Source organism: Aetokthonos hydrillicola CCALA 1050, from assembly GCF_017591665.1.
GTDB lineage: Bacteria > Cyanobacteriota > Cyanobacteriia > Cyanobacteriales > Nostocaceae > Aetokthonos > Aetokthonos hydrillicola.
Genome location: NZ_JAAKGC010000063.1, coordinates 1 through 44,913, shown reverse-complemented (window position 1 = coordinate 44,913; position 44,913 = coordinate 1). Strand labels below are relative to the sequence as shown.

General features: G+C 40.5%; 43 protein-coding genes. 17 read left to right on the top strand and 26 right to left on the bottom strand.

Annotated elements, in window-relative coordinates; all coding sequences use genetic code 11:
- Nucleotides 1–72: 72 nt before the first annotated feature.
- From G4P69_RS25375 to G4P69_RS25365, 3 genes are all read right to left on the bottom strand, one after another.
- Nucleotides 73–1,197, bottom strand: coding sequence for a tetratricopeptide repeat protein (locus tag G4P69_RS25375; protein WP_243903055.1), 1,125 nt, complete (start codon nt 1,195–1,197; stop codon nt 73–75).
- 196 nt (nt 1,198–1,393) lie between these two features.
- Nucleotides 1,394–1,546: a hypothetical protein gene (locus G4P69_RS25370; protein ID WP_208340040.1), complete on the bottom strand. Its 153-nt coding sequence runs from the start codon at nt 1,544–1,546 to the stop codon at nt 1,394–1,396.
- A 117-nt stretch (nt 1,547–1,663) separates the two neighbouring features.
- On the bottom strand, nt 1,664–2,002 hold the full coding sequence (locus G4P69_RS25365; RefSeq protein WP_208340039.1) for a hypothetical protein: 339 nt from the start codon (nt 2,000–2,002) through the stop codon (nt 1,664–1,666).
- Nucleotides 2,003–2,746: 744 nt separating this feature from the next.
- Between G4P69_RS25365 and crtW the strand changes: the two genes are divergently transcribed.
- Complete coding sequence (gene crtW / locus G4P69_RS25360; RefSeq protein WP_310834216.1) at nt 2,747–3,508, top strand: beta-carotene ketolase CrtW; 762 nt, start codon at nt 2,747–2,749, stop codon at nt 3,506–3,508.
- A 63-nt stretch (nt 3,509–3,571) separates the two neighbouring features.
- On the opposite strand, the gene G4P69_RS25355 is transcribed toward crtW, so the two are convergent.
- The 5 genes from G4P69_RS25355 to G4P69_RS25335 all read right to left on the bottom strand — a co-directional run bounded on the left by G4P69_RS25355 (nt 3,572) and on the right by G4P69_RS25335 (nt 10,305).
- Complete coding sequence (locus G4P69_RS25355; protein WP_208340038.1) at nt 3,572–4,249, bottom strand: DUF2834 domain-containing protein; 678 nt, start codon at nt 4,247–4,249, stop codon at nt 3,572–3,574.
- A gap of 93 nt (nt 4,250–4,342) precedes the next feature.
- Nucleotides 4,343–5,428: a heat-inducible transcriptional repressor HrcA gene (gene hrcA / locus G4P69_RS25350; RefSeq protein WP_208340037.1), complete on the bottom strand. Its 1,086-nt coding sequence runs from the start codon at nt 5,426–5,428 to the stop codon at nt 4,343–4,345.
- Between the two features lie 448 nt (nt 5,429–5,876).
- On the bottom strand, nt 5,877–6,236 hold the full coding sequence (locus tag G4P69_RS25345) for a rhodanese-like domain-containing protein (protein WP_208340036.1): 360 nt from the start codon (nt 6,234–6,236) through the stop codon (nt 5,877–5,879).
- A gap of 108 nt (nt 6,237–6,344) precedes the next feature.
- Nucleotides 6,345–8,972, bottom strand: a complete 2,628-nt coding sequence (locus G4P69_RS25340) for an ABC transporter substrate-binding protein (protein WP_208340035.1) — start codon at nt 8,970–8,972, stop codon at nt 6,345–6,347.
- 49 nt (nt 8,973–9,021) lie between these two features.
- Entirely contained in the window at nt 9,022–10,305 is a 1,284-nt protein-coding gene (locus G4P69_RS25335; RefSeq protein WP_208340034.1) for an AAA-like domain-containing protein, read from the bottom strand.
- 133 nt (nt 10,306–10,438) lie between these two features.
- Between G4P69_RS25335 and G4P69_RS25330 the strand changes: the two genes are divergently transcribed.
- Both G4P69_RS25330 and G4P69_RS25325 read left to right on the top strand, forming a co-directional pair.
- Nucleotides 10,439–11,779: an MFS transporter gene (locus tag G4P69_RS25330; RefSeq protein WP_310834218.1), complete on the top strand. Its 1,341-nt coding sequence runs from the start codon at nt 10,439–10,441 to the stop codon at nt 11,777–11,779.
- 22 nt (nt 11,780–11,801) lie between these two features.
- Nucleotides 11,802–14,174 carry a bifunctional serine/threonine-protein kinase/ABC transporter substrate-binding protein gene (locus tag G4P69_RS25325; RefSeq protein ID WP_208340033.1) on the top strand — a complete coding sequence of 791 codons (2,373 nt, stop codon included), beginning with the start codon at nt 11,802–11,804 and terminating at the stop codon, nt 14,172–14,174.
- A gap of 179 nt (nt 14,175–14,353) precedes the next feature.
- Here G4P69_RS25325 and G4P69_RS25320 read toward each other — a convergent pair whose 3' ends face one another.
- The 3 genes from G4P69_RS25320 to G4P69_RS25310 form a co-directional block, all read right to left on the bottom strand.
- Nucleotides 14,354–14,725, bottom strand: a complete 372-nt coding sequence (locus G4P69_RS25320; protein ID WP_208340049.1) for a hypothetical protein — start codon at nt 14,723–14,725, stop codon at nt 14,354–14,356.
- A gap of 116 nt (nt 14,726–14,841) precedes the next feature.
- Nucleotides 14,842–15,102: a hypothetical protein gene (locus tag G4P69_RS25315; RefSeq protein WP_208340032.1), complete on the bottom strand. Its 261-nt coding sequence runs from the start codon at nt 15,100–15,102 to the stop codon at nt 14,842–14,844.
- Between the two features lie 196 nt (nt 15,103–15,298).
- Nucleotides 15,299–15,649 carry an ArsR/SmtB family transcription factor gene (locus tag G4P69_RS25310; protein WP_208340031.1) on the bottom strand — a complete coding sequence of 117 codons (351 nt, stop codon included), beginning with the start codon at nt 15,647–15,649 and terminating at the stop codon, nt 15,299–15,301.
- A gap of 147 nt (nt 15,650–15,796) precedes the next feature.
- Here G4P69_RS25310 and arsB point away from each other — a divergent pair, with 147 nt between their 5' ends.
- On the top strand, nt 15,797–16,873 hold the full coding sequence (gene arsB / locus G4P69_RS25305; protein WP_208340030.1) for an ACR3 family arsenite efflux transporter: 1,077 nt from the start codon (nt 15,797–15,799) through the stop codon (nt 16,871–16,873).
- A 21-nt stretch (nt 16,874–16,894) separates the two neighbouring features.
- Nucleotides 16,895–17,314: an arsenate reductase, glutathione/glutaredoxin type gene (arsC, locus tag G4P69_RS25300; protein ID WP_208340029.1), complete on the top strand. Its 420-nt coding sequence runs from the start codon at nt 16,895–16,897 to the stop codon at nt 17,312–17,314.
- Between the two features lie 74 nt (nt 17,315–17,388).
- On the opposite strand, the gene G4P69_RS25295 is transcribed toward arsC, so the two are convergent.
- Entirely contained in the window at nt 17,389–18,948 is a 1,560-nt protein-coding gene (locus G4P69_RS25295; RefSeq protein WP_208340028.1) for a mechanosensitive ion channel family protein, read from the bottom strand.
- Between the two features lie 890 nt (nt 18,949–19,838).
- On the opposite strand from G4P69_RS25295, the gene ahcY reads away from it, so the two are divergent.
- On the top strand, nt 19,839–21,116 hold the full coding sequence (gene ahcY / locus G4P69_RS25290; RefSeq protein WP_208340027.1) for an adenosylhomocysteinase: 1,278 nt from the start codon (nt 19,839–19,841) through the stop codon (nt 21,114–21,116).
- A 211-nt stretch (nt 21,117–21,327) separates the two neighbouring features.
- Here the strand turns inward: ahcY and G4P69_RS25285 are convergent, their stop codons facing one another.
- From G4P69_RS25285 to G4P69_RS25270, 4 genes are all read right to left on the bottom strand, one after another.
- Complete coding sequence (locus tag G4P69_RS25285; protein ID WP_208340026.1) at nt 21,328–22,011, bottom strand: CHAT domain-containing protein; 684 nt, start codon at nt 22,009–22,011, stop codon at nt 21,328–21,330.
- 37 nt (nt 22,012–22,048) lie between these two features.
- Nucleotides 22,049–23,725: a hypothetical protein gene (locus G4P69_RS25280; protein ID WP_208340025.1), complete on the bottom strand. Its 1,677-nt coding sequence runs from the start codon at nt 23,723–23,725 to the stop codon at nt 22,049–22,051.
- Between the two features lie 536 nt (nt 23,726–24,261).
- Nucleotides 24,262–24,753 (bottom strand): YajQ family cyclic di-GMP-binding protein, encoded by a 492-nt coding sequence (locus tag G4P69_RS25275; protein ID WP_208340048.1) that lies wholly within the window; start codon nt 24,751–24,753, stop codon nt 24,262–24,264.
- A gap of 94 nt (nt 24,754–24,847) precedes the next feature.
- A complete protein-coding gene (locus G4P69_RS25270; RefSeq protein ID WP_208340024.1) occupies nt 24,848–25,354 on the bottom strand; it encodes a DNA recombination-mediator protein A in 507 nt (168 codons plus the stop codon).
- 185 nt (nt 25,355–25,539) lie between these two features.
- Here G4P69_RS25270 and G4P69_RS25265 point away from each other — a divergent pair, with 185 nt between their 5' ends.
- Nucleotides 25,540–26,145 carry a hypothetical protein gene (locus G4P69_RS25265; RefSeq protein ID WP_208340023.1) on the top strand — a complete coding sequence of 202 codons (606 nt, stop codon included), beginning with the start codon at nt 25,540–25,542 and terminating at the stop codon, nt 26,143–26,145.
- 138 nt (nt 26,146–26,283) lie between these two features.
- Here G4P69_RS25265 and G4P69_RS25260 read toward each other — a convergent pair whose 3' ends face one another.
- On the bottom strand, nt 26,284–26,580 hold the full coding sequence (locus G4P69_RS25260) for a GNAT family protein (protein ID WP_208340022.1): 297 nt from the start codon (nt 26,578–26,580) through the stop codon (nt 26,284–26,286).
- A gap of 44 nt (nt 26,581–26,624) precedes the next feature.
- Here G4P69_RS25260 and xseA point away from each other — a divergent pair, with 44 nt between their 5' ends.
- Together xseA and xseB are read left to right on the top strand one after the other, a co-directional pair.
- Nucleotides 26,625–27,869, top strand: a complete 1,245-nt coding sequence (gene xseA, locus G4P69_RS25255) for an exodeoxyribonuclease VII large subunit (protein ID WP_208340021.1) — start codon at nt 26,625–26,627, stop codon at nt 27,867–27,869.
- Nucleotides 27,866–28,087, top strand: a complete 222-nt coding sequence (xseB, locus tag G4P69_RS25250; RefSeq protein ID WP_208340020.1) for an exodeoxyribonuclease VII small subunit — start codon at nt 27,866–27,868, stop codon at nt 28,085–28,087. Before xseA ends, xseB begins: the two co-directional genes overlap by 4 nt.
- A 182-nt stretch (nt 28,088–28,269) precedes the next feature.
- Here xseB and G4P69_RS25245 read toward each other — a convergent pair whose 3' ends face one another.
- Entirely contained in the window at nt 28,270–29,202 is a 933-nt protein-coding gene (locus tag G4P69_RS25245; protein WP_243903054.1) for a sensor histidine kinase, read from the bottom strand.
- A 629-nt stretch (nt 29,203–29,831) separates the two neighbouring features.
- Between G4P69_RS25245 and G4P69_RS25240 the strand changes: the two genes are divergently transcribed.
- The 7 genes from G4P69_RS25240 (at nt 29,832) to G4P69_RS25215 (ending at nt 35,396) form a co-directional block, all read left to right on the top strand.
- Complete coding sequence (locus G4P69_RS25240) at nt 29,832–30,581, top strand: sucrose-phosphate phosphatase (protein ID WP_208340019.1); 750 nt, start codon at nt 29,832–29,834, stop codon at nt 30,579–30,581.
- Nucleotides 30,578–31,219: a Holliday junction branch migration protein RuvA gene (gene ruvA, locus G4P69_RS25235; RefSeq protein ID WP_208340018.1), complete on the top strand. Its 642-nt coding sequence runs from the start codon at nt 30,578–30,580 to the stop codon at nt 31,217–31,219. Before G4P69_RS25240 ends, ruvA begins: the two co-directional genes overlap by 4 nt.
- A gap of 113 nt (nt 31,220–31,332) precedes the next feature.
- Nucleotides 31,333–31,527 carry a cytochrome b6f subunit PetP gene (petP, locus tag G4P69_RS25230; RefSeq protein WP_208340017.1) on the top strand — a complete coding sequence of 65 codons (195 nt, stop codon included), beginning with the start codon at nt 31,333–31,335 and terminating at the stop codon, nt 31,525–31,527.
- 96 nt (nt 31,528–31,623) lie between these two features.
- Nucleotides 31,624–32,724 (top strand): Get3/ArsA fold putative tail anchor-mediating ATPase NosAFP, encoded by a 1,101-nt coding sequence (locus tag G4P69_RS25225; RefSeq protein WP_208340016.1) that lies wholly within the window; start codon nt 31,624–31,626, stop codon nt 32,722–32,724.
- Nucleotides 32,725–32,802: 78 nt separating this feature from the next.
- On the top strand, nt 32,803–33,843 hold the full coding sequence (gene chlG, locus G4P69_RS25220) for a chlorophyll synthase ChlG (protein ID WP_208340015.1): 1,041 nt from the start codon (nt 32,803–32,805) through the stop codon (nt 33,841–33,843).
- A 146-nt stretch (nt 33,844–33,989) separates the two neighbouring features.
- A complete protein-coding gene (locus tag G4P69_RS39465; protein WP_310834220.1) occupies nt 33,990–34,274 on the top strand; it encodes a hypothetical protein in 285 nt (94 codons plus the stop codon).
- Between the two features lie 210 nt (nt 34,275–34,484).
- The gene (locus tag G4P69_RS25215) at nt 34,485–35,396 is read left to right on the top strand and encodes a ChaN family lipoprotein (RefSeq protein WP_208340014.1); all 912 of its coding nucleotides are present in this window, start codon (nt 34,485–34,487) and stop codon (nt 35,394–35,396) included.
- A gap of 14 nt (nt 35,397–35,410) precedes the next feature.
- Here G4P69_RS25215 and G4P69_RS25210 read toward each other — a convergent pair whose 3' ends face one another.
- Together G4P69_RS25210 and G4P69_RS25205 are read right to left on the bottom strand one after the other, a co-directional pair.
- Nucleotides 35,411–35,734 (bottom strand): sensor histidine kinase, encoded by a 324-nt coding sequence (locus tag G4P69_RS25210; RefSeq protein WP_243902209.1) that lies wholly within the window; start codon nt 35,732–35,734, stop codon nt 35,411–35,413.
- 204 nt (nt 35,735–35,938) lie between these two features.
- Nucleotides 35,939–38,350 (bottom strand): DUF4082 domain-containing protein, encoded by a 2,412-nt coding sequence (locus tag G4P69_RS25205; RefSeq protein ID WP_208352002.1) that lies wholly within the window; start codon nt 38,348–38,350, stop codon nt 35,939–35,941.
- Between the two features lie 277 nt (nt 38,351–38,627).
- On the opposite strand from G4P69_RS25205, the gene G4P69_RS25200 reads away from it, so the two are divergent.
- Entirely contained in the window at nt 38,628–39,752 is a 1,125-nt protein-coding gene (locus G4P69_RS25200; protein WP_208340011.1) for a glycoside hydrolase family 2 TIM barrel-domain containing protein, read from the top strand.
- Between the two features lie 157 nt (nt 39,753–39,909).
- Here the strand turns inward: G4P69_RS25200 and G4P69_RS25195 are convergent, their stop codons facing one another.
- The 6 genes from G4P69_RS25195 to G4P69_RS25170 form a co-directional block, all read right to left on the bottom strand.
- A complete protein-coding gene (locus G4P69_RS25195; RefSeq protein WP_208340010.1) occupies nt 39,910–41,025 on the bottom strand; it encodes a glycosyltransferase family 2 protein in 1,116 nt (371 codons plus the stop codon).
- A gap of 143 nt (nt 41,026–41,168) precedes the next feature.
- Nucleotides 41,169–41,930, bottom strand: coding sequence for a glycosyltransferase family 2 protein (locus tag G4P69_RS25190; RefSeq protein WP_208340009.1), 762 nt, complete (start codon nt 41,928–41,930; stop codon nt 41,169–41,171).
- A gap of 39 nt (nt 41,931–41,969) precedes the next feature.
- Nucleotides 41,970–43,076, bottom strand: a complete 1,107-nt coding sequence (locus tag G4P69_RS25185) for a glycosyltransferase family 4 protein (protein WP_208340008.1) — start codon at nt 43,074–43,076, stop codon at nt 41,970–41,972.
- A gap of 27 nt (nt 43,077–43,103) precedes the next feature.
- A complete protein-coding gene (locus tag G4P69_RS25180; protein ID WP_208352000.1) occupies nt 43,104–44,165 on the bottom strand; it encodes a glycosyltransferase family protein in 1,062 nt (353 codons plus the stop codon).
- A gap of 47 nt (nt 44,166–44,212) precedes the next feature.
- Nucleotides 44,213–44,443 (bottom strand): glycosyltransferase, encoded by a 231-nt coding sequence (locus tag G4P69_RS25175; protein WP_208340006.1) that lies wholly within the window; start codon nt 44,441–44,443, stop codon nt 44,213–44,215.
- Nucleotides 44,444–44,478: 35 nt separating this feature from the next.
- Nucleotides 44,479–44,913 (bottom strand): hypothetical protein (locus tag G4P69_RS25170; RefSeq protein WP_208351997.1); only part of this gene is annotated, 435 nt, incomplete at its 5' end.

Sequence of the window (44,913 nt, the reverse complement as noted above, 5' to 3'; positions counted from 1 at the left end):
GTAAAAAAAGTAGCAATATGCACAAGCCTCTAGAAAACAAAGCTCTATTAAGAGTCTATAGTGTGCATTACGTCAACAATAACACTCTTTGTTGCGATCATCTAATTTACCTCGCACAGATTCAAGAACAGTTATTCCCTCAAATAAGGTTTTCTCAGCTAGGACAAGGTTACCTTTTTTGTAAAGAGCATACCCTAGATTGTTCAACGCTATACCTTCGCTTTGACGATCTTGGATCTGCCTGGATATTGCTAAGTGTTGCTGTTGGTAGTCGATAGCTTTGGTGTAGTCTCCCAGTAAATAGTAGGCATTACCAAGATTACCCAACGCCGCCCCCTCACCTTGACGATCTTGGATCTGCCTGGATATTGCTAAGTGCTGCTGTTGGTAGTCAATAGCTTTGATATAGTCTCCCAGTAAATAGTAGGCATTACCAAGATTACCCAGCGCCGCTCCCTCACTTTGATGGTCTTTGATCTGTCTGGCTATTGTCAACGCCTCTTGTTGATAGTCGATAGCTTTGGTGTAGTCTCCCAGTAAATAGTAGGCATTACCAAGATTACCCAGCGCGGCTCCCTCATTTTCAAGATCTTTGAGTTGCCTAGCTATTGCCAACGCCTGCTGTTGATATTTAATAGCTTTGGCGTAGTCTCCCAAAGATAAGTAGACCCTACCAAGATTACCCAGCGCCGCCCCCTCACCTTTATGGTCTTTGAGTTCCCTGACTATTGTCAACGCCTGCTGTTGGTAGTCGATAGCTTTAGCGTACTCTCCCAGAGAATCGTAGACAAGACCAAGATCACCCAACGCTGCTCCCTCTCCTTGACGGTCTTTGATCTGCCTGGCGATTGCCAAGTACTGTTGTTCATAGTCAATAGCTTTGGCATAGTCTCCCAAATGTAGGTAAGCAAGACCGAGATTACCCAGTGCCTTTCCCTCACTTTTACGGTCTTTGATCTGCCTGTAAATCATAAGTGCTTGTTGCCAAGACTGTGATGCTGCTTGAAATTTACTAGTTTTATATTGCTGTCTACCTTGTTGAAATAGTTGGTCTGCTTGCGTTTTCTGCTCATTCGTAGTTTGTGCTAATACCTGCGATACTGTAAATGCTGCTGGGTTAGTAGCAAAAGATGTTGATACGGCTGTCAGCAGGGTAATAGATACACGCAACAATCCCAGTTTGTATGAACGCATCATTTTCCATCTAAAATCTAGAATTCAGCATTCTGTCTTAAGGTTATATACGAATGGCACTAGGATATTGGATCTGTCTTTCATCTATAAAAGCTTTTTGGTTCACGGTATAGGAGAGATAGTTATGTAGTTTCCAAAACCGCACAAATGTAGGACGCGCAGCGTCCGGACTCCATGACGTCTGACAAGAGAAGAGTGGTTATTGTATGTAACGAAGAAGAACACATGCGTCAATCGCACAGAATTCAGCTTGGGAATTCTGTGCGACTGGTGGATGAATGCGGGTTTTTGTTGCCCCCGATTTTAATCGTGGCAATATCTCCTCTAAGGCAGCGCGGACATTGGTGCTCATACACCTAGTCCTCAAAGGTTTTCTGCATATTTCCTATAGAGGTTGCGGATTATTCTCTACTGAAGGTAACAAAAGCGGGATTAAGCGGCTAATACTTTCAGTTACGAATGTTGGTCATCATTCAGCAGTTCTTTTAGCAGTGTCTGGGTATACTGAACCGAAGTCTTTGATAGCTTCCGCTGATTGACCAACAATTCTCTTAGCTCGTTCACCAGGAGCACCTTCGGTTTCACGAGCTTCTCTATTCCATTCACCTGTTGTTTTTGGTCTTTGGGAATCATTTTGATTAAGAGCTGATTTAACGCTCTCGGTTACGGCTTTGCTGCTATGCTCAGAACCAATGCTTGTTGTAAGCACTAAAAACCCAACTAGGACAACAGCTACAAAACGCTTTACCTGAAGCTCTTTAAAGAGGTTACTGATACCAGCGATTGTCTTTGAAATTAGATTTGTCATGATATGACTCCATTAGTTTGTTCTTAATACTAATCAGCAGTTTCACGGTTAAGAAGCAGCCCATTTCAATTACAGGTAAACGAGTGGAAATTGAGTCAAAATCCAACCCATTTTCTAGCTAATTAACTCGGACTGAATACTTTTCAAGGCTATCTATAAAAACTTAATCATCCCTCTAACAAAAGTCAGAGCTTGATTCTGGGCACCTATCTGTCTTTACGTTTAGCTAAACCATGTCTCTGCGCAGAGAACAGTAACAGAACGCCCATTTTTTGTAGTTATCATTTGAGTGGATAGCTGGGACTCTAGGGGTAATGCACTTTACGAAGTCACGCTTTTAACTTAATCCCTGGTGTGACCTTTCCATCCCTGAGGCGCGAATCCATGCGTTCGGTTTGCTCTTGCGCTTTGCGCGATCGGCGTTTCGCAGCTTCTCTTCGAGACGCTTCTCAAGGGCGGAGAGGCTTCGCCCGACGCGCAGCTATGCCCGCTTTCTCTTTACGCGAACGCAATCGCGTCCAATGGTATATTTTCTAGTAAATATTCTTACTGTAGTCTAGCCTACAAGAACCGGCAATGCTTTTCATACCTAAGAGAGAGCTTCGTTTTATTTTAAAAATCTTAATATCTCTACACAAAGAGTGTTATTGTTGACGTAATGCACACTATAGACTCTTAATAGAGCTTTGTTTTCTAGAGGCTTGTGCATATTGCTACTTTTTTTACTGAAGGCAGGTCAAAAACGTGAATCAAGCAGAACAGTTACCTAGTCAGTCGATAAAACTTTCTAGTGTATCTACGCTTGCTGGAGTATTAATTGCAACTGCAATTATGGGTGTATCAGCAATTAGCTTGGTTTTATTACTCTCTGTAAATATTGCCAACCTGAATTTTTTCGTCTTATTCATTGCCATACTTTGGCAAACATTTCTGTATACAGGATTATTTATTACTGCTCATGATGCTATGCATGGAACAGTATTTCCTGAAAACACCAAAATTAATCATCTAATTGGGTCAATGTGTGCAGTGCTTTATGGATGCTTACCCTACAAAGCATTATTAAGGAAGCATTGGATGCATCACCGCTATCCTGCTAGTGATCTAGATCCTGATTTCCACGATGGAAAGAACAAAAATTTCTTTGCTTGGTATCTTCATTTTATGAAGGGTTACGCGACTTGGTCGCAAATGATTTTAATAACCATTATCTATAACTCTTCTCATTACATCTTACATATACCCAGAGCTAATCTCAATTACTTTTGGGCAGTACCATGTATTTTAAGTTCGTTACAATTATTTTATTTTGGTACTTTTTTGCCTCATAGAGAGCCTCAAGACGGCTATAGTGAACCTCACCGCGCCAGAACTATTTCCTATCCTATTTGGTGGTCGTTTCTCACCTGCTATCATTTCGGCTATCATTACGAGCATCACGAATATCCTAATGTCCCTTGGTGGCAATTACCGAAAGTTCATAGGGAGAATGTAGGAAGCCTCTGAGAAGGGGGATGCATGAAGTTATACCAAAACAAACTGATGACTGATAACTGATAACTGTTCCGGTCATTGTTGTGCTTGCATGTTAGCTATATTTGGACTTTCACCAACTTCTTGTAACGGTGGACGCACGCACAAATATAGCAACGGACCAAATAGAGGTACTAATGATATTAACCAGAACAACTGAGGATTCTTAACATCCCGCCGCGCCATGTCATCTTTTAAGAGCGTAGGAAACAATAGGCAAAGTAAACAAAAATCTAAACTCATGACGTGGATAAAGCGGCTAGTTTGCCACTGGTGAACAAAATCTGTCCAATTTCCGCCACTGAAGCCATAAATTACTATAAGGGATGCTGCTATAGTTAAAGCAATACCAGTCAAGCGAGAATCAAGCACTTTGATAAAGGCGTTCTTGTTTCCAACAAACTTTTGATTTGGTTCTCGAAGCGCTAAATAAGGTAACAAAGCAAATGCGCCTACGGCAAAAGAAGCTGTTGCAAAAACCCAAGCACGGATTTTTTGCCCTCTGCCATCAATAAATAGCACACAACTGTATATTGCTGGCCAGACACCCATAATATTGAATAGTGCGACAATAATGGGGTTGATTCCTTGCCATTGACCAATCGAAAGATTTTTAATTAATTCTAATGTGTCAGGCTGATCAGGAGGAGCGAAGATAAAGGCGTAAGTCAAAAATCCTAGCCAAAACGCTCCGAAAGCAATTTTTCTGACCATAATAAGTCGCCAAGCAAAATTATTGAATATCTACTACCCAGTTATATTAGCTGTTAGCAGTTGCATATTCTCTATTCCCTATTGCCTATTTCCTCAAAGATTGAAATAACTTAAAGACTCTGACAGATAATCAGCTGCAGCGGAAACCACCGCGATCGCACTCTCATAATCCAAGCGCGTTGGTCCCAAAACACCAACACTACCTACCGATGTGGTACCCCGACGGTAAGTAGAAGAAATTAAAGAACAAGTCTGTATCGGTTGCAGAGGATTTTCCGCACCTATGCGAACAGTAACCCGTGGCTTACCGCATTCTTCTGTTTCTGGTTCTTCAAATATAAGATGCCATAGTTGTTCTTGTTCTTCCTCCAGCAATTGCATGATTGTTTGTACTTGCTGAGACTGAGAAAATTCTGGCTGGCGCAAAACTTCTGATACCCCGCGAATCATTATTTGTGTAGCAGATGGTGCTAAGGTACGACGAGTAAGTTCTGTAAGCGCTTTTTTCAAAAAGTCTCCGTAGCACTGGAAATCGCGATCCAATTGACTCCAATCAAGGGCTTTGATTTCTACAAGGCTTTTACCCCGCAGATGACTGTTTAAAAAGTTAGAAACAATCTGTAACTCACGATCAATGACCTCTGTATCCAGTTCTGTTTGTTTCCCTTTGGGCAGATCCATCAACGCCGAATGTGTTTCATAGCTATCAGTGACTACGATTAGCATTACTCTTCCAGCTTCCATTTGGACAAGCTGCAAGTGCCGTAGCACTGCGCTTCCGGCTTGAGGCATAGTAATCAAGCTTATGCAGCCACTTATAGTCGCTAAAATTTGCGCTGCTCCTTGCAGTAGACCTTCCAAACTCCTATCTTCAAAATTCAGCCGATTTTGTAGCGCTACTTCCAAGTCTCGTGGTAAAGTTTCAGGGGGTGTAATCAACTGATCTACATAAATGCGATAACCAGAGTCAGAAGGTATACGTCCGGCAGACGTATGAGGTTGGTACAGTAACCCGACTTTTTCTAGCACACCCATGATATTCCGAATTGTGGCTGAGCTAACGCCTAGATTGTACTCCTCTACCAGAGCTTTAGAACCAACCGGTTCTGCTGTGGCTATGTAGTGGCGTACAGTTGCTCGAAGTATATGTTGTTGTCGATCAGTTAGCTGGACTTGCATAAGGATAATTTACTAAAGTAAAGCAAAACTTTAATGAAAGTTCAAAAAGAATTGTAAAGATGGTTTGAAAAAAGATTCATAATAGTAGTGTGGTTACGTTCGCAGATGATTTACATTTCTTGCGGAGGATCAACTCTAAGAAATCTAAAGCTGCTTTCCGTAAGGTTTGTATTCAATTCTCATATAAACTTCCCGATAGGCTTGGAAACCGTGCATCTTGTAGACTATAGCAAAGCATTAGTTTAGGTTGTTGACAGCATCATATGTTACCTTGTAATAACATAATTCCCCCCAAGCTTTGTAAAATCACCACTAAAATAATAAATGTTGAGCGATGAAGTACTTAAGTAGTTTGCTATATCATAAGAATAGCAAAAGTTAGTCGTTGTTAGCCAACTACATAATCACAAAGAGTCAAGAAATCCAAACTATAGTGTTGGATTGGCTGTTAATACTGAGGAATTGAAGGGTCAACAAGGCTTGAGTACGCATCAATCCCACCTGCAACATTCTTCACATTTGTAAATCCCTGAGACGTTAGCCATTGACACATCTGAGCAGAGCGAACGCCGTGGTGACAAATTACCAAGGTTTCAGCGTGCGGATCAAACATAGTTGGGATTTCCTCCGCCCAACTACTAAATTCACTCAAAGGTAAGTTTACAAAACCTTCTACATGAGCGATCGCCACTTCTTGTGGTTCACGTACATCTATTAGCTGAATACCAGGATCATTAGAAGCTAGACGTTGTTCAAGCTCCTCCACACTAATTTGGGTAATAGGTTGACCAAAAGATTGAACTGACATAAAAGGAAACAGCAAATAAGGAACAGAAGTACCCCTTCCTAGATAAATAAGAGCTTGGGTACAGTTATCCGATCATACCGCCCTCTTCAGGCTTAATCCCAATTTAATCTAAAGAGAGCGAAAGTCATAACCGGTACCAGATTTTTTACCCTGTTGGATCTGAACCAAAGATGCTGCTCCATCCTTGCGATCGCCCCATTGCTGAAACTGAACTTTTCCTGTTGCTCCAATAATCGAAAAATTTTGGTTCAACTTCTTCTGTAACCCTTCACGAGTCGGGTTACCTTTCAACCCTTCAATAATTGATTTTGTGGCATCATATGCCATTGCCGTGCGCCAGGTTACATTTCCACCCCAAAGTTTCTTAGCTTTTTCAATAAAGGTACGATCTGGAGTGGAATCGGGAGACCAAAATACAGAGATGACTAAACCATGAAGATCTTTCCCAGAAAACAGCGTTTGATATGTATATAATGTAGGACTGCCAAAAAGCGCTAACCGTCCTTTATTAGCCTGTGCTACCTTTACAGCTTGTTGAATTCTATCTATGTAGGGAGTTAGTAGCAAGCTATCTGCTCCATTTTTAATAGCATCATCAATTACCTTACTAGCGTTTAAGTTAGGATTAGCCAAATTACAAGATACATAAATAAGATTGACACCAGGAGCATCTTGGACGAACTCATTCCTAAACGCTTCATTATCAATGGCATCGGGATCATCACAAATCGCGATCTTAGTCTTGTGAGCTTTTTTAACTATATAAGTAGAAAGTGCGCGTGCTGTAAAATTAATACTAGGAACAGTACGAAATATGTAGTTATTGCTAAATTTACTATTGCTGCTTTCAGTTAGACTTTTAGCAAAGCTGGTTGGCGAGATCATAACTAACTTATCCTGATACACTTTAGCAGCGGTAATAGAAACTTCACTGGCGTTATGACCGACCACTGCCAGAATATTAGAATCGTTGACAAACTCTTTGGCAAGCTGTGTAGCCGTCCCAGGGTTATTATCATCATTGGCGATCTCAACCTGTAAAAGCTTTCCATTAATCCCACGATTGCCATTTACCTCATCTTGAGCCTGAGCTACCCCACGCAGAATTTCTTGTGCTACATTCACGTTGCTACCAATAGGTACGCTCACAGCGATTTTGAGAGCATCGCCGTTACCAGCTTGAATATTGTTTAAGTAAATTAAAGACTCTGGGTCATTGTGATGAGTTTTGAGCGAATTTCGAAAATCATCGGCGGCTTTCAAAAAATTACCAGAAGCAAAAGCTTGCACCCCAGCTTCCTTCTTAGAGTTTGTGTTTGACTTTACTAAAATCCTATTTCCTGAACTAATCCTGTCTAGTAAATTTTTACGATTTATTGCCTCATTTACCCATATTCCTATCAAATATATTACATACGTAATTATAGATATGGCAATAATAGAGAAACCGATATTTCTCTGCTGCCTGGCTTTTGTTTTTTCCGAGCCTTGGCTGGCATATAAAAACTGATAATCCTGATCGCTCAATCTCTTATCAGCTGCCCACTTTTGGGCATCCTGCAATGCTTGTCCTCGCAACAAGCGGGATTCATCTTGATACTTAGAAGCCTCCCATGCTTCTAGTGCTTCGGCATAAGGTCGGAGAGTTGATAATGTTTTTTTAACCCAACTTTGGTCAAAAACAGACTTATATATTGGGTTGTAAACTCTCAACTTGCCCTGTTGCTTCACCACCAATCCTGAGAGTCGCAATTCCATTTGTTCCGGGCTGTCATCTGCTTCTACTTCACCATCTTGTAAAATCCGGTGATATAAACCTATCAGTTGGCCTATACGTTGTCTACTTCTAAAAACGCGATCGCGAATCGTCCTCAAATGCTCTGGCTCATCCTGAGATTCCCAATTATCAATAATTTGGTGTTCTACAAATCTCTTCACCCACTCTGCCTCATTAAAAGCAGAAATAAGACATTGCGAATCAACTATTAATTGGCATAACTTTTGGGTCAGAAACGGCTGTCCTCCCGTCCACTCCAATACCTCTTTTAAAACCGCTTCAGGATTATCTGCAAAATTTTTTAATCCGTCAATTAAAGATAACTTGGCTTCTTCTAACTTAAATCCAGTTAGTTCGATTGCCCGACCGATATTAAACGGTGTTCTCTGTTTATCAACAATTAAATCTGATGGCGTTGCCACCCCCAATAAACAAAACGTGAGGCGGTTGTATTCTAAATTGTCTACTCGCTGAGTATAGCAAGCACGAATAAAGGCAAAAAAGTCGTCCCTCGGGAAATTTAAACTGAGAACACTATCAATTTCATCAATAAAAATAACAATATTTCGCTCAATTTGTGCCAGCATCACCGATTCTATAAACTCTCTCAATCTATCCAAAGGAGGTAGCCATTCGCGTTCGCGCCACCAGCTTCTCAAATTAAGTTCTAGATTAAAGTCTTTTGTCAAATTATTCGCTAAACCAGCATACCACTGTTCAATAGTTACCTGCTGAACACCAACCATTGAAAGGTCAATAACAGTACAAGCAAATTCTTCTAGTTTTAGCCGACGCATCACTTGAACTCGCAAACTAGATTTACCAGTCTTACGGGAGTTGAACACATAACAAAACTGTCCAGCTTTTAGACTTTCATAAAGTTCGTTATCAGCTTGCCGCTCGACATAAGTGGGATCATTTTCTGGTAGAGTAGCGCCAAATACATATTTATAAACCATAGATAAATCTGGTTAATTGCTAGCCATTGGTGACAAATTGATTCTCGTGTTATGTTAAGCGAGCCAGAAAATACTGACGATACAAATTGCATCTTGGACTACAACTGTTTCCTTGTATTCGTATCAAACCCATGCTGTCTAATTTAAATGTCTGAGCAGGTTCTAGTGTTGTAGGGTTGTTTGCTGTAACTACTTGATGCAAAGCTTTTGCTAGTTCTGGATAGGATTGTACATCCCACAACAGTTTTCGCAGATAGCTAACAAATGGACTTGCTTCTGTGGAAGCTATTTGCAAAAGGTTCAAGAGCGTATGTTCCTGACTTTTGAGATAATCAAGAGCGATCTGTACTAGGTAAGGATGTCCTCCTACTATAGCCATGAGTTGCTCAACCTCCTGGCGACTTAACCAATCGAGTCCATAACGCTGTGCTAAATCCTGCACTTGCGCTTGGTTAAACTCTGGCAAAGAAATAATCACTCCTACACCCTTAAGGGGTGAGGAATTGATATCTAGTGAGCTATAAACTTCTGTTGAGTGTGCTACTACCAACCGGAGTTTTTTCCAAATCTCACCTCGGCGATCGCTCCTTTTTGCCATGTCATACCAACCTCGTAACAAGCAACAAAAATCATTGGCAATAGCAGAGTGTTCAAAAACCCGATCCACTTTATCCAAGGCGAGTACCATAGGAGAAGCGCGTTCTACTAACAGATACTCCTCGAAGTAAGCCGTGGTGTTATCGTTACAGCCAAAAATGTCGTCCCAATGATGAGCCAATTTATTAGCCAATCCTAGTGGCTTACCCACGCTTGCACAAAACCACTGAGAGAATTTACGTGTGTCGTTAAATACTGTACTATCTGGTAGCTCAAAACTTAATGTCACAGTTTGATAGTTCTGCTTTCTTGCTTCAACGAGGATCCTATCAACAAGTAAAGTTTTACCCATCTGCTGAGGTGCTTTGATGCGGATGAGTGATCCTGGGTGTTTTATCGCCTCATAACAGCGTTCTTCAATGGGTGGACGCTCTATATAATAAGACGGAATTTCTATTTCTGGTGGTTCGGGGGATGGTTTAGGACTGGGTATTCCAAACCACTCGTCACTAGCAACAATATCCGTTGGTTGCAAATCTAAGACTTCCACAATCTTTCGGACAGAATCTCTGAAAATATTTTTTCCCCCAATGAATCGCTCATAGGTATCGAGATGTATTTTCGCTTTACTTGCAAGCTGTTTACGACACCATCCCTTACTAATCCTTTGAGCTTCAAGTTTTTCTATGCCTTCCTTGGTAGCTTGAACACTTGAGGCTCTGCGATTTTGATTCATTGCCCGCAACCCAGTCTATTGACATTTACCAATACTTTAGCGAGTTTCGAAGCCATTCTCAAGCGCAGATACCTGAAGATAACATATCTGCTCTGATCTGCGGTAATTTGCCTGCTTTCAAGATCTTCCTTTTGTGGATATTCTCATCAATATCAAAGTACTCAAAGAGATTAAAACTGTGCTTTCTCTTAACCGTTATCAATGGACTATTTTTTTAACCGCGTGGCTTGGTTGGGGTTTTGACGTATTTGATAGCTTGCTGTTTAGTTACGTAGCACCAAACTGTGTACCAACGTTGTTAAACTTGCCAATTGGTTCTTCTGAGGCTAAAGCTGCTACCCTATTTTGGACTGGATTATTGACTTCAATTTTATTATTAGGCTGGGCAGCAGGAGGCATTCTGTTTGGAGCACTTGCCGATCGCATTGGTCGTAGTAAGACGATGATACTAACCATACTCTGTTTTTCCTTCGGTACAGCTACTTGTGCTGTAGCACCTAATATAGCATCCTTAATCGTTTCGAGAGTTATTGCCAGTTTGGGACTAGGAGGAGAGTGGGCTGCAGGAGCATCACTTGTGGCTGAGGTAGTCCCAGAGCGATCGCGCGTAGAAGCGGGCGCACTTCTTTACACTTCTGCTCCGGTGGGACTAACTTTAGCAACACTTGTAAATTTACTAGTCGCGGGAGTGTTGTTCAAGAACAACCCTGAAGTTTCTTGGCGCTTTGTTTTTGTATTTGGCTTACTTCCTGCGATATTCGCCTTTTTATTGCGTTACTTCGTTAAAGAGCCAGAATCTTGGCAAAAAGAAGCTAATAAGCCTGCTCCCAGCATCAAAGAACTGTTCAACCGCCAAAATCTTCCCTTAACTCGGTGTGGTTTTCTCACAGCAACAGTAGCTTTGCTTACTTGGTGGACTTGTAACGCTTTTATTCCAATAATTTCTGCTGGTTTGGCGCAAACGGAAGCTCTTAATCAAGGTTTAGATCTGGTGGCAACACAAGCACTTATTGAGAAATGGAAAACTATTGCGTCTAACAGCTTTAATCTAGGGGGATTACTCGGCGCTTTACTGACAGTTCCCTTGGCTAAATATTGGGGGCGCAGAAAAATGCTTTTTCTCTACTTTTTATTATCAGGTCTTTCCCTAATAGTCACCTTTGGACTAGATTGGTCACCCTACACTCGTCTTTACTTATATTTTCCAATTGGGTTAACTGTTTTTGGTGTATTTGGTAGCTTCACGTATTATCTGCCAGAGCTTTTTCCCTCTCGTCTACGAGCAACGGGTTCTGGCTTCTGTTACAACGCTGGGCGAGTTATAGCAGCAGGGGGACCCTTTCTAGTAGGTGCTATCGCATCCAGTGGTTCAAACGCTCTCCATACTGCTTTAGGATTGCAACTCTGGCTAGCTGTTGTACCGCTGATTGGGTTGTTCTGTATGCCTTGGGTGATTGAAACAAAACGTTATTAATTGAATAAGCAGGGAGTGTAATATGGGACCAGTTGTTGGGGGACGTTACGAAATAATTCGTCCATTAGGAAAAGGAGGTTTTGGGGAAACTTATTTAGCCAGAGATCAACATTATCTAGAGCAAACTTGCGTTGTCAAAAAACTTAGAATTCCGACTAACAATCCATTTAATTTGCAGACAGCGGAACATTTATTTGCTGGAGAAGCAAAATCACTTTTCGAGTTAGGAAAACATCCTCAAATTCCCCAATTATTGGCTTATTTTCAAGAAAATAAACAATTTTATATTGTTCAGGAATTCATTCCAGGTCACGATCTGAGCCACGAAATAATACCAGGTCAGCAATTGAGTGAAGCAGTTGTTAAAGAGCTTTTGCAACAGATTTTAGAACCTTTAGTGTTTGTCCATCACAATAATAAGATCCACAGGGATATAAAGCCCGCAAATATCATTAGACGCACACAAGATAATAAAATTGTCTTGATTGACTTTGGCTCCGTTAAAACAATTAGCACGAGAATATCGTCTTATCAAACTCAGCCTTTAACAGTGCTAGTTGGCACACCAGGCTATATGCCAGATGAACAAAAGCTTGGACAACCAAGATTAAACAGTGATATCTACGCGGTTGGAATGGTCGGAATTCAAGCTCTAACAGGTGTAATACCTTATCATCTGCGAAAGGATTCTAATGGGGAAGTTATCTGGTGTAATAGAACAGAAGTCAGTGATGGCCTAAAGGCTATCATAAGTAAAATGGTGCGCTCTAACCCCAAGGAGCGTTACGAATCAGCAGCAGAAGCTTTGGAAGCACTTTACGCCCTACAATTACAACCACCGCCTTTGCCCATTAACTTAACCCTGCCTCTTCAACGACAATCTTTGCATAACAACCCGACCCTTGGTCTTAATCCAACTCGGGTTAAGCCCATAAGGCTTACAATTCCAAAGTCTTGGAGTAAAATGCTTGTATTTGCTGGAATAGTGAGCATTGCGGCTCTCATCGCTATAACAATCCCAACAGTTACATCGTCCCCAACCTGTCCTTTCAAATTTGAAGACCATTTAAGTTGTGGAGAAGAAAGCTTATTTCCTCAAGACTCTACTATACCAGAAAAACAACTTGGTGTTAATGCCTTAGCTAATAAGGATTATAAAAATGCTGCTTATTTATTGAGAAAAGCATATGAAAAGCGGAAAAATGATCCAGAGACCCTAATTTACTTGCAGAATGCCCGGTTGGCATACGAGAATGCAAAAACTGACACAATCGCTGTGTCAGTTCCCATCACTAATAATCCGTTAACAGCAGAGGCAATTCTGCGAGGAATTGCACAAGCTCAAGATGAAGTGAATAAAGGAATAAAGGTAAATGGGAGAGGTTTTAGAATACTAATTGCCGATGATGCTAATAATCCTAATCAAGCCCGAAATATTGCTAAGAGTCTGGTGTCCCAGACCGATATTTTTGGCGTTATTGGTCATTATGCTTCTGAAGTAACTGTAGAAGCTTTACCTGTTTACCAAGGGAATCACTTAGTATTGATTTCTCCTGGGAGTACAGCAGAAGAGATTCGAGACAAAGTCACTCCAAGCGACTTCTTTTTCCGGGTTGTCCCTAACACTACTACAAGTGCCGAGTCTTTAGCTAAGTATGTGCTGAACCACAGTCCTAAGCACCCAACAGCAGCAATTTTTTATAGTCCTGACAGTCTTTACAGCAGATCTATGGAGAATAATTTCCGCACCATTTTTGAAAGAAAAGGAGGAAAGATTGTAAAGCTGGAAGATACAGAATTTAATTTGTCGACAGTCCAATTTATATCCCAACGAGCCATAAAAACCGCAAAAGAAAAAGGCGCTACGGTGTTTGTCCTGTTTCCTGACGGTCAAGTCAACCCTTTCTCTTTCAAAAACACGTTAAGCTTAATAGATGCGAATCAGGGTCATTTTTTAATAGTAGGAGGCTCCGTGCTTTACGATACTCAGGTTTTACAAAAGGGAACATCTGTTCTAGGGGGTCGCTTAGTGGTAGATGTACCTTGGCATCGTTTGACAATTAATCCAAACTCCAGTTTTCTCGAGCGAGCTAGAGAATTATGGGGAACACAAGAGGTCAATGGACTTACAGCAATGGCTTATGATGGAGCTCTTGCTTTAATCAATGCCTTAAAAAAATTAGACCAACCAGACCGCACTCTCATACAAAAGACATTAGTAGATCTTCGATTTATTGGAGCTTCGGGAGAAATTTCTTTTCAAAATGGCGATCGTCAGGAGTTTACAAATCATTTGGTCAAAGTTATGCCCTCTAAGTGCTCATCTTATAAATATAGTTTTGTGCCTGTTGAATATTCTAGTGACCGAGTTGACAGCTTAGGGTGCGATAGTTAACATAAAGTGTCGACGAGTTACGAGAAGCCAGTGCTAGACTAGGGTTCCCGAGCCAATGTTCGACTAGGGTTCCCCGGCTGAAAGCATCTGGTGTTGAGAATTCAGCAAAAATTGTGGGTGTCTGGGCGAACGCGATAACGAGTGTCTCGTTAAGAGGGAACTCTGACTCTGTCTTTTTTCTACAACCCAACTAATTCGCGAGATTCAAAATCTGTCAACTGTTGTGCGATCGCTCTTCTTGCTTCTAATTTAAATACACTAAACTGGTTGCGTAGATATTCTACATGAGCAATTGCATTAGCTTTTTCAGCAGTTAAACGGTTTAAGGTGTCAATAGCTGTTTGATATTCTTGATTCACGAGTAACACTTCAAAGCGGCGGGCTTTGCGTTGAGAATCATTTTTTAAATCTATATCAAAAGCCACAATACGATCTGCATTACCTTCAAATCTATTAATTTGCTGCTGAACAGCCATCAATTGCGAGTCTATTTCATTCACCCTTTGAGCAGCTTGGGAGATCGCACCTGGATAATCACTTAATTGCATCACCATAAGATAACTTTTTTTGTTAAAATGTAAATATGTTGTTAATTGTTATTGAGTGGTTTCTAACAATTAACAACTGACTCTTAGTAACGCACCAAACCCTTATACGTGGTGCGTTACTAAGCTGCTTTCCTTAATTGAGGTTCTCTCATCTCCGGCATATTCAGCGATAACTGTTCACTGTAAGATACTGCGGCTTGTTCTAACACGTTTACTTCAATATTTACGCTCACTAAATAATTGCCTGTATCTGCACCAACAGCTTCAGCAACTATTTTGGCAATGTCTGGGCGTTTAGCAGTTAGTGGATCGCGCAAGATACACCGATCCCATTCGTGCTTAGCAGTCGGATTGAGGCTGAGAATGTAGTGCTTAATCATAGAAAAAAGAACCAATCCTTTAGAAGGCTGTCACAGAGCCTGTTTACCCCTAAGCAGGCTTTGCGATCGCTACTCCTCTATTATAGTACATTTGTACTAAATTGGCTATAAAGTTCTCGTTAAAGAACCCCGCGATCAATCTCACCCAACGGCTTTTAGCCGTGGGCGTTCTGCTTTAATTGGTGTAAATATAGCTCTAGCTAGAAACCTTGGGGGATACAGACAAAGTATTTTGTAAAGCTTCTATTTGCTCTGGTACAACCTTGTAATAGATCCAGTTACCGCGCCGCTCTTTGCTTAACAGTCCCACCTCATACATCACCTTGAGGTGATGGCTAATTGTTGGTTGCGATAGATCTAACAGTTCTGTTAATTCGCAGACACAAGCTTCACCCAAAGGTTGAGACGCAATATAACTAAGCAATTGTAAGCGTGCGGGTTCCCCCAACACGCGAAATAGTGTGGCAATGCGTGTTGCTTCATCCGGGCTGAGCGGTGCCGAAAGTAGCGGAGTACAACAAAGTGAGAGTTTGACTTGTGGTTTCATGCCTCTATGTTGACATCCATCAATAACTAATGACAAGATATTGATAGACATCAATATAGATTAAAATCAATATGGAGGTAGTCTAATGTCTCGCATTCAGATTGCGCTTAATGTTAGTCAACCTGCTGTTTAAGGTGTTCTAGTTCCATGAGTCATACCATTACTGAACCCATTTACAAACGCCTCTCCTTTCTAGATCGTTACCTGACGCTGTGGATTTTTCTGGCAATAGTGATTGGAGTTGCATTAGGCTACTTCTTTCCCAGCATCGAGCGATTGATTCATCAATTTCAAGTAGGAACTACGAACATTCCCATTGCAATCGGGTTGATCCTGATGATGTATCCACCTCTAGCTAAAGTGCGGTATGAAGAATTAGGTGATGTCTTCCGCAATGGGAAAATTCTAGGGGTATCCCTCCTGCTCAATTGGGTTATTGGTCCCATTCTGATGTTTCTTCTGGCAATAACCTTTCTGAGAAACTATCCAGACTACATGATCGGACTGATTCTAATTGGATTAGCCCGTTGTATTGCAATGGTAGTTGTTTGGAGTGATTTAGCGCGGGGTAATACCGAGTACACAGCAGGATTGGTTGCATTCAATAGTATCTTCCAGGTCATTTTCTACAGTCCTTTTGCCTGGTTCTTTTTAAGTTTTCTACCACCATTGTTTGGGCTGCAAAGCAGTGTGGTGAATGTCAGCATTGCTGAGATTGCCAAGAGTGTGTTTATCTACCTGGGTATCCCTTTTCTTGCTGGATATTTCACTCGCTTCTTCTTAGTCAAAGCCAAAGGAAAGAGCTGGTATCACGACGTTTTCGTTCCCAGAATCAGCCCAATTACGCTGATTGCACTGCTGTTCACAATCGTCGTCATGTTCAGCCTGCAAGGCGAAAAAATTGTCCAAATACCGTTTGATGTGGTGCGAATCGCCATTCCGATGCTGATTTACTTTGCCCTAATGTTTGTAGTCAGCTTCTACATGGCATGGCTCCTAAAAGCCGACTACTCCAAGGCGACTAGCGTGGCTTTTACTGCGGCTGGCAATAACTTTGAACTAGCGATCGCCGTTGCTGTTGCCGTGTTTGGCATCAACTCAGGAGCAGCATTTGCAGCTGTTGTGGGACCGTTGGTGGAAGTACCTGCACTGATTTCACTCGTGAATTTAGCATTCTGGTTTGAGCGCCGCTATTTCCGAGTTGCTAGATCTGAAAGACCATAGCTTTGAAAGGAAAATTCGGCGATGAAGCGTGTCATGTTTGTTTGCAAGAAGAATTCTGCCCGATCTCAAATGGCTGAAGGGTTCGCCAAGCATTTTGGTGCTGGAAAAATTGAAGTGATAAGCTCTGGATTGGAAGCAAGCCTTGTTAGACCAGAGGCGATCGCCACAATGAAAGAGGCTGGTGTCGATATTACCAAGCAAACCTCAAAAGCTTTGAAAGACTTCAACCCGGAAGATTTTGATGTAGTGATTTCCCTGTGTGGCTGCGGGGTGAATCTACCACCTGAATGGGTAACAAGGGAAGTGTTTGAAGATTGGCACTTAGATGACCCCGCAGAACAACCAGAGATTTTCCCCAGAGTACGGGATGAAATTAAGGAGCGGGTGATTCGACTAATTGAGGGGGTGCAAGAACCAACCGACGCAAATGATAGACCCTGAAAAACTTGAGAAACACAACAATTAGTAAGACGGGTGGGGAATTAGAAATTCCGTCCGTCTTTACAGTAGGTAGTTTATGTTAAATGAATGAGAATTCCTGCTTGGTCGAAAGCAGTTTTTAGGCGACGGCGATACTCGCGTGCGATCGCCCATTGCTTAAGAGGCTGTGTTTTAATCCAAACACGAACAATGACACCCCGATCTTCAAAATTATCTACACCCAAAACTTGTGGCTTTTCCAAAATTTGGTCTTGCCATTGTGGATCTTGAGCCATTTCCAAGCCAACGGTTTCAATACACTTGAGAGCTTCGTTAATATCCGTTTTGTAAGCAATTGGGATATTTAAATCCACTCGTGACCACCGGCTGGAAAGATTGGCAACAATTTTTATTTCACTGTTAGGAATTGTGATCAAACGCCCCTGAGCGTCCCGCACTTGAGTCATTCGCAGATTTAATTTTTCTACCAAGCCTTCAACAGTTCCCACAGTAATAGCATCCCCAAGAGCATACTGGTCTTCTAAAATGATGAGAAAGCCGTTAATCGCGTCTTTGATCAAGTTTTGGGAGGCGAGGGACACAGCAACACCCACTAAACCAGCACCGGCTAGTAAGGGAATAACATCTATACCCAACGCAGCCAAGGCTAGAAAAATCCCAACCCCTATCCAAATGATGGTAACAATACCTTTGGTAACGACAGAAATTGTAGAAACTCGTAGTTGCAAACGTTGAGAACTTTCTGGAGTTAATAAAGCACCACTGACCACTAAAGCAGCGGTGAAGCGGTCAATAAGGACATAGCTAAAACGCACAGCTATATAAGTCCCCAATGCCACAACACTCAATCTTAAAGGAATTTGCAAAACTAAGAAAAACCCTAACTGTAGTGTTCGCGTGTAGGGAAACAGACCTAGTAAGAATACTGTTCCTCCTCCCCAAATTACTACTTGAGCTAGCTGAAACAGTCGCCTCTTTGCTTCTCTAAGATTACTATTTTCCTGTCGCTTCAACTGTGTAGTAACCGGCGCATCTACTGCTATGTCGTTGACAGATTTTTCTGAATGTGATAGCGCTGTGCGGCGTTGCAATCGAGAGAGCAGCCAACTTGCTACAATCATGCTTATCCCAATAGCACCAGAAAGTTGAGCGTGGTAGATTAAACTTGAAGTCTGTCGCTCGCGCTTTGCGCGTTTCAGTTGTTCCTGTAATTGCTGGGCTATTTGAGTTGCAGCCTCTTGAGGCGAGTCTGTCTGTCGCAGTTTGGCATCATCACTGTTGACAGTCATGAGAAATTGATCATTCACATAAATGACTGGCAATCCATTTGCTGTGCGAACCTGGACATTGATGTTTTTTGAGGTTGATTGTAAGTAATCTTGGCTGATCTGATCTAGTTTTTGTTGAATAAGTTCCAAACGCTCCGTTAGACTCGCCCTTGAACCGGCTATTTTAAAGACACTACGACCATCCAAATACACCGAAGAAGAAATAATAGCTTTACTATCGGTTTCAAGGGCTGGATTAGTGAAAAGTTGCAGGTCAGGTAAAAAGGGAACTTGCGCATCAGCTTTTGGTACAGTTAAAATTGATACGACAATTGACCCTGCGATAGCTAAGAATTGAGAGCGCACTAAAATACCTCCTTTAGCAAAATGCTACTGAGTACGAATATGCTATCAATTAGGCTATAGATGCTCCTGAACCTATTTGAGTAAATATACCCTATAAAAGGGGATAGGGAACAGGAGATAGGAAAGAGAGGGGAGTAGGAGTAAGATTTTTTTATCAAAATTACTGGGTTTAAAACCTCGTGCTTTTAGGACGGCTTTGTGTTAGAATTTGAACATGTCAGTACAAGACATTTAAATAAAACCTACTCCCGGACTGGGAGGAAGTCACGCCCAAAACACTGTAAGGAGATATCAGTACGCCATGAGTGGCAAATGTATTGAGCCGGGGAACCCTAGCAGTAGGGATATTAAGGCTGGAACGTCTTAAGAATCTCCGTCTCTTTAGAGCGGAGAGTGTCAAACCCTTTTCAGTTTGCTGGTAGTGGTCTACTCTATATAAAGTGCATAAATCTTTATGCAGTGTGTTACTTTTTTTGAGGAACTATTTAGTCAGCACCCTGCTCTAAAGAGACGGGGCTTTGTGCCTCTCTCTTGAGATAGCTGACCTGCCTCAGTACCTTGTGTACTACGTTATCGATAAGCGTTAAAATTCCTACTCCGGGATACGCAGCCAGTCCCGCGACACTAGAACCAGACAGTTAACCAGTTCTACGAAGGGTAAGACAGTGCTGTTTGGAAAGTACCGACCGATAACATTGGCAAGGCTAACATTACTGGAGTAGCAAGGCAATTCCCGGCATACAGGGACTCATGGTTGAGTACTACTCCTCTACTCAACCTCCCCTTTTAGGGGTAGCAGTAAAGAATTGAACACGGCGATGAAAATCGCTCGTTCGTTTTTCCTCTCTGGGCTAAAAACACAGAGCTTCCAAACGTATCAGGAGTTTTAAATGACCGCAACTTCTCCCCGATTAAAGCACGAGGTTAAAGACCTCGCTCTCGCTCCCTTGGGAAGACAGCGCATTGAATGGGCTGGACGTGAAATGCCTGTTTTACAGCAGATTCGCGATCGCTTTGCCCAAGAAAAGCCGCTAGCGAATATTCGCCTAGTAGCTTGCTGCCATGTCACAACAGAAACAGCGAATTTAGCAATTGCTCTCAAAGCTGGCGGAGCAGATGCAGTACTAATTGCCAGTAACCCCTTATCAACCCAAGATGACGTAGCAGCGTGTCTAGTGGCTGATTATGACATCCCAGTATATGCCATTAAAGGCGAAGATAACGAAACTTACAACCGTCACGTACAAATAGCCCTAGATCATCGTCCTAACGTTATTATTGACGATGGTTGTGACGTGGTTGCTACTTTGGTTCAGCAACGCCAACACCAATTAGCTGATCTCATAGGCACCACAGAAGAAACCACAACGGGCATTGTGCGGTTGCGCAGTATGCTCAAAGATGGCGTTCTTACCTTCCCAGCGATTAACGTTAACGACGCTGATACTAAACACTTCTTTGATAACCGCTACGGTACTGGGCAATCTACCCTAGATGGTATTATCCGCGCTACAAATATCCTACTTGCTGGTAAAACTATTGTTGTCGCTGGTTACGGCTGGTGCGGTAAAGGCACAGCTATGCGGGCAAGAGGACTTGGTGGTAATGTAATTGTTACCGAAATTGACCCCATCAAAGCTATTGAAGCAGTAATGGATGGTTTCCGTGTACTACCAATGGCGGAAGCTGCTCCTCTGGGCGATTTGTTTATCACCGTAACTGGTAATAAGCATGTCATTCGCTCTGAGCATTTTGATGTCATGAAAGATGGCGCGATTGTTTGTAACTCTGGTCACTTTGATATTGAAATTGACTTGAAATCCTTGGGCGCTAAAGCCAAGGAAATTAAGACAGTTCGCTCCTTTACCCAAGAGTATCATCTCAACAATGGTAAATCGGTGATTGTTCTAGGTGAAGGACGCTTGATTAACCTAGCAGCAGCAGAAGGACATCCTAGCGCAGTAATGGATATGAGTTTTGCAAACCAAGCTCTAGGTTGCGAATACTTGGTGAAGAATCAAGGTAAATTAGAACCTGGTATTCACTCAATTCCTAAAGAATTGGATCAAGAAATTGCACGCTTGAAGTTGCAAGCTATGGGAATTGTAGTCGATACTCTAACACCTGAGCAAATCGAGTACATCAATTCTTGGACTGCTGGAACCTAAGTATTGGTTTTAGTTGAAGAGCGATCGCTCTTCTATAGCAGTTCTCATTTGTGTTAAATACACCCCATTATAAGGGCGAACGCCGTTCGCCCCTACATAATGTATTGCACTCAATCGAGAATTGCTATATAGCTACTTAAGTGAGGTTGGTAATTTGCTGACCTCACTTTTGCTTATGAGGAAAAAACCCTCTTATTTCGTTTTGTGTTAACTACTGTTTTTTCTTCAATCTTGGAGTCAAGTGTTCTGGAATTCCCTCTAGTTGAATAATGATACACGCCAGTTTGTAAGCAAATTCAACAGATTCTCCTGATGACAATGCACTATAAAAGCTCGTTGCAAATTTAATTGCTGCTTTATCATCAATCTCCTTACTCATGCCAATAACGTAGGAGATATGTTGGGCGATCGCACTTGCTTGAACTTCTGAGTAACAGGCATTGAGGACAACACACTCAATATTATCTGCAAACAGCTCGAATAGAGAAGCCAGAGCTTGTTTATCTACTAACCGCTGGTTTCCGGTTTCGTCTTCCAGCACCAAACCGTTATCCCTTGAACCGTGACCACTAAAATGAACGAATTGCGGTTTAAAATCTAGTAGAGCTTGGTATACGTCCTGGACACGCACAGCCCAGCGCTGCTTTAGGTCAAACTCTTCTCGTTTTTTACCTAGTCGCAATCCTGCGTCAATCTCCCTAGCTTCTTCATCCAAGCGTAACTGTGGTGTAGTTTTTGGATTGGATGCAAGAATCAAAATTTTTTTAACCGCAGGGTTATTGGGCTGTGTAGTGGGATTAACATTTTTTATTGCCTTTGCGTTCTTTCCTATTGCGATATTATCAGCCGAGAATTGACCACCACTTACCTGAATCCCATGATTATGACTGCTCATTATATCCTTCTTGTTTTTATTTACTAGCATAAATTATCTATTTTTCAGATTTTCCTCCTGGCGGTGTTGAATGATCAGAGGTCCCTCCTAGTGGTTCTGAAGGACCGGAATTATTTATTATCGCCTGTGCCTCGTCTCCAACAGCGAGGTTTTGAGTATTAAATGATGAATTACCGCTAACAATGACTCCATAGTTGAATATCGCTTTTGAGCTTTCCTTCAAATCAGAAGTATCTATACCTTCACTTTCTAAAAATTCATATAGACTATCTAGGATTTGCCGATTAATCATTTTATAATACATTTGTGTGTCAAGAACTTGAAAATATTGAGCCCAGTTTGTAACGCTTGCTTCTTCACGGATACTCTTGGTCGCTCCATAATTGAAATTAGCAGTCTCTCTAATTGTTCGTTTTATTTTGCTATTTTCCCTTCTACTAAACCAATATTCCTCAACTAAAAATTTGTAAATATTGAATAGAGAAAATGGAAATAGAAATAAGGTATCAGAAAAAGATTTTATTAAAAATTTGCTCATTTTCTTTAATCGAACTTCCGAATATAGTTTATCTATCTTTTGATACTCTTCCTTAACAGGTGGCAAGATAAAATAAATTGTTTCTACAAACAATTTTTGATTGACATTTTTTACAAATCTAAAAAATATTGATAAAACAATTTCTCCATTCCAAATAACTACCTGTATTTGCTTGTAGTAACGAATATTCTCGTGAGTATTTTGGTTTAAAAAACTTTTAATAATAAAATCATTTACACAGGATTTTGGACAACTTAAATGATTAGAGAAAAATGCTTTTCCTCTTACTTTTTGCCCATTCAGAAGAAGCTTATCTGTAATAATTAATCCATCGAAATTTAAATTTATTAATTTGTTAGTTACATAACCATATAATTCTTCTAAATCTAAAGAAATAGCTTCTTCCTGTTGACCAAATAGAGGCTCAGAAGTAGTGTCTACATCGTCTCTCTTCTTGCGAAGAGGGAAATCAAAAGACCATTTATTGTAAAATAGACCAGCACCTATAAAAGGATAGAATCTATCTCCATAAACAAGCACATTTGATGTATCATAATTGCTCATTTTTGGTATTTCTTTCCATAGAGATGGATGGTCTTTACAGAAAGAGTCGATATATTTTTTGAAATGCTTTTTTGAAAACTTTCTTGATATACTGTAATTAATATTCCATCGCCAGACAAAAATGATAAGAAAGGCTAGTGGGTAGGCTAATGGGAAGCAATATAAAAAAGTCAGTAAAAAGATGATTACCGATAATATATATTTTTTAAATGTAGTAGTTTCTTGTGTTTCTTGCTTTTCTTTAACCGTAGTAGTTTTTTGTGTTTCTTTCTTTTCTGATTGAGACACTTGCGAATCAAATCCTTCTCGTATAGATATAGCTTTTTTAAAAAAATTTTTGTCGAAATAAGCAATGGCACAAAGTAAAGAAAGAGGAAAACCCTTTAGTAAAGCTAACACTAATAAGAGAGCGAGACAAACGTCTCGACTTAACTCAAGTCTTTTTGCTAGAAGACAATGCTTAACTACTATTGCTAAATCAAATCCAGGAAATAGAGCAAGAGCTGTATATTTTTCCTTAATAACTTGCTTGATGGCTTCTTCACGAAATTCTTTGTCAGTATAAGCAGCAGCGCAAAGATACCGAGTTACTTCTGTTTCTTTTAAATCCATAGATTTAATAAATTGTTGTTAACTTATTTTCGTTAAAAAGAATTAAATAATAATATTTAACTCTTTTCGATGAATTTTACGAAATCAGCGCCAAACAGATAGATTAACGTCTAAAGAATATCGATTACTCGTTAGCACAACAAGGAGATATGTCTCATCTTCCAATTTAAAAACGTACTAAAGGGTTAGCTTTTCTACTTACAGCAGTTTTGAGACAAATGAGGTACACCGATAATCCAAGGGGGAATGCCGTTTGCCCCTACTAATGTACCTTACACGCCCCGAAAGCGCTGTAAACACACTATTATCTACTGCTAAGCGCTACAGATACTTATTACAAGTACTGTACAAACAAAATTAGAAATGTAGAAATTCATATTCTTATAGGTGTAAGCAAAAACAACTTATGCAGTTTTAAGGAATGAATTTCAAATATCTTTACAATATAACTACACATCACAAACCCTGTAAAGGCGTAGCCACCGGATTCTCGCAGAGTATGCCGGTGGCTACGCCTTTGAATTATAAAAATCCATTCAGCGATAATTGGTAAATTGTAAAGCAACAGGAAAGTCTTCTTGCTTTAAGCGCTGGATCACAGCTTGCAACTCATCTTTACTTTTAGCGCTAACCCGCACAGCATCTCCCTGAATTGATGACTGGATTTTTTTAAATTCGTCACGAATCAATTTAGAAATTTGTTTTGCATTTTCTTGACTAATGCCTTTTTTCAGCTTGATTTCTTGACGAACACGATTACCACTAGCTGATTCTACTTGACCAAAATCAAAAATTTTCTGCGAGAGGTTGCGCTTGGCGGCTTTCTCGCGAAGTATTGTGTGTACTGACTCTAAGGTAAATTCGCTGTCTGTGCTGACTGTAATATTTTGGTCACCTAGCTCGACAGTAGTTTGGGTATCTTTAAGGTCATAACGACCTTTTATTTCTCGCACGGTTTGATCGACAGCATTGACTAATTCTTGGCGATCAAAGTCACTAACAATGTCAAAGGAATAAGTAGAAGCCATAAAAAAATAGTGAATAGTCGTTAGTGAATAGTCGTTAGTAATTAGCCATTGGTCATTAGTCAGATCCAAAGGACTAATGACTAATAACCAATGACTAATCAAAGTAGAATAGTGTTACCACTTTTCTTTGTTCTTCTGCATCTTTACAAGTTTGCAGCAGAGTCCGACTGTCATGAAACGCAAAGCAGATCAACTGTTGGCAACGGGAGACAATCTCCTTATTGCATATGTAACTAGCTTCCGCAAGAGACAGATGATTGTTACCAGGATTTTCCACCAGATGCATGACCTTTTCTAGTTGCTGGCGCGATTCGTTGGACTGGCGTTCCAAGCTTTGGGGCAGAATCACCGTTAACAAATTTGGGTCGGCACGCATTGCTCCCCTAATAGCAGCGAAATTTGTACCTGTAGCGCCAGAAGTGATGACCCGATTGCCTGATAAAACAAGCGCGTAGGTCATCATTTCAATAAGAGTCTGATGGGTAATCGGCACGTGACGCGAACCCAGCAAGGCGATCCGCTTAGAACCTGTTTGCTGGATTGTCGCCAGTTCTTGCGCTAATGTATCTATGTTGTTGACTAGGTCTATTGACTGGCTCAAAGACGGATGTAATCAGATTAAACAACCCAGATATTTTAACAGACTCAGAGCGGAAAGGTACTTTATTATTCTAAGAGTTATGGAATTTTATTGAATAGTCCAGGTTTAGGGGCTGTGAGATTTACAAAAAATCATCGTTCAGTTGTCACGGTACTGAGCGTCCCGAGCAAAAGTATCGTAAGGAAGTGACACGATTTACTAACCGTGGTGATATTTCTTTTGTCGGTCGCAAGACCTTAGATGCACTCAGAGATCGCTTGGGTTTATCTCAAACACAAGCAACTGCAATTGAAGATGAGATCTTGGCAGATGCTCGTCAAGAATTTCAAAAAAAGTTACAACAATATGAGCAGGACTTCGGTGAAGCGCTTCAGCAAGAAGTAGCTCTCAGTACAGAAGAACTCGATACGCTGCGACAAAATCTCCAGCAAATTCTTGGACTAAGGAACGAGGATACAGTACCAATTGAGTCAAGGCTTAGCGGAAGAATAGAAGCCTATAAGCAACATCTGCAAGAGTACGACCTAGCATTAGCTGTAGCAATGCGACAAGAGTATCCTCTTAGTCAGGCTACTCGCGATCGCTTTCAGCAGATGCAGCAAGAATGGCAACTCTCTAATGAAGATGTCGCTTCAATTGAAAGCCTCGTTACCAGCGTTCATTCAGCAACACCAGAGGGTGAAGATTGGTCAAGTCTATCGATTTCTGCTAGTAGTAGCTGTTCGCGTTGTTCAAGAAATGCAAGATCTTCTAATAGTTTTTGTTTGCATTGGCGAACTTTTTCTAGATGACGATAGTAATAGTTTTTATCAAGGAGATTGTTGACGCGCTGTTCTTGTTCTGAGTCTGATATGACACCCGCGAAAGCGTATTTTTCTAGTTCATATATTTCCTCTTGCCATTGGAGTAGTTCTGTCGTTTTTAGTTTTTTAATTTCCTGGGTCATGGTGGACTTCCCTTAATTGCTGCTGTCTGATTAAAAAGTCTTGTGCTGCATCATAAGTAAGTATCATTTCTCCCGAGCCGTTGGTTTCTATAAATCCGATTCTTCTATAGAATGGGCGAGCACTGGGTATTGTTATTGCTTTAACGATACCATTAAACTGGAGGCGTTGACTTTCACGTACTAATTCTTCAATTAGGGAGGTAGCACTTCCTTTTCTGGTTTCAGGTTGTGGACGGGAGATTGTATTCCAAGGTGCGTTGGTGAGACTTTCAATCCCCAAGCCTGTATAACTTTGGTCATTAATTAAGATACACAACGAACAAAATGGACACTGATTTTCCTGTCTCTCTTATTCCTGAAACAGCGCTTTCCGTAGCTGGGCTAACTGATTATATTCGCTTTCTGTTAGAACAAGACGAGCAACTTCGGCAAGTTTGGGTGACAGGAGAAGTTTCTAGTGCTCATCATCATCGCAGTGGGTTATTTTTCACACTACAAGATTCAGATGGAGTTGCAGGGATAAAGTGTGTAGTGTGGAGTAGTCAGTTAGCAAAATTAGTACAAATACCAAGGCTGGGTGAGCAATTAATTATCTTAGGCAGCATTCGGGTTTATCCTCAAAGGGGAGAATATCAGCTTTCGGTTTGGCAGGCTTTTCCCGGTGGTGCTGGTTTACAAGCGCTGCGTTCTAAACAACTGCGCGATCGCCTAGAAGCAGAGGGGTTGTTTGATCCAAAAAGAAAGCGATCGCTTCCAATCCATCCCCAAACTATAGCCGTTGTCACCTCACCTACAGCCGCTGCCTGGGGTGATATTCAAAAAACACTCAAGCAACGATACCCTGGTTTACATGTTTTATTTTCTCCCGCCACAGTACAGGGCGACCAAGCACCTGAGTCTATTGTTAATGCTATTCAACGAGTAGAACGAGATGGACGTGCTCAAGTGCTGATTTTATCTCGTGGAGGAGGAGCAGTTGAGGAATTGGCGTGTTTTAATGATGAACGGGTAGTGCGAGCAGTTGCTAACTGTTCGATTCCTGTAATTACTGGTATTGGTCATCAAAGGGATGAGTCTTTGGTAGATTTAGTTGCAGACGTAACCGTGCATACCCCGACTGCTGCTGCTGAACTAGTTGTTCCAGAGCTTAAAGAATTGTATGGTCAGCATTATCAGCGTATTGCTACTTTACATGATGCTGTTTTTTCCAGCTGGGAAACGGCAAAATACGAGATCGAACAATTGCAAAATCGTCTAAGGCGTTTGCGGTTAGATCGACAAGTACACCAAGAGAAACAAATGCTTAGTTGGAAGCGTCAGCAGCTTGTGCAAGCAACAACCAGACAATTTCAGCAAGCAACCCAGCATGTAGATGTGTTAAGCCAGAAGTTGGCAACTCTTGATCCTAAAGCTGTCCTGAAACGAGGTTATGCGGTAGTCAGACAAGAAAATGGTGCGATCGCTCGTTCTACTCAAGAATTAGCAGTGGGAGAACAATTATGGGTTCAGTTAGGTCAGGGTGAAGTTAAAGTAAAAGTTATAACGAAGCGTGAAGAAGAGAACTTATGAGTTCAGATGATATAACCCTCGACAAGACGTGGAATTACGAAGCAAAGGTTGCTGAGGTAGAAAAAATTATCGCTGAAATTGAAGCAGGCAAGTTGGATTTAGAAGAGGTGTTTGACCAATTTAATGCTGCTGTTAAGTATTTGCGTGAGTGCGAAAGTTTTTTGCAAAAACGACAGCAGCAAGTAGATTTGTTGATTGAGACTTTAAATGAGGAGTGAAGAAGGAGTCAGAATCAATCTTATTCAAATGCTCTCTCTTGTTTCCAATTTAGGTTGCTCTCTGGTGTCCATAAAGTCGTCGGAGAAGAGATTTAAACTATCAAAGAAATTTTGCCAAGGATTTTTTTTGAAATTAATTGTCGTAAATATTTGTTTCGCTTTACCCTGGTTGCCATTTGCTCCTAGCTCCCTTTTTTTTCAAGGATTTTTTCTGATGTAACCGGATAATTTATGGGTAAAATTACAGTGAAAGTAGTTCCTAGACCTACTCCACTTTCTACAGTTATTTGACCTCCATGTAATTCAACTGCATTTTTGACAATAGTTAAACCAAGTCCTGTTCCTGGCAGTTTGCCGGTATTACTACATCTAAAAAATGAAGTAAATAATTCTCCTTGTTCTTCTTCTGGAATACCAATACCATGGTCTTGGATTCGTAAAATAACACTTTCTTGATCACAAATTAAATTGAAGTGAATGTCGCCTCCTTCAGGTGAATACTTAATAGCATTTGAAAGTAAATTTGTGAGGATGTGTCGAAGCAAGTTTTCATCCATTAAAGGGCGGTCTTTGATTGTGGAATTATAGGAACATTGACTAATAAAATGGATAGTATAACGATCGCCTGCGCTAAGCTGTATTTGTTCAACCAAATCAAAACAGAAGTTTACGAGAGCAAGAGGTGCAGGTTTAAACTGTAATTTTCCTGCTTGTACACTACCAGCAATCAGAACATCTTCTAAGATTTGGTTCATATTTTTAACGCTGGATTTAATTTGTCTAAAATAGCGTAATCTAGCGTCTTCTGTTAATTTATGTTGGTGATTTTTTAAAAATTCACAAGATAGGAGAATGCTAGTTAACGGGGTGCGAAACTCATGGCAAGCAATTGCAATAAATCGAGATTTGAGTTCACTAACTTCTCTTTCTCTTTCTAAAGCCAACCGTGTTTCTTCTACCTGTTTACGTAGCATTTCTTGCTCTACAATTTTTAAAGCTAACTCTATCTGTAAACGAGCATTGGTGTCTCTAAGCTCTTTTTCTTTTGGAGTTAAAGTACAGACTAAGTGACTGACAAATCTAGATAAGCGGACAATTTCATCTTTTGCTTGCATTAATAGAATTTTGAGGCGTTTATTGTCTTGATGAACGCGGTCTGCGGCTTCTGCGATTGCTACTCTTAAATTAATCATTAATACAGCCACAACTTAACGATAAGAACAACTTCAAAACTGTCTTGTTTGTCCAGATTTAGTTAAACTTCAAGGGTCGTTGCTTTCTTTTTTTATTATCTCCAATATATTTTATTTCCAGCATAAACATTTTTCAATTTACCTACTCTCGGATAAAAACTCTGAACAGGTAGTAAGGGGTGTGGAACGCTTGGTAGGTGTCGGATTTACAAAATAAGGTTGTGTACTAGTTAAGGATCTACATCTTGCATCAGCCCTACAAACCAGGTAGGGTGAAAATCAGGAAAGCTGAGACTCCTTAATTTTTCGTTCTTAAACCTGGGTTCTCCGAGCTTGCTGAGACGAGGGCAAGATCTAAACCATCACTAGTGCTAAAACACAGCTAGCAGTCTATGAAACAAACACCTCCTCTTTCTATCATATTCCCTGCTCCCTGCTCCCTGCTCCCTGCTCCCTGCTCCCTGCTCCCCTGCTCCCCTGCTCCCCTGCTCCCCTGCTCCCTGCTCCCCTGCTCCCTGCTCCCTGCTCCCTATTCTTGCCAAGAGGTTGATATGACTAAATTTCTATTCGTAACTGATTTAGACAACACCCTCGTGGGAGAGGACAATACGCTCCTTGAACTTAATGGTCGCTTAGAAAAACATCGGCAGGAACATGGTACTAAGATCGTTTATGCCACAGGTCGCTCGCCAATTCTGTATCAAAAATTAAAAGAAGAGAAAAATCTTTTAGAACCAGATGGGCTTATCTTAGCTGTGGGAACCGAAATTTACATTAATGGTAGTAAAGATCCTGACTCAGGTTGGTCAGAAAGACTTTCACCTGGTTGGAATCGTGATTTGGTGGTGTCTGTAGCTACTAAGTTTCCTGACTTAGTTCCGCAACCAGATTCGGAACAGCGCCCTTTTAAGGTGAGTTTTTTCTTGCAACAAACCTTCGCAGATCGAGTATTACCAAAACTTGAGTCAGATTTGCAAGAGCTTAAATTAAATGTAAAGCTCATTTACAGTAGTGGTATAGACCTTGACATTGTACCTAGAAGCAGCGATAAAGGACAGGCAGTACAGTTTCTTCGCCAAAAGTGGAAATTTGTAGCAGAAAAGACGGTTGTCTGTGGCGATTCTGGCAATGATATTGCTTTGTTTGCTACTGCCGAAGAAAGGGGAATAATAGTTGGGAACGCCCGTCCTGAATTACTCCAATGGTACAAAGACAATCGCGCTGAGTATCGTTACCTAGCGAAAAATTTTTGTGCAGGTGGAATACTAGAAGGTCTTATATATTTTGGTTTCTTAAAATGATTAGTTATCTTAAAGGCATCATCGCCGGTATCCAAAGTAATAGTGGTAATCGTAATGTTCTGACAATAGAAGTTAATGGGTTGGGGTACGACTTGCAAGTTCCTGCACGACTGGTGAAACAATTGCCAGACTCAGGCGGCGAAGTTCAAATCTTTACTCATTACCAAATTCGTGAAGAAGTACCATTACTATATGGTTTTGCTTCACCAGGAGAACGAGATGTTTTTCGCCACTTGTTGAGTGTGAGCGGGATCGGGGCTGCTTTAGCGATCGCCTTACTGGACACTTTGGAACTACCAGACTTAGTCCAAGCAATCATCACTGGCAACACCCAATTATTAATTCAAGCTCCTGGTGTGGGCAAGAAAACCGCAGAACGCCTTTGTTTGGAACTAAAAAGTAAGTTGATAGAATGGCGCAAAACAGCAGGATTTTTCGTCGCTACAGGTGGTCCAGCACCAGGAATTCTCGAAGAAGTGCAAATGACTCTGTTAGCATTAGGCTATACGGCAAACGAAGTTAGTCACGCTTTGCACGTAGTAAGTGAAGATATTGGATTATCTAAAAATGCTCTTGTAGAAGACTGGCTAAAACAGGCGATCGCACATCTTAGTGCTGCTGAATATAGCCAGCCTTAGCCCTATGCCCCATGCCCTATGCCCTATGCCCAATCCCCAATCCCCAATAAACTCTCGCGCTGCGTCACAGATTCAGCTACACTGAGTCTTGGTTTGTTGCTTTGTTAGTTGGCATGGAAATCGGACAAAAAGTTAAAGTTTACCGTTTGCGCGATCGCGTTTCTGCTCCTGTAGCTCAAAGACTAGGAAAAGTAGGTACAATTCAGTCATTTAGAATGACTGACGCAAGCGGTGTCGGGGTGGTGGTTAAGTTTGAAGATAATTTTACTACTTGGTTTTTTGAAGATGAACTCAAACTTGTGCAGTAGCGCGGAAGTGCTCATAACTTCCGAGAGAGCTACAGTTTGATACAGAGTGCTAAGTTGGAGTTGAAAAAATCGGCGGTAAAATATAGGAATCAACTAATGGCGCTGATACTAACATTTTTGGGTAAAGGTAGCACAGATCGCACAAAAATTGCGATCGCTACCGCCAAGCTATTAGCAAATCAAGGAAGGCGGGTACTCCTTGCAGGACAGGCTGAACCAACATTGTCAATCCTACTGGGTGTCCCAATTAGTTCTAACCCTCAAGAAATTGCTGCTAATTTGCATCTCGTACAGTTTCAAACATCTGTATTGCTAGAACGCAGTTGGGAAGAGGTGAAGAAAGTGGAGGCGCAATACCTCCGCACACCCTTGTTGAAAGAGGTTTACGCTCAAGAAGTACCAGTTTTGCCTGGGATGGACAGCGCCCTTGTCTTAAATGCCATTCGCGAATATGACGCCAGTGGCAAATATGACGTAATTGTCTATGATGGTTCGGGGGACTCTTCCACCATTAGAACTTTAGGAATGCCAGAATCTCTTAGTTGGTATGTAAGGAGATTTAGACAATTATTCGTTAATTCTGATATAGGAAAAACAATTTCCGAATCACCCCTAATTCAACCTCTGGTTAGCACTGTTCTCAACATTAATTGGAACCCTGATAGCCTTAACGAACCTACTAACCAAGTTAATAATTTATTAGATAAAGGGAAAGCAGCTGTTGCAGATCCAAAGCATGTTGCTGCATTCTTAGTAACTACAGATGACCCTATCGAAGTTGCTACTGCTCGTTATCTTTGGGGTAGTGCTCAGCAAGTTGGTTTGACTGTTGGTGGGGTTATATTCGTATCTTCTGACAGAACCCTTAGCTTAGCAGAAGAATTTACTCCCCTACCAGTGAGTGTTGTTCCCGATGAAAGCACAGGCGACTGGCAATCATTAATAGATGCACTACCTAACTTTGCGGCTCAGGCAGTACAAGCTCCCAAGCCAATTGAGATCGATACCCAAAATCGTCAGGTACGCTTATTTTTGCCTGGGTTTGATAAAAAACAAGTCAAGCTGACTCAATATGGGCCAGAGGTCACTATAGAAGCAGGAGATCTGCGGCGAAATATCGCTTTACCTCCCGCTTTAAGTGGCAAATCAGTTACAGGAGCAAAGTTCCAAAATAATTATTTGATAATTTCGTTTTAGTGGTTAATGGTTAGTGGTTAGTACAACAACTAACCATTACATACTAACAACCTCTACTCCCCATCTCGTATATGCCTTATGTCTGAATCAACGCCCGTTTCCCCAAATCCCAATTCATCTCCTACGCAAGATCTAGGATCTGTTGGAGAAGAAGTAAATCGCGCTGCTGAGCGCACTGCTAAAACAAGGCAACTACTGGGCATGAAGGGTGCAGCGTCAGGAGGAGGCTCCGTGTGGAAAATCCGCCTACAACTGATGAAACCGATTACCTGGATTCCCCTAATTTGGGGTGTGATCTGTGGTGCGGCTTCTTCTGGTGACTACACTTGGACGCTGGAAAATGTTTTGAAGGCAGCAACCTGTATGTTGCTAGCAGGACCCTTAATGACTGGTTATACACAAACCGTCAATGAATTCTTTGATCGCGATATTGATGCAATCAATGAGCCTTATCGCCCAATTCCTTCAGGAGCGATTTCTCTACCCCAAGTCATTACGCAAATACTGGTTTTGGTGATTAGTGGTGTTGCGCTAGCATTTGTTCTAGATGTTTGGGCAGGTCATGAATTCCCCACAATCACATGCCTTGCTATACTAGGTTCTTTTATAGCATACATTTATTCTGCACCACCGTTAAAACTTAAGCAGAACGGTTGGCTAAGCAGCTACGCCTTAGGCGCAAGTTACATCGCCTTACCCTGGTGTACTGGTCATGCTTTGTTTGGTGAACTCAATTGGAAAATTGTAGTGCTTACCGTGGTTTACAGTTTAGCTGGTTTGGGGATTGCTATTGTTAATGATTTCAAGAGTGTAGAAGGCGATCGCCAGTTTGGATTAAAGTCACTACCCGTCATGTTCGGGGTGACAAATGCTGCATGGATTAGCGTGGTTTTGATTGACGTGTTTCAAGCAGCAATTGCAGTTTATCTGATCACTATCAATGAAAATCTGTATGCTGCAATTCTTCTACTCCTAATCATTCCGCAACTCACCTTCCAAGACATGTACTTCCTACGTGATCCTCTTAATAATGATGTCAAGTACCAAGCAAGTGCTCAACCGTTCCTCGTTCTGGGGATGCTTGTTGCTGGGCTAGCACTTGGTCATGCTGGCATCTAACTTCTCCCTCTATAGCAAGAAGTTAGGAGTGAGAAGTTTTTTTAACTTAGGAGACAGGAATAAATTGTTAGATACGTAGGATGTGTTAGCGATAGTTCCGTCTAACACACTCTACTATTTAATCCTAAGATATATTGGAACCCACCGTGCTGCAACTACTGTATTACCTACTTCACACAATTCAATTTTTAATAGTGCCTATTTGCTTTTTTTGTGCATGGGCATTAGTTTTTGTTGTTGCTTCCAGTTTATGGACAGCTGCAAAACAAAGCGTCTCCAGCGCAAAGCAAATGCATCAGATACCCTGTACAAATTGCGAATTTTTTACCGACAACTACCGCCTTAAATGCACTGTCCATCCCCACGCTGCAAATACAGAAGAAGCCATAGATTGTAGGGATTATCAGCCAAAAACTAATGTTATTTTTTAACAAAAGAACTCAGGAGTCAGAAGTCAGAATTTATAAGATTTAGTTGTAGGGTGCGTTAGGCGAAGCCGTAACGCACCTTGAATTTGTGGTGGTGCGTTGCGCTACGTTAAAATTTATTAACATAGCTTGAAATATTACCGTCGATTCACTTATCTACAAACGGTTGTTTTCCAGCCAGCCTGTGTTTCATCATTTCACTGTGTCAACAACATGAAACAATTGCAGCGTTATTACTTCCCTATCACCCAAGTATTTGCTTTATGGTTAGGAATATTTTTACTTTGCACTTTGCCAACTTACGCCCAGCAATCAGTAAAAAGTTCGTGTTCTGAGAAATTTGTTGCAAGCAAGTGTGTTGGAGATTTATCCCAGATGATACCAACATTGAGACAAGCAAATGTTGTGTATTTGGGAGAGACTCACGATAGTTCCAAAGACCACCAAAATCAGCTAAAAATTATTCAAGAACTCTATCAACATAATCCTAAAATCGCGATCGCAATGGAAATGTTCCAGCGACCTTATCAAGGGATACTGGATCAATATATTACAGGAAAACTAACCGAAAAAGAACTTTTAGAGAAAAGCGAGTACGAAAAACGCTGGCGTATTCCTTGGGAAAATTACGCCCCTATCCTGCGGTTTGCCCAAAAGAAACAATTACCTGTTTTAGCCCTAAATACTCCTTCTGAAATTACTCGTAAAGTTGCTCAGCAAGGCTTAGAAAGTTTAACATTATCTGAACGCCAAAAGATTCCCCCATTCTCAGAAATCCGTACTGATAATAAAGAGTATCGCCAAAGCTTACTTGCAGTCTTTCAGCAGCATCAAGCCGTCAATAATGGTGGTAATAGTAGTGATGTTGACCGCTTCTTTTTAGCACAAGTCCTTTGGGATGAAACAATGGCAGAAGGTATTGCCAAATTTCTAAAATCTCACCCAGATTACCAAGTGGTGGTATTAGCTGGACAAGGACATGTTGTTTATGGTTATGGTATTCCCAGTAGGGTTCTTCGTCGTCTCAAAGGTAAGGTGATTCAGCGTTCTGTTTTACTTAGTCCTCCAGAAGAAGCAAGTACTAAAGATAAGGCGATCGCCGACTTTATCCTTGCTGAAAATTAATACTTAGTGCTGTGCTACAGCGGTAGCTCGATCACAAATTCCGTACCTTCGCCTAGCGTAGAATCTACCTTGATCGCTCCGCCATGTTTTTCCACAACAATTTGACGAGCGATAGCGAAGCGCTGCGGCGAAGCGCCGATCGCCAATCCTAATCCTGTCCCTTTTCCGACGGCTTTAGTTGTAAATAAATGATCAAAGATTTTAGCTTTAACCTCTTCTGTCATCCCCTTACCATTATACCGAATAGAGATCTCAACTTGATTCTCAACCATTGCTGTGCGAATCTTGATTTGCTGAGGATGAGCTTTAATATGTTGAAAGGATCGAGTTTTTGCCATATCATCAAACAAAAAACTTCCTTGTCTGCTTTCCTTCCTTGTTGTCTTTGTCTTGCCAGCACCCAGATGTAAAAAACCTTCCCTTGTGAAGGGAAGGAACCTTCTTGTGGAGACGACTCCGAGCGTCATGTGTGCTACTGCACCTCCGCACGACTTTCACGTCGCACTTGCTCGTTTTAAGAAGGTTTTTTCCACGACTAAATTTTACTGAGTTGTGCTGAATACAACATCTACCCAGTAATTACTAGAGTTATAGGTGGAGCTAGGGAAAGCAGAAGTTGAACCATAGTGATAGACACCGTTACCCCCACTTGTGCCATTGCTTAGAGCGTGCAGTGGTGCGTTATCTACACCAGAGTTGGCAAAGTACCCCTCATCTGCTGAGTAATGACCAACATTAGTATGGTAAGAGGCAATATAGGTTGTATTGGCTGTAATCGCTACAGGGGTAGTAAAGTTTACCTGTTGCCAGCCTGAAGCTGTCTCGTTGGTAAAAGTTGCACTCGCAAGCTTTGTCCCACTACTGTTCCACAGGGTACCAGTATGTGTGCCTGTGTTAGTGATACTCTTGTAGAATCTGATGCTCTTAATATAGCCGTTGATATCAGAGCGGAACTTGACACCTAACTCGGTCGCTGCTGTATCAGGGTCTGCCACTACGGTAGGAGTCGCTGTGCTATTCCAAATACTACATGGTTGTTGTGTAGAACAAGTCCGTGTTCCACCAACTGTGACAGCAACCCCTGTTCCAGGTGTTTCGATATTGCCGCTATCATCTACAGCCCGATTTTTGATAGTTACTGAGCCACTGATTGAAGGTGTCCAGGTGTAGCTCCAGCTGGCACGTCCATTAGCTGGGTGCCATGTTGTCCCGCCATCCACCGATACTTCGACACCGCCGACAACACCGCCACCTGTATCACTTGCCGTGCCACTGATTGTAACTGAGCTACCTGTTGGCACTGTTGTGCCAGCCGTCGGTGAGCTGATCGTTGAGGTGGGGGCGCTGTTGTCTGTTGAGGCAGTGGCTAGTACTAGGCCGGTCTGCAAGGTGGCAGGCTGCACGCGCATGTCAGCGAACAGATTAACAGTTGCCTGTTGCATCCGCACATCTGGGGGGGCGCTGCCATTATCATGCTTGCTATCAAGCCCCCACGACCACTGATATGTTCCTGTTCCAAACACTAAGGCACCACTGCTGTGTTTGTAGAGTGTTAGGTGGTGAGTGGCTGTACCCGAACCATAGGTTGACCCGTAGTCAAGAAGGCGCTGCGACACGTTCTGTGTAGTGGTCGACAATCTAAACAAACCTGGGGGTCGGAAGCCGTTATCAAGGTCTTCATCCCACTCTGCACCCAATGTTCCATTCGGAAGTGTGGCAGTGGTTCCTGCTGCAAGATTTGCGATGCTCGTGTTGCGCCAAAAGCGCATCTTACCGTCAGAATCAGGGACAGTGATGGCATAGCTGCAGCAGTTAACAGTGAAAATAGTACCACTCAGGGCATTCTCTGGACGACCGCCATTTGCAGGTGGACTGAAGCGAGGATCGCGCCAAGTACCAGTCCATGTGGGTGGATCAGCCGGATCGATTACCGCATTCGCATGGGTCTCTTTGTAGGAGACTAGCGTGCGATATGGTGTATTTGACCCATCAATGCTGTTTTCCCACCGGGTCTTCCAGAAAATTTCATTGCCGCTAAAAAATGCCAGATGAATACCTACACCTTGAGCCGCTTCAACATTACTGCGCTGTTGATTAGACCAATACTCATCATGACCGACTGATAAGAAGACCTTATGATTTTTGATCAAGTTACCTCGGCGATCGCTATCTACGCCAGTAAAGTAGCTGACATTGTAGCCGTTAGCCTCTAGCCATCGCACTAGTGGATACTCAGCGTTAAACAGCCAGTCGGTAGCACCGTCGTATACGCGAGTGTTAAAAGGGCGATTGTAGCTGACTTTATAGGCATTTTCTTTAACACCTGGTCCTCCTATGTAGAGGTTTTTGCCGCCGTAAGTGTTATAAGCATGCCAGGTAGTATCAGAAGTCTGGAATAGTAGGTCAGAGGTGCTGCTATCTTTGCGGACGATAAAGACCATGTGGCTAGCCCCCCCAGTGTCTGGGCGCACAAGCTTCACCAAGTAGATCCCTGATGTGGCATTCGTCGGCACAGTCCAAGATGCGGACACGTTCCAGTTACCGCAATCTATTAGTCCAGTTGTTGTATCGCTTAAGCAGTTTGGCTGTGTTTGTGGCACACCTTGAACGGTTGCCACCTTACGAGCACCTGTGCCGTTGTAGTAGCCCAGTCGGTAGATGTTAAGGCTGTAATTGGTGGCGTCGGTCTTAACCTTGAAGGAAACGGTTTCCCCTGGTTGAAAGCTGATATCAGTAGCGAAGCCTTGGATAGTTGAGTCACCATCACCGCTGATGTCCCACTCTGAGGCTGGATTGCCTGCCAGACAGTTCTCAGCGACGATCTCGTTAGCAGGGGAGTCGCAAGGACCTACTGCAAACACTTTCTCTATTTGTAACTGAAAGCCTTTGTTCAGATTTATCACCAGCAATGCTGTGAACAGCATGATGGCGATCACGCGAATAAGCCTTTTCATTTAGTCTCCTTTGTATCTTGATAAAACTTACAGCGCTTTCGAAGTGCGTGAGGTACATTAGTAGGGGCAAACGGTGTTTGCCCTTGGACTATCGGTGTACCTCATTTATCTCAAAACTGCTGTAGCTAAGAAAGGCAGTCCTACATATACATTTTGTGGATTGAAAAAATTAGTTATCCCTTCTACTTTAGTAGTCTGCCTATGTAATTCAGTATAAGTAGGGGAAACAAGAGCATTGCTTTTTGGACTTGGAACTTCAATTTTAAAGTTTTAAATTATGATAAAGCGACATAAATTTCTAAGTTTAATTACTGGTTTTGTAGCAGCTAGTACTATCAGCATAGCTTTAAGTTTAAATTCCAAAAAATATTTAACCATTAATCAGAAACGGAGTCTACCCTTCTTCTTAGGTTGGTATGATAATATTAACAATATTGATGTACCAATCAAAGTATATTCTCAAGGAATTGACTTATTAATGCCTTATGTTGAAAAAGAGAACAAGGAAAAAATTCAAGCATTTTTGGATGCTTCTAAAAAAACACCAATAAAAATTCTGCTTGAGATCTCTCGTTCTTTAATCGAATCAGAAAATATCTCAGGAGTGAAAGAGTTTATTCGTACTTATAAAGATCATCCTTCTGTGTATGGTTGGTATCTTTATGATGAACCAGAGATACCATCTAGACCAATTGCTTCAGATTTATTAAAAAAGCTATACAAAGCTATTAAGGAAGAAGATAAATCAAAGCCAGTAGCGTTAGTTTTTGCCTACATATACGAAATTGAACCCTACAGCGATGCAATGGATATACTGATGTGGGATTTTTATCCTTGCACACAGGAAGTTGCAGAATTTCAATGGGCAAAATCTTACCGTGACCGCCTCAAGTACGTCGCTTCCCTAGCTGATATTAAAAAGAAAAAATTTTGGAACGTAGTACAAGCTTATGGTGAGAATAAGTACAATAAACGATTACCAACAAAGCTAGAATTTCGCTATATGTTTTATTTATCAGTCTTTGCAGGGGCGGACGGGCTGCTATTTTGGATACACTACCTCTCTTCACCTTCCTGGAATGAGTCAGTTTTGTATCCTACTATTAAAGAATTCCGAGAATACATTCCTGCAATCGTTGAAGGAGAAAATTTAAGCAATCCAGTACAAGTAAACAACTCAGAGATAGAAGTTAAATTATTTCCTATTCCTAATACTAAAAAACATTTAATGATAGCCATTAATCACAATCTGATTCAGATAAATTTCACAGTAAATCTCACTCAGAGGTTAGCTGGCAAAATAGTTACTTTTAAGGAAAAAACTATTACTAAAATATCCAATGAGGCAAGTTTTAGTACTCTTTTAAACCCTTATGAAGTCAAGTTGTATAAAATTGTATAACTTTAGGATGGGTTAGCGATCGCATAACCCATACAGGTGTAGTGCTTCATGTCTCAAACGAACCTACATGGTTTGCAATTTAATTAGTTGTTGATATTTATGAGCCTCTACTAAATAACAAATCATGCTCGTGTTTTTGAGGGCTGCTCTGTATTAATTACCAGTTACTAACTTGCAAAACTTGATTGCGGAACAATTGATAGCCATAGCCAGCAAAGTGAGAAATTGGCATACTTAATAAAGCAATTCCACAGAAAAAGAAACGACTAATGAATGAAGGAACTTCGTGTTCACTGCCTCGCCAAATTTCCGAATTAAAGCTTTTCCAATGTTTTAAAGTAACTCGCAGACTCTCCAAAAAAGGTAATAGTAACCCTCCAAGAATTACTAATTCCATTGGCAAATCTAATTTAGTAAAAAGAAAGTCAACAATGAGAAGCAAAAGAGCAGTAGATATAACTACAAATGGTAATATACCTCTCAATTGCAGTATTTTGGGGTGTTTTGTACTGGTTAAATATCGACCTCGACCATATCTGAAATATTGAAGAATTAATGACTTGTAAGATTTTCGCGGGTAGTACCAGACACGAATTTTTGAGTCGATGTAGATTGCTTGCTCATTTTTAGCAATTAACTTCTGATTCAATTCAGAATCAGCATTAGTAATTTGTGTTGGATCAAATATAGTTTTATCAAAGTTCAAGCTTATCGCTTTATTGGGATTATCTTTAACACACAAATCGTGTAGCTCTAATAAACTCTTTTTCCAAAAGCACCCTAAATAAACAGTATCTGCGTAACCGCTATAGTTAGGGTTTCTATATTTAGCTCCACCATTTCCAAGTAAGCTCAAAGATGCAAGTGCAACACCTGCTTGAAAGGAGTTTTCAGCTACAAAGCGCTGCGCTCCACCAACATTACAAGCGTTTGAATTTTGCAAACCTTCTACACATCTTTCGATGTAGTCAGATGCATAGTCAGAATGACCATCAGCTGTGAGAAAAATATCACCTGTACATTCAGATAAAATTAAATTTAGACCGGCTGGTCTAGTTTTTTGAGAATTGTGTAGTAGCTTGATGCGTACATCTTCAGTTGAGAGTTTTTCAACTATTTTTTGAGTACCATCCGTGCTACCACCATCAGCAACGAATATTTCTATTATATATGGGTAATTGCTGCCTAAAAATCCACGCACAACTTGTTCTATTTTTGCGGATTCATTGTAGGCAGGGATAGCAATAGAAACTGTAGATACTGTATTTGACATGGTTGTATTTATCTCTATCCATTCGACCTAACAATAAAAAAGTTTTTTCACATTCCTAACTAAACTTGAGCTACGCTAAGTTCACAACTTAATAAAAATGCGGCTACTTCTAAAAGGATTATTTAATTAATATGAATCAAATATTAGTTAATGTAATCTTTAATCGATTCATTTTTTAATGCAAAAGGCGAGCTAATTTTTAAATCACTCTTTAGCAGAATCAATGTATTTAAAATGCTAATTATAAATTTTTCATGGATTCTGTTAGCCTGTTTAAGGCGTATACCTGATTGCTCAATAACTCTCTTCCGTGATTGACTTGAAACACCCCCTGGTTGACATTTTGATATAACAAAAGGTAAATAGAATATTTCTATATCCTTCAGCATTCTGAGAAATAATTCATAATCCATAGAAGTTTTAATAGATTCATCGAATTTGTAATTTCTGTGCAAAGACGTCTCGCAAAAAAAACCTTGGTGAGGTAAAAACATAAAGTATTTTAGGAAATTAGATGTAAGTTTTGGTGGATAATACAACACCTCTTCTTCTGCATAATTTGAGGAGATTCTACCTCCGACGCCACACTTCCATTTATGTGTCAAATAGCTTTTAACAACTTCAGAAACAATAGTATTAGAAACAAGTACATCGCCTGCATTTAAGAAAAAGATTAAATCACCATTACTTCTATCTAAACCTTTATTAAATGCACTAGATATCCCATTATCTATTTCTGAAGAATAAACATATTTTTTAGAATGGGTATATGACTCTAAAAGCTCTTTACTTCCATCATCAGAATCTCCATCAATGACAATATGCTCTATTATTTTATAGTCTTGCTCTTTGACTGATTCCAAGGTTTTTTGTAATCCTTGGTAATTATTTTTCGAGATCGTCACTATGGATACTTGGCAATAGTTCATATTACTTATTACTTATTAATTTTTGAGTATTTGTTCGTAGATAGTTCTGGTTTCGGCTATCATGCGCTCAACTGTAAATTCCTGCACAAATTTTTGTCTGCCTGCTTTACCCATCTGTTGACGAAGATCAGGAGATTGAATGAGAGTAGAGAGTGCATCAGCTAGTAGTTGTACATCTTTAGGCGGCACTAGTAAGCCTGTTTCACTATGTACAATTTCCTCTGGCACTCCATTTACATTAGTTGCAACAATAGGTAAGCCAGCACGCATAGCTTCTAAAATGCTGATAGGTAATCCTTCATAGTGAGTGCTAAGAATAAATATTTGAGACTGAGTTAACAATTCGGACACATCTGTACGATCGCCTAAAAAAGAAACCCGATCTGCAATTCCCAAAGATTGTGCTAAAGCTTTGCATGATGACAAAGACGAACCACTACCAACCAAGTCAAGATGAAGAGTATGGTTCGACAGCAGAGCGATCGCGTTTAGTAGGGTAGCTTGGTCTTTCTGCTCATTAAAACGTGCCACCATAATCAAACGGGGTGGTTGCTGTGAAGGATTGGCTAGGGAAATCGCTATATTGTCAATGCCGTAACGAAGACAAACCAATGAACTTTTGCTGCCAATACCAAGGCTTTGTGCCAACAGGCGATCGCTTTCCGACACACAAATCAGCTTGCTAGTAATAAGTGCCGTCAATTTTTCGGCCAATAGTGCAATCATGCGACGAGGTATGGGTGTTCCAGAAGTAAAGCCCCAACCATGTGCTGTAAATACTGTAGGAACTCTGCAAATCCATCCAGCAACACGCCCAACTACCCCAGCTTTACTACTATGTGCGTGGATGATACCTGGTTTAATTTTTTTTATTAATAAAACGCATTCTTTTACTGCTAATAGGTCACTAAATAAGCTGATTTGACGGGTCAGATTTGGAATTAGATGCACAAACACTCCAATAGCACTCACATTCTGGGTTAAATGACCTGTGCTACCCGTTGCTAAATGAACTTCGTAATGTTCATGAAAATTGGAAATCAAATCATAAACATTCCCCTGAGCGCCACCCAATTCAGATTTTGTAATTATGTAAAGTAGTACTTGCTTATTATTTTGCATAAACAATTTAATAGGGTAAATTTTCTCTTATAGAACCTTGGGCAATGTTTTTGATAAATAACTCACCGAATAATTTTTTTGATAGAAATTCACAGCTTCTCGATAACACTTCTCGTAATCACTAATTTCCATGCTAAATAAATAGTTTATGCATTTTAATATTGAGCTTTCATCATTAAAATCAATCAGGAAGACAAACTCTAAATTTTTGAAACAAGAAAAAGCAGGAATATCATTAATAACTAACAACTTTCCATAGCTTAATGCTTCTGCTATCACACCACTTTGAGTAGAGAAAGAGTAAGGAATTACAAGAAAGTGCGTCAAACCAAGCAAGAATTTTTTAGCACTATTAGACATATAGCCAGGAAATCTAATTATTAGCTCTTTATCATAATTTATAGACACATTTTTATCAGAACCAGCACGAATTAACCGAGCTTTATCTACATAATATTTATTAACAATATTTGCAAATTTTATAAATCCTTGAGGATTTTTATCTTTTACCGCTGTACCTAGATAGGAAAAAGTTTTGACTTTTTCCCAATTACATCTCAGTTCAAACAAGTTCCTCTCCAAAATCTCATCAGGAACAGACATAAAAGTAAGATTTACCTGACAAATCTTCTGATTTTCAACAAAGCTTTTAGCTTTTAATACAGCTTCATTACTAGGTAATAAAACTTTAGATGATAAAAAACCAAACAATAAGTTAGAGATATAGACTAAAAATGCTTTAAGAGGATTAGTTCTTCCCTTCTCTAATCGAGGTTCATGCATCATATAATATACTCTTAAATCTTTAGAAAGAATAATACATATAGTTTTAAGAATAAATATTAAAGCCAAATACTCTAATCGTATTTGAAATAAAAATAGCGATATTACCTCGTCTGATGATAAACTTACTAAGTTTTTTACTAGGTAGAAAATTGTTCCAAGAGTAATACGATTTATATTTTCTATATGAGAATTACTATGAGAATTACCAAAAATATTACATTTTAACGCTGCATTAAAAGATTCTGGGCAATGATTTAGATTCGGATTTTTAGGAATGAAAAGGTATCTTATATGCATAGTCATAGAAACTATTTTTTTATTTATTATTTATTTTGATAAATTATAAAAATTCAATCGCCATTAATTCTGTCTAAACCTTTATTAAATGCACTAGATATCCCATTATCTACTTCTGAAAAATAAACATATTTTTTACAATGGGTATATGACTTTAAAAGTTCTTTACTTCCGTCATCGGACTCTCCATCAATGACAATATGCTCTATTATTTTAGAGTCTTGCTCTTTGACTGATTGCAAGGTTTTTTGTAATCCTTGGTAATTATTTTTCGAGATAGTCACTATGGACACTAGTCAGTTATTTATATCACTTGTAATTAATTAATTAAGTTTAATACAAATTGATAAAAAAGGTAAAAATGTTCAGTTATTGGTGTAGTTAGCGGTTGACCATTCCAAAAAATCAGATAACTTTCACTACCCTCAGGTTTTATCATACTAGAAAAAAAATAAATCATCCTGAAAACAATTGACCAAAGCAATATAAAAGTATCATAGCTACCATCACGTTTTTCGGAAGAGAGAGTGATCATATAAAAAAAACCAGGTATACAAAAAAAGATACTGGTAATTCTCAAATTAAATCCATACGTCAAAGAGCCAAAATAAAGCAAGAGAAGCAGAAAAAATGTTGTAATCCATCTTATATGAATTCTATTTATTTTTCTTATATCAGATTTCAAGATAAATATAGAGATAATAATATAATCAAAAATAGGACGTACTTGATTTTTAATCTTATCTCCAAAACT

Excerpts from the sequence above, each read along its gene's own strand:
- arsC (WP_208340029.1), top strand. The coding sequence starts at position 16,895 with ATGAAGCGTGTCATGTTTGTTTGCAAGAAGAATTCTGCCCGATCTCAA.
- G4P69_RS25245 (WP_243903054.1), bottom strand. The coding sequence starts at position 29,202 with ATGCAAGCAAAAGATGAAATTGTCCGCTTATCTAGATTTGTCAGTCAC.
- G4P69_RS25325 (WP_208340033.1), top strand. The coding sequence starts at position 11,802 with ATGGGACCAGTTGTTGGGGGACGTTACGAAATAATTCGTCCATTAGGA.
- G4P69_RS25355 (WP_208340038.1), bottom strand. The coding sequence starts at position 4,249 with ATGGTCAGAAAAATTGCTTTCGGAGCGTTTTGGCTAGGATTTTTGACT.
- ahcY (WP_208340027.1), top strand. The coding sequence starts at position 19,839 with ATGACCGCAACTTCTCCCCGATTAAAGCACGAGGTTAAAGACCTCGCT.
- hrcA (WP_208340037.1), bottom strand. The coding sequence starts at position 5,428 with ATGCAAGTCCAGCTAACTGATCGACAACAACATATACTTCGAGCAACT.
- xseA (WP_208340021.1), top strand. The coding sequence starts at position 26,625 with ATGGACACTGATTTTCCTGTCTCTCTTATTCCTGAAACAGCGCTTTCC.
- xseB (WP_208340020.1), top strand. The coding sequence starts at position 27,866 with ATGAGTTCAGATGATATAACCCTCGACAAGACGTGGAATTACGAAGCA.
- G4P69_RS25275 (WP_208340048.1), bottom strand. The coding sequence starts at position 24,753 with ATGGCTTCTACTTATTCCTTTGACATTGTTAGTGACTTTGATCGCCAA.
- G4P69_RS25215 (WP_208340014.1), top strand. The coding sequence starts at position 34,485 with ATGAAACAATTGCAGCGTTATTACTTCCCTATCACCCAAGTATTTGCT.
- G4P69_RS25370 (WP_208340040.1), bottom strand. The coding sequence starts at position 1,546 with ATGAGCACCAATGTCCGCGCTGCCTTAGAGGAGATATTGCCACGATTA.
- G4P69_RS25365 (WP_208340039.1), bottom strand. The coding sequence starts at position 2,002 with ATGACAAATCTAATTTCAAAGACAATCGCTGGTATCAGTAACCTCTTT.
- G4P69_RS25285 (WP_208340026.1), bottom strand. The coding sequence starts at position 22,011 with ATGAGCAGTCATAATCATGGGATTCAGGTAAGTGGTGGTCAATTCTCG.
- arsB (WP_208340030.1), top strand. The coding sequence starts at position 15,797 with ATGAGTCATACCATTACTGAACCCATTTACAAACGCCTCTCCTTTCTA.
- petP (WP_208340017.1), top strand. The coding sequence starts at position 31,333 with ATGGAAATCGGACAAAAAGTTAAAGTTTACCGTTTGCGCGATCGCGTT.
- G4P69_RS25335 (WP_208340034.1), bottom strand. The coding sequence starts at position 10,305 with ATGAATCAAAATCGCAGAGCCTCAAGTGTTCAAGCTACCAAGGAAGGC.
- G4P69_RS25315 (WP_208340032.1), bottom strand. The coding sequence starts at position 15,102 with ATGATTAAGCACTACATTCTCAGCCTCAATCCGACTGCTAAGCACGAA.
- G4P69_RS25180 (WP_208352000.1), bottom strand. The coding sequence starts at position 44,165 with ATGACTATGCATATAAGATACCTTTTCATTCCTAAAAATCCGAATCTA.
- G4P69_RS25195 (WP_208340010.1), bottom strand. The coding sequence starts at position 41,025 with ATGTCAAATACAGTATCTACAGTTTCTATTGCTATCCCTGCCTACAAT.
- G4P69_RS25240 (WP_208340019.1), top strand. The coding sequence starts at position 29,832 with ATGACTAAATTTCTATTCGTAACTGATTTAGACAACACCCTCGTGGGA.
- G4P69_RS25225 (WP_208340016.1), top strand. The coding sequence starts at position 31,624 with ATGGCGCTGATACTAACATTTTTGGGTAAAGGTAGCACAGATCGCACA.
- G4P69_RS25210 (WP_243902209.1), bottom strand. The coding sequence starts at position 35,734 with ATGGCAAAAACTCGATCCTTTCAACATATTAAAGCTCATCCTCAGCAA.
- ruvA (WP_208340018.1), top strand. The coding sequence starts at position 30,578 with ATGATTAGTTATCTTAAAGGCATCATCGCCGGTATCCAAAGTAATAGT.
- chlG (WP_208340015.1), top strand. The coding sequence starts at position 32,803 with ATGTCTGAATCAACGCCCGTTTCCCCAAATCCCAATTCATCTCCTACG.
- G4P69_RS25200 (WP_208340011.1), top strand. The coding sequence starts at position 38,628 with ATGATAAAGCGACATAAATTTCTAAGTTTAATTACTGGTTTTGTAGCA.
- G4P69_RS25375 (WP_243903055.1), bottom strand. The coding sequence starts at position 1,197 with ATGATGCGTTCATACAAACTGGGATTGTTGCGTGTATCTATTACCCTG.
- G4P69_RS25340 (WP_208340035.1), bottom strand. The coding sequence starts at position 8,972 with ATGGTTTATAAATATGTATTTGGCGCTACTCTACCAGAAAATGATCCC.
- G4P69_RS25345 (WP_208340036.1), bottom strand. The coding sequence starts at position 6,236 with ATGTCAGTTCAATCTTTTGGTCAACCTATTACCCAAATTAGTGTGGAG.
- G4P69_RS25310 (WP_208340031.1), bottom strand. The coding sequence starts at position 15,649 with ATGAAACCACAAGTCAAACTCTCACTTTGTTGTACTCCGCTACTTTCG.
- G4P69_RS25280 (WP_208340025.1), bottom strand. The coding sequence starts at position 23,725 with ATGGATTTAAAAGAAACAGAAGTAACTCGGTATCTTTGCGCTGCTGCT.
- G4P69_RS25185 (WP_208340008.1), bottom strand. The coding sequence starts at position 43,076 with ATGCAAAATAATAAGCAAGTACTACTTTACATAATTACAAAATCTGAA.
- G4P69_RS25205 (WP_208352002.1), bottom strand. The coding sequence starts at position 38,350 with ATGAAAAGGCTTATTCGCGTGATCGCCATCATGCTGTTCACAGCATTG.